This is a genomic window from Enterovibrio litoreus (assembly GCF_045679545.1).
In the GTDB taxonomy this organism is placed as follows: Bacteria; Pseudomonadota; Gammaproteobacteria; order Enterobacterales; family Vibrionaceae; genus Enterovibrio.
On sequence record NZ_CP166194.1, the window covers coordinates 2,536,746 to 2,594,416 of the forward strand.

Consider the following 57,671-nt stretch of genomic DNA (forward strand, 5'->3'; position numbering starts at 1 on the left):
CCCGTAGACAAGCAATCAATCCAAGCGACTGAATATGTAAAGTCATTATATTTTTCGAAAAGAGCTAGCGCCTCTCCGAGATTCGCTGCTTTGACTATCTTCTGATCTATATACGAGCTTTCTATTCTACGCAGAATAATAGTGGCTTCAATTATCACACCAGTGAGGCCCATGCCCCCACAAGTGGCTTTAAATAATTGGGTATTGACTTCCGGTGAGCAGATGATGAGTTCACCGTTCATAAGTACAGTTAACGACTTTACATAGTCACAGAAACTGCCCTCTTTGTGATGGTTTTTACCATGGACGTCACTTGCAATGGCGCCACCGACAGTAACGTACTTCGTCCCTGGCGTTACATAGGGAAACCAACCTAAAGGCACAAACACTTGAAGAATATCATCTATGCTTACGCCTGATTCACACCTCAGTACACCTGTACTAGAATCAAAATTTATGAATCTCGACAGCCTTTTGGTTTGTATTACTGATTTAGATAGTGAGCTATCACCGTAGCTACGACCAAGCCCTCGAGCAATCCCAATAGGATTTGAATCCAGTAACGTATGTTTCTCTATGTTGTAAATAGTAGAATCTATGACTGGGTATCGTCCCCAGCCAGTCAAATTGGTCATGATTACCCTACAAAGTGTATCAAATAATATATGAGGTCACTGATATCCATCAATATAACAATGCTTAAGAGGTCAGCAACACACCCTCATAGCCACAAAAATCGGAGTCTTAGAGATTCTAAAATTCTTAAATAATTAAGCAAGTAGGTTGATCAAAAACTCTAATGGAGGTAGCTTTTTTAGGGATAGACCATATCATGGTGATTTCTGTAAATTCTGACTACAATCCCCCATTTAGTTTTGAGTGACTGCAATATGCTCGATTTAGCGAATAAATTCCAAGGGTAGCAATCAAATACAAGAATGGCAAAAATGGAACTTGATAACGAACTTGAACCTCTAGAAATACATGCATAATTGCGAGCCCCACTAATGGGATTGTGGCATATAGGACAAATTTAGAATGGCGGTATCTAATTAGACTACCAACACAAAACAATACCATGATAAACATGAAGGAGTTGAGTATCGAAACTATAAATTTATCTAGATAGAGTGCTTCTACATATTTGAATCTAGGAGAGCGACTGATTGGCCATCTGAGCATTTGTTTCTGATTACCCCAGAGCGATTTTATCTTATCTGTTAATGCAAACTCGGCGAATGATATCGGATCATCCAATATTCTTTCGAGCGCGATGGTTCTTGCATTAATGGATGCTTGTTCATGAGAAACTTTGTTGTCACCTATAAAGCCTGCATAGTGAAGATCTTTTTGACTGTAGCCTCCAGACGTCTCCCGATTGGTACCAACCATTAAGTTATAACTGCCATACTTAGAAGGACTGTAAGCGGTTAATGAACCGGTGAAGTCCTACTCGATGCCACTGAGTTCAACATTCCACGGCATCAGATCCGTCATATCATCGGCAAGCGAACGCGTCGGCAACGCTGTAAACAGATGCCGGAAGTAATAATACGGATTGATGTCATTGGCTCGACACGTCATCACCAGACTGTACAGATTGGCACTGGCTTTCGCTCCACCGACTGAGGTTGAGAACATCCAGTTTTTTCGGCCTGTCGTGAACGGCCGGATATCCCGCTCCGTCACATTATTGTCAATGCTGATGTGGCCATCATCAAGGAAGGTCAGCAGCTTGGGCCACTGATTTTGGGCGTAGATTATCGCTTTACCCAATGCACCTTTGGGTAACACATGCTGACTATCTAGCCACGCTTTAAAATCATTCAGAATGGGCAGACTTTCTTGCACTCTAAGCTGTTGGCGGGCTTCAGCAGACAGTCCTTTCGCTCGCTTTTCAATACCGTAAAGTTTGCCGATGAAGGTCAGGGCTTTCTCCGGTTTCCCTGCTTTCGTTGACGGTGACGCTTTTTGCGCGTCGGTAAATTTACGGCGGACATGCGCCATGCAGGCGGCTTGTGTCACGTCTTTCAGTGTGTCGTAAGCACTATAACCATCTGATAGCAGATAGCCGGTGTAATCACCGAGGAACTCACGCACACAGGCGCCCGCTCGACTGGGTTGATACGCGTAAATAACCACGGGGTGTTCCGTGTACTCGCCACTGCGATAAACCCACATATAGGATTTGGATTGCGCTTGTCTGTCTTCTTCTCTCAGCACTTGCACCGTGGTTTCATCCGCGCAGATGAGTGATTCTTGTAAGAGCTGCGCTTTCATCGTGTCGATGATGACCTGCACTTTACTGCCAAGCTGCACACACCAGTTGGCCAAGGTGGCGCGGCTGATATCGATGCCGGAGCGGTTGAGGATATCAACCTGACGGTAAAGCGGCAGTGCATCCACATATTTGGCGGTGACCACGGCAGCGAAGGCCTCCGCACTGCCGAGGCTTTTGGGGATCATGCTCGCTGGCTTCGGTGCGGTGATGACCTTGCTGGTCTCTGCCGTCTGCTCGCACTGACGGCAGGCATATTTGGTGCGCTCATGGCGGATCACACTGACTCGCTGTGGCAGGATTTTCAGCGTTTCACTGACTTCTTTGCCGCATTCATGCAAGGGCGCATCACAACAGTCGCAATATGGGGCATTGAGGGTGTGGCTTTGCACCTCACGTTCAAGGTCGGCGGGCAACGGTTTACGACCCGTTTTACCGCGCTCTACCGCTGACTTGGGTAATGTATGTTGCTGCTCGGCTTCGTTAAACGTCCCTTTGGCGACTTTTTCGCTTTGGGCAGCAAAGCGTTTGGATTTACTGAGATTGAGTTGCTCAACCAGTAATTGCACTTGGGTTTTCAGGGCAGCGACTTCCTCCTCTTTGGCCTGCAACAAGGCATCTTTGGCAAGAAGCATGGCTTTAAGTTTTTCAATATCATCGGGAAAGTCGGTCATTGGGCATCATTTTACAGCACTGAATGATGCCCAGTGTGACGTCTAAAACGGATCGTTCAAGCGCAATATGACGATCAGTATCAAGCGTCACACTTCTAGTCCACTAAGGGGGCGATGGGCTTTGTTGTTCTCCAGTGATAACCCAGATAGCAGCCAATAAAGCTGGGGCTTGCTGATGGTAATAACGCCGAGAGGATTGGGATGTGGCCACTTGAAGGTCCCTTTTTCCAATCGGCGATAGTAAAGCCAAAAGCCATTGGTATCCCAAAAGAGGATTTTGAGTTTATCTCGTCCCCGATTACAGAAGATAAACCAGGCTTCGCTGAACGGGTCCATTTCAAGCTGCTCGGCGACAATCAGCGACAGGCCATCGATAGACTTTCGCATGTCGGTGACACCGGAGACCAGAAAGACCTTGCCAGAGGGGGTCATTGCAAGGCATCCACCCAGTGTTTGATCTGAGCGGCACTCAGTGTTGTTGGTAACTCAGCGCGAATACCATTGGCAAAGGTAATGATCACCGACTCAGCTTGCGTATCTTCATGTTCATTGAAAATGATAGGCTGAAGTGTCTGCGTCGCGTCAGGAGAACGCAATCGCTTAGACCAATAGTAGAAGGTTTGATAACTGATGCCGCTGTCTGCACAGAATTGCTTGATGGATAGCGGGCTCTGTTTTTGTTGCTCAACAACTGCTGCCCAATGGGCGCGTTTTTGCTCTTGGTTCATGGTGCCTCCGATGAAAAAGGCACTATGTCAAAGCACGTGTATTATTGGTATGTGGGGTTTATTAACCGCTTACGAAGGACTCAAAGAGAAAACCCCATCTATTTTTTTTCCAATGACACCATGCATTAGTACGATAACTACAAATGGTATAATAGCGTAGATAAAAGCCTTACTTGGTCTTTTCACTAACGCAGCAAGTGATATCAAAAAAGCCACAAAATATATGAAACCGTTAGTTCTAGTTAAATATACAAAAGCCATTAATATTGAAACTACAATCAAAAGTAGCGTGTTCTGAGATATCGAATACCTAGCAATTAAGTAAAAAGAAAATGAAGAAAGCAGGATGAATACTGACTCAGTACTAATCAAAGAGGAATATACTATTGTAATAGGAGAAAAGAGGAAAATGTACAGAAATAGCAAACTTCAATCTCTACCGAAGTCAAACTTCAAAAGCCCACTGTAAATTGATACGGCACTGGCAACCCAAGCAAAACCCGCAGCAATGTATGTAGTTTCAAGAGAATTGGAGAATTGTAAAAAGAGAGAGTAGTAAAGTATTGTGATTGGACTTTTAGAGTTTGCAGTAAGGATACTAATATCATTTGTCTGAGCAAACTGCGAGGCATCATTGTAAAACTTTAAAAATCTGATGACGGAGTGGTTTGAAAAATAGCCGCGTACAACATATATAGCAAAAATGCCGAGAGTGCTATTTTCAGATAACAAAAACCGTGTTTTACCGACCGATTATAACAGACCAGCAACAGGATAACGTACAATACACCGAGAATGAAACTGTCATTACCTGATGATATTATGACATTTATAAAATATAACGTAGCTAGAGTAAATGAAAGGCGTAAAAACACTGAGTATAGATAGTCACTAGTTCTATAAGACAAAATCATTTCACTTATTTATTTAACTTTGTTAACAATGAGACCACTGGCCAAGTCAATCGAACCAAAAACACTTAAATTCTAATTTCCCTAACTGTAGCAAAACGTACTATAAGAGAAAAAATGACAAATATAAACCACTACAATATGGCTTATCATCTTACTATACTACGCTGGTTTTGGTTATATAATACTATGATTACAGTAACCTGATATTTAGATTAGGACAGTAAGATAATAAACAAACAAGATACTCTTAAGTAAGAATATAGAAAATAGTAAGTGAAATCTAATCAACTAAGTGCTCTAAAGCTCTGCTGGCTATCTTCTCTACCGAGAACTCGCGCTCAAGCAATATTGCGCCATTCTTTCCATATTTCGATCTTTGGCAATCCGATTCTAAAAAAAAACGCGCATTTTCAAACAATTGCTCGTCATCTCCATTAATCGAAATAAGACCAGCACAATTATCATTGACCAGTTCAAGCAAATCATTGCCTGGGTTGACACTACCCAAAATCGGCATTGATTGCACCATGTACCCCAATAGTTTACCTGGGAAATTGTGGGCGGTATGATTATACGCTAATGAAAACAAACCCACGTCAGCTTCTGACATTATATTTCGGAATTCGACTTGGTTTACTGATGGCAGGTATGTGAAATTATCTAATTGCCATTGGTTCGCTAGACTCTGGATTAAATCAACTTCATCCCCTTGACCAATGAATAGAAAATGTGCTTTTTCATATTTTTTCATGGACTTAACTAATCGCAACAGGTTTTCCATATCCTGTGCTCTACCAATGTTTCCGCCATAAAAAAATATCACTTTGTTATCTAAACCTAGCTTTTTTCTCAGGCTCACATAACCATCAGAGATTGTATGAGGTGTCAATGCCGCCCAGTTTCTTAATATACATGTTGAGTATCGCTCATTGGTCAAAGTATCAAACAAACTTTTGTTGTTAGCAGACATCAATCCTATAGAGTCTGCTTGGGAATAAGAATACTCTTCAAAGTACCGAAAGTATCGCTCGATCAGGGAGCCTTTTTTAATCATCCCCGCATCAACAACCCATTGAGGAAACAAGTCCCTCAACACCAAGAATGCTTTACAATTGCAGCGACTTTTTATTCTCGATACCAAACCACCAAAAAAAATGGACGGCGAGTAGTAAATTACACCATCAAATGTCTGGCTGCACACTCTTGGTGAAATCGCGCGCCAAGCTCTAAGTGAGAGTACAGATTCATTTAGTGCGCGCCTAACCTTATTAACATCTTTAATCGCTCCACTCGAAAATGACCAAACTGTAACGCCATCGAGTTCTGAAACGATCAGCGCCTTTTTTTGGGATTCCAATGGAGTAATAACGGTAACTTCTATACCTTGGGAAACGTAATAGCACGCCAGATCATGAAACATTTTTGCTCCGACTCGCGTGCTATGGGGTAAATAATCATCTATAACGAGAGCAAGACGCATTAGAATTTCTTCCAAACCACGCGATTAACATAGTCGGTATAACTCAATATAATTCTTAACACTTTATCTGACACATTTGGGGCCGTATAGTCTTTAACTTTGTTTATCAATCGGTTTTCACCACGAGCCTGAACTGCAATAATATCTAAAGCTTGAAGTATACGTTGATTATCCATGCCAGTGAACATAACCACTCCCTCCTCAAAACCTTCAGGTCGTTCTTGTGCTTCACGAATATTAATTGCAGGGAAGTTTATTATTGAAGACTCTTCTGTAATAGTTCCGCTATCACTCAGTACAGCTTTTGCCTGTTTTTGCAAACATACATAGTCAGTAAACCCTAAGGGTTTCAATAGCTTGACTCTATCATCAAACACTAAGTCTAGAGAGTCAATTTTCTTACGGGTTCTTGGGTGTGTTGAAACAATAACTGGCATGTTATATTTGATTGCTATCGAGTTCAATGCATCAACAAATGCCTCAATGTTTTTTACTGAGTCAACATTTTCCTCCCTATGGACGCTGACCAAAAAGAAGTTTTCCGGCACCAAGTTTAATTTATCCAAAACCGATGAATTATCAATCTTATCACTATAGAAAGCTAAAACTTCGTCCATAGGGCTCCCTGTTTTGACAATTAAATCAGGGGAGAGGCCTTCACGTAACAGATATTCCCTAGCTATATCGCTGTAAGGCATATTTACATCTGATATATGATCGACAATTTTTCGATTAATTTCTTCAGGAACACGTAAGTCGAAGCATCTATTACCAGCTTCCATGTGGAAAATTGGAATTTTCCTTCGTTTTGCTGAAATAGCGGATAGAGCGCTATTCGTATCTCCCAGAATCAATACGGCATCGGGTTTGACTTCAGCAAGTAAGCTATCAGACTTGCTTATAACTTGGGCCATAGTATCTGCAGCACTAACGCCTGCACATTCTAAGAAATAATCGGGGCTACGAATACCCAAATCATCAAAAAATATTTGATTCAGTTCATAGTCATAGTTTTGTCCTGTATGAACTAACAAATGATCACAAAATTCGTCTAATTTGGCTATCGTACGTGACAAGCGTATAATTTCAGGTCTAGTACCTACAATAGTCATAATTCTTAGTTTTTTCATGAAATATATCTCTTTCTATAATCAATATTCATATAGTCAATTAATTCAGGCCAACTGGCAGGCGTAAAACCAACTTTACTTCGGAAATTATCAGAGTTTAATGAACGATCAATGGTGACTTCTTTGGATTCTACTATAGTTGTTGATTTATTATAGGCTGCTGAAATCAAAGACAAAAGTGTATACTTATCGATTGGTTCAACTGATAAGTTATAAACACCTCGTAAACTTGAGTTTGTTATAACCTTTTCTAATAGCACCTTTGCTACATAACACGTTGGCAACCCAGAGAAAATCGCTTGTGAATAGCCTTTCACTTGTCCACTTTGACTCAGAAACCAATCAACTAGGCTAACTGACGAATCCAATTCGTGACCGATAATTGAAGTACGCAATGTTATATGGTTTCCATAATCAACCTCGCCTAAATACTTTGACTTTCCGTACAAATCCCTAGCTGTTGGCAAGTCACTTTCTTTATAGTGGCCTTTAGCACCATCAAAGATGCAATCTGTCGAAAAATGAATAAGTCTTGCTTTATACTTATCACATAGTTCTGCCAGTATGTGGGGGAGAAGACTATTAATCTTTATTGATGCTATATGTTGCTTCGATATATCTTGCTGCTTGATGATACCTACACAATTTATTACCACGTCGGGATTAGAAATATTAAATGCGTCTTCTAAGCTTGACACATTTTCTACGTCAACACCTTCGATAAGCCTATTTCTCAAACCATAAAAATACTTTTCTTTCCCAGATACGGATCTAACTGTACCAAAAACAGTAAGAGTGTTGTGTTCGCTAAGGTTAGAAAAAAGGCTATAACCTAACATACCTGTGGCGCCAATGACTAAAACTCGCACGCTCAGAAACCCTCAGGTGATATAACATCACCCGCTTCAATTGATCTAATGAAATCTAGCTTACGCAAGAGTTGTTTCATTCCAGACTTATCAAGTCGCTTAGTATTATCAGAATTATAATCTACAACCGATGATAGATCTCTCTCGCCTTCTTCAAAATATTTCGCATAGTTTAAATCACGATTATCGGACGGAATCCGATAATAATCACCCTGATCATGGGCTACAAACATTTCTTCTCTACTACACAGAGCTTCATATAGCTTTTCACCATGTCTAGTACCAATAATATTCACCTGATGGCTTGGTCTGCCACATATTTCCAAAATAGACTGTACAAGTACATCGATTGTTGCAGCTGGTGCTTTCTGTACGAAAATATCGCCATTTACTCCATTAATAAACGCATGTAATACTAAGTCAACAGCATCATCTAACGTCATCATAAATCGGGTCATATTTGGGTCGGTGACGGTTATAGGGGCATCGTTGAAAACTTGATTAACAAACAATGGAATAACAGATCCTCTCGAAGCCATCACGTTGCCATACCTAGTACAGCAAACAGTTGTATCTGTTCCACTTAGACTTCTGCTCTTTGCAACGATAACCTTTTCCATCATAGCTTTTGAAATACCCATAGCGTTTATTGGGTACACTGCCTTATCAGTACTCAGGCAAACCACTTTCTTCACTCCAAAGTTGACTGCAGCTTCCAGTACGTTCTCGGTTCCTAGTACATTTGTCTTCACCGCTTCTAAGGGATAAAATTCGCACGACGGAACCTGCTTAAGTGCAGCGGCATGATATACATAGTCAACACCGCGCATTGCATTGGCAACACTTTGATAGTCCCTTACATCACCGATATAGAACTTAAGCTTACTCGATGCAAATTTCTTACGCATATCATCCTGTTTTTTCTCGTCTCTTGAAAATACTCTAATCTCGCCAATATCCGAGTCAAGAAACCTATTCAAAACCGCATTACCAAATGAACCTGTTCCGCCGGTAATTAAAAGTACTTTATTTTTAAACATGAATTTCTCACTAAAGAATTTATGATCTTTTTCCACATAAGAAAGATATTGTCGACTTTGTCGTTGACAGCCAGTCAAAATCCAGAGCTCTTTCATATGCAAGCGTAGAATAGCGCCTGAGGTTATCTTCTGTCTCCAATAATTTCACTGCTTTTTTCAGTGACCCTGAAGTATAAGGGTTAAAATAGACTACTGATTCTTGGCCAAATTCTGGCATTGGCATTATGTCGGAGCATATGACGGCTTTCCCAGACGCCAATTTCTCAAGAAGTATGTTTGGGCAGCACTCGCAAGAAGAACCAAAAATCAACGCTCTTGAATTTTGATACAATGCAGGAAGCTCTTCATAGTTTCTAGGTCCATAAAACCTAACTTTATCCGAGCCACTACTTTCGATCAGTTTAACTACATCATCACCATACTGATTATACTTTGGCCCCACTAAAACTAGTGGGTAATCGAATTCTTTATCGATTATTTCCAACCAAGCAGAAATAATTTCTTTCTGTGCTTTATATACATCTAGAATCGACACATACAAGTAGTAACTGCCCGGCTTTCCAGGTAAATTAGAAGCGGTGTTAGCTTTTTCTAAGAAACTTGGAGATAATCCATGATAAATCACCTCCGATTTATCAATAATTCCATTGTCAAATTTAGAAACCAACTCCCTAGAGTGATGAGATATAAATATCACACCATCTGACATCCTATATGAAATCAAATAGACATACTTTAGTATCCATAGCTTGAATCGACTATAAGACAACAACGGAAATCTTCTTCTCTCTCTCTCGTCAAATGGCAGCATATTTCTCAAAGCGGTGTATGCTTTGCAACCCTTAGGCATAAGGGAGATCATCACTCCTCCAGGAGCATAATACGAGTCAGAGCCTAATTTTTTGAGAAGAAAAGGTAAGTAGAAAAACTCCCACAAAACACGAAAAACAATATTTCTTGATGGGAATATAGGTTTGATTACTTTTACTTTATTTCCTTGGCAATCGGAAAAATCTGAAAAATTTGACTGATGAGAAATAAGTAGAATATTTATGTCGTCGTCCAAGTTGTCGATGTGCTGAAGCAAGTTCTTGATATACGTTTTCCCACCGCCTCTTAAAGCGCTAAGTGCGTTAATAACTATATTCATTATCTACAAGGACCTCATCTAAGGCTTTCAACCACGTATTCTCCCAACTAAAGTTTCTATTGGCCGTGTTACTTGCATTGAAGGATATTCTTTCGATCTCGCTTTCATTCTCAACTAGATACTGAATTTTATCGGCTAGATCCTTTTCGCATTTTGCTGAAAATAGAATGCCATTTTCAAGATCAGTAATTATCTCTCGATTGCACTCATGATTTGGCACTATGGTCGCTGTCCCTGCGGCCATGTACTCGAGTACTTTTATTGGCGCGATAATATCAGTGGAACCAGGAAGAACGGAAATATCAATTTTGGCCAAGAATGAAGCAACTTCTTGTGGAAGAATGGGGTCAACAAACTCCAGAAAATCTTTTGGAATACCTAATTTTTCACTGATCTCTTTGCAATGCTGTCGCTCTTTACCATCACCTACCATGTAGATAACAAGTTTGTTTTCAAAGCCTTTATCTAAAAGCAGCTTTGCTGCATACACCAAACGTTCCGCATCATGATAAAAAGCGTAACTACCTAAATAGGCCAGTTTAATCTTGCCGTCATTCTGCGATTCCGGACTGGTTTCATATTCTGGAGTAGTTAAAGAAAATTCTTCATAGTTGACGGCGTTATACGCGACAATAATCTTAGATTCCTCATATCCAATAGCAACAAGCGCTTTCTTAATAACTAGCGATTCTACAACTATAGATGTAGCCCATTTACATTTAAGATGTTCCACATATAATGCCAATGGTTTAAAGAGAGAAATGTTATAGTCAACTAAATGATCTTTCCATTCGAGCACATAAGGTACATCATGATCTCGTGCAAGCAAAAAACCCGCAAAATGAAACCTGGATGAACGTTCCCAAACGAGGGAAATATTATCACCATTATGCTTTTTTCTAAGATATATATAACTCTTTATACAGTGTATAAAGTCCTTAACCTCAGATACCGTATGAACAAGAGGAGATAAAAAAAAGTTCTTTCTATAGCTTTGTTTATGCGTTCCCACATTGCCATAGCTTTGTGGTTGTGCCCCTTTAATCAATTGCCCGCCGAAAAAAGCCGAAACACTGTATTTATTTCCCCAACACTTAATTATTTCAGAAATCTTCCTGCCTGGCTTTGATGGAAAGGCGCTTCTTGGGCTAATGATGTATACTACTTTTTTATATTCCATAGTCTTTTTAATCTAACTATTGAGTTTTCTAAATTGAAGTCACTATTCTTCACAGCTTCTAAAGCATCACTTTTAGAGACCGCAGCGCTTCTCGATATAGTTTCCAATCGACTTGCCCACTCACTAGCATGGGCCCGCAACGACATTCTTGTAACAAGCTCCTCCACTACCGTTGCTTCGACGGGGAGAACGTCAGAGCATATTACTGGTAATCCTGATGCCTGTGCTTCAACGACGGCTAGACCCAACCCCTCAGAGTGTGATGGAAATAAAAACACGTCAAATATTTCCTTCATGATTTCTGGAACATTTCCTACTTGTCCCAAAAATATAAAGTTTTTGTCAATGCCAAGATCAACAACGCTTTGCTTTATTTTTGCCGACAACTCTCCACTTCCAACCAATACAAATTTTGTCTCTGGCAGGCTACTGAGCAGATATTGAGAAATTTCAACGATAAATATCTGATTTTTTTGGTAATCAAATCTTCCAACATGACCGACTACCAACATACCTTCAGCAATGCCTAAGTTTTTGCGAATTACAGAAGAATCTTCAGTTGGAATAAATCTATCCAATTGAATTGAGAGCGGAATTACCTGATATTCACTGTCACCAAATAGGGAAAAACCAGCAGCCTTGGACACCGCCAGTAACTCGCTAGAAAGAACTATTGAGAGATATCTTTGTATCTTTAAATATATTTTACTAAATAGGCTAGAACAGGAAATCTTAGTACCAAAGTCATTGTGGCTATGAAGTAAACGAGATTTACTCCCATTGATATATGCAGCTAGTAGCGCGGAGGTGGCATTTTCAATATTGTGACAGTGTACACTAGAATACATATTTCTATCCAAAAGCGTTTTCACAACCCTGAATGTTTTGTCCGGCCTTCTAAGACTTCCCCCATAATAAATATCCCCGCCAAGTACACGAATTTCTTCGTCGTAGAATCCTGGCTTATTCGAGTTCACAACAAAATCAAACAATATATTCTCTGCTCTAAGCATACGAAATATATTCATCAACCATGTCTCGATACCGCCAGCGTTCATAGCATACACTATATGAAGAACTCTTGTGGTCATAGACAAGTTTCCTCAATCAGCTTTAGCAACCTACTCTCGTACAATTCAATATTGTGCTCTCGTTGAATATACTTTGATGCTGCCTTGCCATACTTTTCCAATCGAGCATTGTCTTGAAGCATTTGAATAATAGCAGTCCCTAGTTGCTCAGTATTCCTAGGTTCGACTAACAACCCAAACTCTTCATCTTTTAGCCATTCAGGGATGCCGCCAACTTTAGTAGCAACAACTGGCACTCCGCAGGCTAGTGATTCTGGTCCCACCATTCCAAACTGCTCATTCCATACTGACGGAACAATGGTCAAATCCACTGATTGATACAGTTCAACGATCTGTTCTTTTTGAACGTATCCAAGAAAGATGACCGAGTCTTCAAGGCCTGTTTCTATAGCCATGTTTCGATATTTTTCGGCTTGCGGACCGCTACCAGCAACCAACAATTTCACGTGAGGTATGACTTTTAATACGTCCTTCATACAATCGATTAAATAGTCTAGGCCTTTTACTTCATGCATCGAACCAATAAATAGCAGCTTGTTACCTTCAAATAGTCTTTTATTGTTAATTGAAGTAAATTGCTCTCTTAAACCAAGAGGTATTCGTATTGTATTGGTAAAGCCAAATCGATGGGAAATTTTCTCTATGTATTCGGATGGACAGTGAAAAACTGTAACTTTAGACAAAAGCTTTGGATACTTAGAGAATAAGTTGCTCACTAATGGATACTGCCATGAGGGAATGCATTTTTTCGTTACACATTTTAATCCACAGCCCAACTCACATTGTTCTGACGTTCCTCTTATATTCCCCCATGATGTTGGGCAATAGAAGTTGGGGCCATGAAGTGTTTGAATTACCGGGATATCTGCAGGAATTGCCTCGAATACTGCAATAGGACATTTTGATATTAGGTGATTATGTATAATATGCGGTTCAATCTCTGTGATCACTCGGCTTATTTTTTTAGCAAGACCACTATTGGTAAAGAACTTGTTTCTCTTACCAACAAGCTTGTTTGATATTCCACAGTCTACAATATACTGATTATCGTTTATCAGAGCGTCATTATCGCCAAAAGAGAGCGTGTAAACTTCATACCCACGTTTTTCAAGAAACTGATACTCCATCGAAAACAAGGGAGCTCCATTTTCTTTGTCGTGAAAATTATCGTCGATTAATAGTATTCTTTTTTTTGACATATTAACTAGATTCCACTCTTTTAATCAGTGTGTTTTTCCGTAACTGCATTTCCAATACTACCAACAACACCCAGAAAATTTTAAATGATAGTAGTGGTGAAATAAACGACGCTGAAAACAAATATAGGGGCATATATCCATATTTCCGTATATTTTCTTTCTTCAGGCATAAAAAGGAAATATACGACAAAAGTAAAATCCAAATAATATAGCCAATAAACCCACCTGAGAAGATCATTTCAGCAAACAACGAATGAGCATTATTTACTATTTTAAAGCTTGGGTCGCCAAACTGCTCAATACCAAACCCGACATTGCCAAACCCAACGCCGAACGGGTAGTGAAATATTGAAGATACAGAAGCAAATATATAGCTAAGTCGCTCGCCCGCTGAATATTCCACTCCACCTGACGAAATAATAGCCATCAACTCAGCAATTGAGGTTATACCAAACCTCTTCAGCATTAGACTTAAAAAATAGTAACAAACCACCAGTCCAAAAACTGTCGATGCACTTACTATGATAATTTTTTTAAGTAAATTGTTTTTTCTAAAGTAGTTTCTTGTAAATAGGACAACGAGCATCACATGAGACATGCCAATTAACATGAATATCATGTTTTGCCTGCTACCTGACATCACAAGGAACGTTGTGCATGACATGAATATCACTAATGAAAGTAGTACCTTATTTTTTTCGATAATATTTATTAAACTAACCATAAAACCAAGAAATACGGCCATACCTTGTATATTCGGGTTTAAATACTCGGTTGTTATTCTTCCCTGCCAGGTTGTATCAAATCCACCCATCAAAAACAGTACCGGCAAAATAGCCACATTCAAAAGAACAAGGTCTTCAAAAGTCAAAACTTTATCGATCTTGTTGGTTGCTAGCAGTAGCAATGCTATGAGGACTAGAGTCCAATATTTACCGTTGACGGAAATACTCTCAAAACCAAAAATGTAGAATTGGGAAAAAAAGGCAATTGCGGCTACTGTAGAGAATGAAACAGCAACAAAACTGAATGGTTCTTCCCTTTTTATAAATAATGATGTCAGTATAAACAATAAAATAAGTACATTATTTACCATATATGCTTTGGGATATGTCGAAAGGATCCCAGTAATAAGGATCAAAGAAAATATATATTGATAAATTTGTCTCTTTCTAGCGTCCATTTTCCGAGACTGTCCCCACATACAATTCATCTAGTTTTTCTGATATTTTTTCTATCGAGTAGTTATCTTCCACAAAGTTGGATATGCTTCTTCTCTCAACCTTCCCTTTTTGTTCAAACACTTCAACTAATCCAGCGTATATTGCATCATCCGAGTTTGCGTTAACCAATGTAGACATGCCAGCTGGCAATAATGTCTCTGGCCCGCCGCACTTTGTAGACAACACATATATCCCGCATGACATTGCTTCTAACATCGATACATTCGCTGTTTCACTTCGGCTCGAAACCACATATAGATCAGCATCATGATAAATTTCGGCCATGCTATGTTGGTTTAATCTTCCTTCAACCGTAACACGATCACGAATATATGGGTTATCAAAGAAACTCTTGACGAGAATCCCTTCTTTATCAAAATTTCCTATTATTTTCAGGCTCCATTTGTGCTCTGTGTCCTCAAATTTTTGTAGCGCCGAAAGCAACAAATCGGTGCCTTTAACCGTACTATTAGTTGCAACTGTAACTATTTTAAGAATACCCGAATTTTGTCCAGTTTCTTCCTTGTATCGAAATATTTTTGTATCAATAGGATTTTCAAGAACAATAAAGTTAGGTGTATTTCTAACCTTAGTTTTTTTGACTCTGTTTAGAAATCCAGCGCTAACAGCAGTAAATGTGTGGATTTCCTTCATCATTTCATTAATAAACCTACGAGTGCGCCAGAAAAATCTCATGTCGCTTTCGAAACCAGAGTAGTGCTCGCTTACAATAACTGGGATGTTATCTATCTTACCTATTTTAGCTGCACTATAACCAGCAGGTAGACTTACATGAGCATGAATAACATCCGGAATACCATTTTTCCTGCTCAACATCTTGTAGATGCCTGATAGTTTCTCAGTATACGTTCTTGCCAACTTTGCATATGAAATGCAATTTCTTTTTTGGTCAGATTTACTTACATAAACAGTAGAGTGATAATGGTCGTGATCGATCATCTCTAGATCGATCACATCATCGTGGTTATTTACAACTTCTAGGTGAAGTACCGTAATGTCGTTTTTTGTTATTCTCGCGGCTTGAATATGTGGCAATATCCATTTGCAATAATTTGGAGTTGTACTAGTAGGATGCCAGCATAGTACCAATAGAACCTTTAGCGGGGCCTCATTCATCGTCCTCTACTCCTTAAGACATTGAACATGTTTTGGTATTCTTTTTTAAGGGGAGATAAAAGAAACACAAATGGAATATACAGCAACAAACCCAACATGCTTACGACAATCAATTTATACAACGGGAATTCAATGGTAACGCTGTTGTATACAAGATAGAAACACGCTCCTATTAGAATGCTATTCATAATTGGCAGAATCAATTCCTTTAGAAGCGCTGTTAAGGACAATTCGGTACCATAAAATGCGTAATGGAATAGCGGTAATACTAGTATCCACATACTGATTGCATAATACTTTGCAACGCCTATTGCTCCCTCATCCAAGCCTAGTACGATGAATAATCCCATGACTGAAGTGCCAATAAATCCCCAATACATCATCCGTTTCACTCTTCCAAGTGATACATATACCCATCCAACCGTACTTGCAATTGGCTGCCAAAATGCTGCAAACGCAAGAACTTTAAATATGCCAGCTGCTTCTGACCATCTCTCTCCTAACAAAAACACTACGATTTCATACGACAAAATACTCATCACAATTATGAGTGGCATAGATACAAAAGCTATGACTCTGACCATAGCGAAGTAGTATCTCGAATACTCAACTGGGTTATCCTGAAGCCGACTTAAAGTTGGTACTGCTACTCCTGAAAAAGGTGCCGTTATTTGCCCAATTGGGAGCAATAATAATGAATATGCACGTGAATATAGACCGACAGGTGACGCACCCCACTTCCAGCCAATTAAAATCGTATCCAAATTTCTGGCAAAAAAGTTAACAAATGAATATATTGTCATATACCCGCCGAATACAAGCATCTGTTTAATATGAGATATTTTTAGATATAAACTGGGAACCCAACGGGTGAAAAAGAAAACAAGTATCAAACTCATCGCTGCTTGCGAAATTTGTAAAGCTATCAGAGACCAGTAGCCATAGCCTAAAGTAGCAAGTATAATTGCTGTTCCTACGCCAAATATTGTTGACGAAATCTCTGTCAACGCTAGTTGTTTATACATCATTCGTCGACGTAATAATGCTTGATGTTGGACTGTTGCCCCACCAATAAATAGCCCAAATGAAAGTGCCAACGTAATATTCTTTAGTTCTTGTTGATTATAGAAATCTGCAACATATCCAGATAGCAACATTGTTAACAACATTGCGATAAAACCGAAGATAACATTAATCCAAAATAGCGAACTAACTTGCTCATGTGTTATCACTTTGCTTTGAACTGTTGCTTGTGACAGGCCTAAATCTTTAAACATAACAATAAAAGTGGCAACAACAGTTACCATTGCCACAAGGCCAAAATCTTGTGGTGTTAATAGTCTTGCTAATACAACATTTGAGACAATCTGTGTGGTTAGTTTTATCAGTTGGGCTATCATAGTGATAGCCCCACCTTTAATAGTTTTCTGTTTCAGATTCTCGCTTAAATCTTCAGTTTCGAACAATCTACTTCTCATCACGCAACCCTTACGTGCGTGACTTAACATTATTGATATACCATCTAACTGTTTCTTGTATACCTATTTCAATTTTGTACTTTGGTTCATACCCTAACATGTCGGCTGCTTTTGCTATCGATGCCTGTGAATGTCGAACATCCCCCGCTCGAAATTCACTATACAAAACCTCACTTTCTGTATCTATGCCATTGGCGACTAATTCATTCCCAATCAGCTTGACTAATTCATTTAATGTAGTTCTATCGCCTAGAGCAATATTATAGATATTATCTTTGTGACTTTCTGACGCTGTAGCTGACAGTAAATTTGCTTGAATAACATTTTCAATGTAACAGAAGTCCCTGCTTGTCTCGCCATCGCCATTAATTACCAAATCACTATTGTCTAGCATCAGCGATATCCATTTGGGAATGACTGCGGCATAAGCACCATTTGGTGCCTGTCGGCGACCAAATACATTGAAGTATCTTAAACCTATACTCTTGAAACCGTAAGTTTTCGCAAACACTTCTGCATAGAGCTCATTTACATATTTAGTCACTGCATATGGAGAAAGAGGCTTGCCAATATTCTGCTCAACTTTCGGTAATGCAGGATGATCTCCATATGTTGAACTGCTTGCTGCATATGTAAAGCTTCTTACGTCATTGTCTTTAGACGCCGTTAATATGTTGAGAAAACCTGTTATGTTCGCTGAGTTAGTCATAACCGGATCAGCAATAGAACGAGGTACCGATCCCAATGCTGCTTGATGCAAGACATAATCGACTTTCGCTGTAACTTTTTTGCACGTATCAAACTCACATATGTCACCTTCATTAAAGTCAAATCGCTTCCACTGCTCTTTTGTAACAAGCGCTTCGACCTGATGTAGATTTTCCTTCTTACCCGTTGAAAAATTATCTAGCCCTACAACTGTTTGGTTAAGCTTCAACAAAGCTTCTAGAAGGTTAGAGCCAATGAATCCGGCAACTCCTGTAATCAGCCAAATCTTCGGGTTTGTTTGAAGTTCCTTTTTTACCTTTTCATATTTAGACATGTATCCTCCAATAAAGTCACTCTTAACCAACTGTCAAAGTCTAATGTCTACTTCATTTTTATTTAGTAGGTATTTAAGATCATAGATAACATGAGATTTTTTGCATAGTGAGCGGATCATATCGATCCCCATTTCCCTAAATTCATCATGAGCAACAGTTATAATTACTGCGTCATAACTTTCAGGCTTTGGTTCATCGCACAATGAAAGACCATACTCTTTGTATGCTTCATTTTTTGCGCACCAAGGGTCATAAACATCAATATTGATGTTATACTCCTCGAGTTCTCTAATAACATCTATCACCTTTGTGTTTCTTAAATCAGGACAGTTTTCCTTAAATGTCAAACCCATAATTAGCACATTACTGTTTTCAACTTGAATTTTCTTCTTTATCATTTTTTTTACAAGCTGCGAGACAGTATACGCACCCATTCCATCATTAATTTTTCTACCCGCGAGTATCATATCGGGATGATAACCAACGCTCTGTGCCTTGTGTGTTAGATAATACGGATCTACACCAATACAATGTCCACCAACTAGACCAGGGCGAAATGGCAAAAAGTTCCATTTAGTACCGGCAGCTTCAAGAACTTCCAAAGTGTCAATATCTAGCCTATTAAAGATTATTGAGAGTTCATTTATTAGAGCTATGTTCACATCTCGTTGTGTGTTCTCAATAATTTTTGCTGCTTCTGCGACTTTTATACTTGAAGCTTTGTGTGTACCAGCTTCTATTATCATTCTATAGAGCTCGTCAACGAAACATGCTACTTCGGGTGTTGAACCACTTGTTACCTTTAGTATATTTGTTACCCTATGAAGCTTATCCCCAGGGTTTATTCTCTCAGGCGAATATCCTGCGAAAAAGTCTATGTTATATTTGAGTCCAGATATCTGCTCTAGAACCGGTATGCATACTTCTTCTGTCGCACCAGGATATACTGTCGATTCATAGATCACAATATCACCTGATTTTAGGATCTTACCAATGGAGTTTGACGCTTTTATCAGAGGAGTAAGATCAGGTTGTTTATGCTCGTCTATAGGCGTTGGCACCGTGACGATATATACAGAACATTCTTTCAATAGATCCAAGTTATCTGTAAAAAATAGACTATTTACCGATGCTAACTCCTCGGAACTACATTCCAAAGTTCGGTCGACTCCTTTTGATAACTCCTCTATACGCGTCTTATCTATATCATAGCCCAATGTCTGTACATGCTTTCCAAATTCAACAGCCAAAGGAAGTCCAACATAACCCATACCAATTATGCCGAGTGTGACATTGTCCATATTCATTTCCATACACCTTTAGTATCAATAATGTACTTGCTATTATTCTTTGTTAATTTGAAATCTCTATGGTCTACTAATAATATATGTATATCGGCAATTTCTTTTGCTTTCTCAAAAGGAACAAGCGTAAGTTCACTACCATCTTTCATCGATTTAACGTTTGGCTCCACAGCATAAACAGTACCTGAATGCATCGATGCAATGGAATTTGCAATATAAAGAGCAGGGCTTTCCCTCAAATCATCAATATCGGGTTTGAATGCTAATCCGTAGCATGCAATTTTTACATCACTGGCAGTTTTGTGTGTGTTTTCTTGCAAATAATCAGACAGCATTATTTTAGTTTTATTGATTACCCACTCAGGTTTATTTTCGTTTACCTTCCTAGCCGTATGTATAATTTTGGCTTCTTCTGGAGTTTTTGAAACTATAAACCATGGGTCAACCGCTATGCAGTGTCCGCCAACACCAGGTCCAGGTTGGAGAATGTTAACTCGTGGGTGGCGATTTGCTAGTGTAATAAGTTCCCATACATTTATGTCCAATTTATCACAGATTAGTGACAATTCATTGGCAAAAGCAATTTGCACATCGCGGCTACTATTTTCTGTTAATTTTGCCATTTCGGCAGTTCGGGCGTTTGTAACTACACACTCTCCTTGCACAAATGTTTTATAGAGCTCAATCGATCTTTCTGAACATTTCTGCGTTAATCCACCGATGACCCTATCATTTTCTACAAGCTCTCTTACTACGTGCCCCGGAAGTACACGTTCAGGACAATGAGCAACATTTATATCAGCATTCTCTCCACTATCATGTGGAAACGACAAATCTGGCCTACCTTTTGCCAGCCATTCCGCCATTTTTTCAGTCGTCCCGACAGGTGAGGTTGATTCGAGAATTATGAGATTTCCTTTTCTTAAAACCGGAGCGATAGCCTGACATGCTGATTCTATGTAGGAAAGATCTGGCTGAGGAACCTCATTTTTGTTGCACGATAGAAAAGGAGTTGGAACAGCTATAAGAAAGGCATCTGCCTTTTCTGGGACACTAACAGCTTTAAGATAGCCTTCTTTTACCGCTGCATGCACGATCATATCTAACTCAGGTTCGACGATATGAATTTTCCCTTGATTTATCGTCTTGACAGCATGTTCATTTATATCTACCCCAATTACCTTCTTTTTCCTTGATGCAAACATTGCAGCTGTTGGCAAGCCAATATATCCTAGGCCGATAACCGAAATCGTTTCAAAAGACATAAAATCTCTCTATATATTTAATTTTCTAATCAAGTATGCAGCTGAAGCTAGTTATGCACCTACAGGTAACTACTAGCTTTGATTGAAATTCTATTTTCTAATCAATTCTTCGCTAGTGATTCGATGATTCTTTGACAAGCAAGGCCATCACCGTAAGGATTATGGGCAAAGCTCATTTTTTTGTATTCTTCTTCATTTGTCAAAAGTTCATTTATACTTGATACAATATTTTCAATATCAGTACCTACCAACTTGACTGTTCCTGCATCTATCGCTTCTGGCCTTTCTGTAGTATCTCGCATCACCAACACTGGTTTCCCAAGTGATGGAGCTTCTTCTTGAATACCACCAGAGTCAGTTAGTATGATTTTTGACTTGGTCATTAAGTAGATAAAAGGAAGATATTCTTGAGGTTCAATCAACTTTATGTTTTCAATCCCTTGAAGTATGCGGGTGACTGGTTCTCTTACATTAGGATTTAAATGTAGTGGATATATAATTTGAACGTTCTTATTTTTTTTCGCTATTATAGAAAGTGCAGTACAGATCCTTTCAAAGCCAACCCCGAAATTTTCTCTTCGATGACCAGTAACTAAGATTATATCTTTTTCTTCATCGACATACGAGAATGAAGCTTTCAATTTATTCAGTATTTGGTTTTCATTCTTTATTTTGTCTTTCACCCACAGGAGAGCATCGATTACCGTATTACCAGTAACGTAGATATACTCTTCGTTGAAGTTCTCCTGAATCAAATTCTGTTTTGATACTTCTGTTGGTGCGAAGTGATATTTGGTTAGTGCTCCGGTTAGCTTTCGATTGCCTTCCTCTGGCCAAGGTGAGTAAATATTCCCAGTCCTAAGGCCTGCTTCAACATGTCCGATTTCTATTTTTTGATAATATGCTGCTAAGCTTGCTGCGAAAGTTGTTGCCGTATCACCATGAACCAAAACTATATCGGGTTTAAATTCCTCTAGTACAGGCTTTAATTCTAATAAAATTCGGGATGTTATATCGTTCAATGTTTGACCGACACTCATCAGTTTCAAATCATAGTCGGGTACTATATCGAAAAGATCAAGTACCTGGTCTAGCATTTCACGATGCTGACCTGTAACGCAACATTTGGCATCAAATCTACAGTCTTTTGATAGCATACTTACCAGAGGTGCCATTTTAATAGCCTCTGGTCTTGTGCCAAATATCGTCAGTATTCTTTTCTTTGTCATAGAATAACCTAATCTTTTTAATTGACCTTTTATACAAGTTGATTTTCGCTCTTCAAAAACCAACTCGTGAATATCTCGTCTATTTAATTACATAGGAGAAAGAATTGAGATTATTTTTCATTAATCTATAACGAATTTGTTTTTCTATATTTTCTCATGCAACTTCTTACAAGAACAATAACTAAACCAATCGAGAAACCCAGTAATATACTCAGGCCTACTATAAACATTCTCTTGGGTTTATGACTTGATATAGGTACATCAGCCTTTTCTATATATGCAAAGCTTGAAAAGAATAAATCTTTAGGATATTGACGTTCAAACACCTCTAACTTGGTAGTAAGCTCACTGATGTATGAGTCTACGATAGTTAAATCTTTCATAGATTTAAGAACCTTTACTTTCGCTCTTAATGCATCTGCACCCAAATCGATCCTGATTATTTCCCAACTATTCAGGTTTTCAACAGGCCTAAGAATTTTTGCCTCATCAGTAATCATCAGTGCTAGTTCAGCGTTAGCAATCTCTATTTCTAGTTTTTGAGCCGCAATAGCCTCCCTTTCCTCTAACTTTTTCAATAGCTCTATTTGCCTTATCTTCAGGCCAGACTCTAAATCAATCCTTAGGTTTTGGTTCACTTTTTTGTTAGTGAAATTTATATATTCATTAAGTATTTCTAAACTACTCTCATCACTATTGCTTTCTGTACTAAGAACAATGAAATAGGCGCTTTTTTTATTTGCGCTAATGCGTCCAAGCCATTCCTGCAAAAAAACTCGATATTTTTTTCCATCAGTTTTTGAAACACCAGCTAATTCGAGTATTCGAGAGAATGCCTTGCTTTCTTCGAAAAACTCGCGCTTATTATCATTTGCATTAAAAGTAGTTAAGTAACGTTCTAATAATTTGTCTTGAGATGTTAAACTCTCAAGTTCGGCATCAAACACTGAGTGATATTGGCTGACACCTTGAGTAAGTTTTGCCATATCGCTTACAGTCGGTGCAGTTATCGTTGCTCTTGATACCCACCACTGTTGAGCAGTTGTTACATATAGTAGTGCAGCGAGCCCAAACAGTAAGATGGTAGTAACAATCGTTATCTTCCCTTGCCAAATAGCCTCTATGAAATCTCTTAGGTCAATTTCTTCTTTCTGCGGATTTAAATTTGTTTTGTCTTGCGTTGGCGTGGTCACTCCGTGTCCTCTCCTTGCTTGTTAACATCTAAGTAACATTATCACGCTACCGCCCTTAGGTGTCGTCCCTAAAGCACGCGTTAGTCATTGATTTTATTGATATATATTGGAGCTATTTTCTTCTCAACACACTGTTTTCAGTAGAGACTTCCACCTGTCGATTAATCAGATTGATCAACAAAATAGATCTCATCTCCCCATCGGCTTCTTTGTAAATAGCATCAGACCCTTCAAATTGGCCATCCAACACTTCGACTTCATCACCTGGCTTCAGGATGTCATTGAGTTGAGCTCGTTGCTCATCTGAGTCCTCATGAGCCATTAATGTCTTGATAAGGTCAAAAGGCACAGTAACAGGTGTTGCTCCCTGTCTAACAAAGTCAACAACTCCGCGCGTTGAACGCACGGTCGTGAATGCGATGAGCTCAGGGTCAAAGGTGGCGAACACGTAGTTTGGAAAGAGAGGTTCTAACTGAGGACTTCGCTTGCCGCGGCGAATTTTTTCAACCGTCACTTGTGGGTAGTAGCAGTCGACGCCTTGTCGTTTGAGGTGCTGCTCTGCGCGTTGTTGCTCGCTGCGTTTACAATAGAGCAGATACCATGAATTCATTTAATTTCTCGTCGATGTCCTAGCTAGCCAATTTTGCGTCATCTCTGCGACGCAACTCAAGAGTATATTAGGCTGGTCACCTCGCAGCAAGCGTTGCACGGGCGTCTGCTCAATTTGTCTGCACTAGTTCATAGTTTGGCTTGCTGTATGTCGCGTTTTTCAGAAAAGCAAAAGGCCGCTTTGAAAAAAACGGCCTTTAATTGGAGGGTTTTGAGTGGATTGATGTCAGAACACTAGGCACTCAAACGCTGTATATCCAAACTGAAGCTGGTTAGGCCAACTTCACTTAGTGAAACGCGCACATTTCCGCTTGCTAGATCTATGGTTTGGAACCGCTCGGTCGCAGCGTCTACACCTAATAAGTGGTCGTTTTTGACGATAATGGCGTTTCCGGAACCATCAACCACGGCGTTGAGTCCAGCTGACAACACACTAAGTTCGTTATCGGCGGCATTAAGTATTCCAAACATGGCTCTGATGGGGCTGGCGTAGGTGGATTTTTTAATGGCATGTTCTATTTGATGAACAAGATGCACAAAGCCACGTTCGTCTGCGTCTTGAGAACGCAGGTATTCGTTGAAAAACGCACGAATCATCAGCGTGGTCGCGGTGCCGTTTTTTCCTGCTGAGCCGCTATCCACCATGTAGAAAGCCATTTGGCCATCCATCATCCAGGTATAATCAAGCACTACTGGGCTGGAGTCTGCTGATTGCAGGGAATGGTATGAGAGTCTCCAATCACCTTGACGTGAGTCTTGATCCGGCATGAGCCCCATCAGCAAGTCTCTTGCATTGCCAGGGTTATCGAGTAAATCATCGAGATGCCACTTCAATTCCTCGGTTAATGGCTGGTCGCCACCACCTTGTGCAAGCTTAAACCACTGCTGACTAAAATCGGTATCACTCGATGCACCGCCGTCTGCATCTTCTAAAACAGAAATGATGGCAGACTTGACCACCATGATGTCGTCAATGGGTTTAATCAAAAAGTCTTTGACACCAAATCGCAATGCTTGCGCGACATCCGACATTCCGCCAGTACCTGAGATGACAATCACTGGGAGCATAGGATATTCCAAGCTCACCTCTTCGACGAACTCTAACCCAGTCATCACCGGCATAGACAAATCACTAAGAAGCAGATCAGGAATGCCTTCTCTTAGCGCTTTTAACCCATCAAGACCATTCTCAGCCTCTCGGACAATGCATCCTTCTTTGCGTAGAAATCCGCCGATGATCCGACTAAATACCGGATCATCTTCTACAATCAGAACCTCTTTACCTTTTAACACTGCTCTGTTCTCCTGATTGAGTGCTGATTTACGTTTGAGGAACGTCGCTTCATTCCTTTTAGGATAGTTTGAAATCCGCTACGACGTTGCAACATCCATGTAATTCTTCGTATCAACACACATAACCTGATGTATCCAGAAAAGAAAAAAATCGCCCAACTGGTTAGCTATTCGATCAACATTACGCGATCTAGAAGCTTGCTTATTGATATGAGACAACGAAAACTTGGGCTTGTTAATTTCAAATAGCTAACTCAATGTCTTTTTATTGAAGACAATCGCATTATCGTGAATACACATGAAACTTGATGATCTTAATCTCTTTCGTCTTATTGTCGAAAACGGCAGCTATACGCTGGCGTCAAAAAAAACAGGTATCCCTGTCGCCACTCTGACTCGCCGTATACAAGCGCTTGAGGAAGACATAAAGATCAAGCTTCTTCATCGCGACGCGAGAAAGCTATCTTTAACGGAAGCTGGTCAAAGCTTCTTTGATAAGTGCTCACCGCTACTTGAACAATTAATGGAGGCGACAGAGAGCCTCTCCGAATGCTGCAAAGGCGAGTCAGGAACACTCAAAATCAGTGCGCCGTCCAATATAGCGATGAAACTGCTGCAACCCATGTTTAGTGCATTCTTGACTAAATATCCTGATATCAAACTCGACCTTGAGTTATCGAATGATTCAAGCACACAGCAAGCTGACGATCGTCATGCTTTCATTCGTATTGGCCCCCAGCGTGATTCTTCGCTGATTGCACGAAAGCTGCACACGGTAAAAGACATTCTCGTTGCTAGCCCCCAATACATCGAACATCATTCTCCGTTAAGTGACGCAGCGGATCTTACTAAGCATCATTTGTTAAAAGGCTGGCCACTTATGCGTTGGCGATTGGCGAATTCTCAAGGTCAGCACCTCTGTATTGCGCAGCAAGGGCGCTTTGAAGCATCCGAACTTCGTTTGGTGCGCGCGGCAGCCAAAGACGGATTAGGTATCGCTTTGATCCCCGATGTATTGGTACAAAAAGACATGGAATCCAAGGAACTGGTTCAAGTGCTTCCTGAGTGGACAACAAGTCCGCGCGATATCTATCTGATGTACCATGGCAAAACAAACTTGCCTGCCAAGCTTCGGGTATTTATAGATTTCGCATCTGACTACTTTCACTAAATCAACACCCAAACGTGACCTGGTTCACTGAATGTCCCAAAAGCAATAAGTGCTTAAAAAATCACCACACTTTTAGTGCTGAAAACTTGCTAACCCGCTCTGTGACCACTAAATGTTATAGAGATGTAAACCATAAAGCAGCGATATCTGTCTCTGCACAAACGTTACGTTAACTGTGGTTTCTGCAAGAATGGTTTCTGCAAACGGAAGGAGCGATTATGATTTTGGGACACTTGCTAGGTCTGTATACCCATCCCAAAGAGGAATGGCAAAATATTGATGATCGCCACGAAGGCGCATCAAGCAGTCTCGGTCACGCTGCGATCATGGCGCTGATACCCCCCATTTGCGCCTATTACTCAAGCGCTCACATTGGTTGGAGTATTGGTGTCGGTGAGCCGATTTTTCTAACCGAGCAAAGCGCGCTGATTATTGCGGGAGCAATGTATTTTGCGCTGATCACCGGCGTCATGGCGCTTGCTTATCTGACTCTTTGGATGAGTCGTACGTTTGGTTCAAATCCTACTTACACACAAGCGCTTGAGCTTGCTGCCTACACGGCCACACCTGTGTTTATGGTTGGGTTAGCTGCCCTCTATCCTGTGGTGTGGTTTGTCATGCTGGTTGGGTTAGCAGGTATCGCCTATTCGGTATACCTTCTGTATACAGGTGTGCCGATCATCATGCACATACCGGAAGAGCGTGGATTTATCTATGCCAGTTCTGTTGTCACGTGTGGGCTGGTTCTGCTTGTCGCGATTTTGGCAAGTACAGTGATCATGTGGAATGTGGGCTTTGGCCCAATGTTTATGCATTAACAAGCTCAAGCTAGCCGACCCGCTAGCCATGATTTTTTAACTGTATTCTCAGAGTCAAAAAAAGCGCAGTCACTTTACAGTGGCCGCGCTTTTCTTTTATGCCTTGAATAGCTTTTGCTCTACTCAGCTACTCAGCTACTCAGCTATATTGCCAACAAATAAAACAACTAACTCTCGTTATAAATCTCTAGGTTAGCGAGCTCTTGCTGTTGCTCTCGAAGTTCTTTGGTTTCATCGTTTCGCAAGCTATCAATGTACTCAAGATAATCTTGGTTGATGTCTTGTGTAATGTAATGGCCACTAAAGACTGAACTTTCAAATTGCTTAACGTCAGGGTTACCTTCACGTACCGCATCTTCTAAATCAGTGAGATCTTGGAAAATCAAACCGTCGGCACCAATGATGCTGCCAATTTCATCCACTTCTCGACCATGTGCAATCAATTCGTTCGCGCTTGGCATATCAATGCCATATACGTTAGGGAAACGAATTTCTGGCGCTGCAGACGCCATATAGACGCGTTTAGCACCTGCTTCGCGTGCCATTTCAATGATCTGCTCTGAGGTTGTGCCTCGAACAATAGAGTCATCGACCAGCAGGACAGACTTGTCTTTAAATTCAGAGCGAATTGCGTTGAGCTTACGGCGAACAGATTTACGACGTTGTAGCTGACCGGGCATAATAAATGTGCGCCCAACGTAGCGGTTTTTCACAAACCCTTGGCGGTACGGTTTATTGAGCTCTTGAGCAATTTCCAGCGCGATGTCGCAAGATGTTTCAGGAATAGGAATGACCACATCAATATCTAGGTCGTCCCATTCGCGACGAATTTTCGCACCGAGTTTCTTGCCCATATTGATACGTGCAGCATAAACCGAAATCTTATCAATGAAGGAATCAGGGCGAGCAAAATAAACAAACTCAAAAATACACGGTGACAGTGACGGGGTATCTGAACACTGACGTGTATACAACTGCCCATCAAACGTAATGTAAATCGCTTCACCAGGCGCAACATCACGCACGAAATCAAAACCGACTGCATCAAGGGCAACCGACTCAGACGCGACCATGTATTCTTCACGATTGTTCACGGTTCGTTTGCCCAAACACAAGGGGCGAATGCCATGTGGGTCACGAAAAGCGATAAGGCCATGACCGATGATCATTGCCACCACAGCGTAAGCTCCACGAATTTGCTGATGCACTTTGCGCACAGCTTTAAACACATCTTCCTCACTCAGAGGAAAAGCGGTGGCTTCATCGATTTGGTGGGCAAGGACATTCAGCAGAACTTCAGAATCAGACGTGGTATTGAGGTGGCGACGGTCTTGAGCGAAAAGCGACTCGCGGAGTTCATTCGCATTAGTCAGGTTTCCATTGTGCGCGAGAGTAATGCCGTAAGGTGAGTTAACATAAAACGGCTGTGCCTCGGACACACTAGAACTGCCTGCGGTTGGATAGCGCGCATGCCCTATGCCAACCGTTCCCTGCAAGCGTTGCATATGCTTGAGTTGGAATACATCTTTTACCAAACCGTTCGCTTTTCTTAAGCGAAACCGGTTGTTGTCAATAGTTACAATGCCGGCGGCATCCTGACCACGGTGCTGAAGTACTGTCAACGCATCGTAAATTGACTGATTAACCGGGGTTTCACCCACGATTCCAACAATCCCACACATGTATGCTGTTCCTTGTAACGCAAGAGTAAGCCCAGGGAACTGTTTTACGTTTTCCTGCCTTTATCTGCTAAAAGCAGGCTGACGCTAGATCACCTTGGGCAAAAAGCTGGAGCTCTGCTCCAAATACGAGAAAAACCATTCAATCACTACCCCAAATTTAGGGATCAATTGTGATTGTTTCCACTCGTTGGCGCTGGAAAAACTAGTGAACGCATCAAGGAAGAACAGTAACGCTGCGACAATGAGCACGCCGCGGATACCACCAAAAACCACCCCTAACACTCTATCCGTTCCAGAAAGTCCTGTTTTTTGAACTAATTGCCCGATGACATAGTTCACCACAGCACCAACAATTAATGTTGCAATAAACAGCGCGGCAATCGCTGCGCCATTTCGAATCATTTCGTCATGGATGTTTGTGAAGTAAGCGGCCAATTGCGGGTAAAAGTTACTCGCGACAAAGAAGGCTCCAAACCAAATTACCAGCGATAGCGCTTCTTTCACAAATCCACGGACCAAGCTAATCAGTGCTGAAAAGCTGATCACTCCAATAATGATGTAATCTATCCAATTCATCTTTTAATCATCTGAGCGATTCGCGCGCATTTTAACAGAAAAAATGACGACGCAAACGTTTTCTTATGGGTTGAGTGGGTTAAATCTAAGCAGTTGACCTTTCAATCCGGTCAAAGACTCTAAATCTGCTGTCATTGCCGCCAATTTGTCCTTAGACACATCGGGGCCAATTTCAACACGTGCCAACTCGCCTTCTTTCACATCACGAGGCATCAACTGTGCGGGGTAACCTTTGCTGCGCAAGGTGGTCACCAAGTTTTTCGCGTTGTCGATGTTACGAAACGTCCCTAATCGAATAATCCACGCGGAATCTTCGTAGCCCACTTTGGGGTCCGCATTATCACTCGTGACAGGCATACGCCCCTCAGCGGTGACATCATCTCCAATTCGATGGTCAGCATCCCCATCATCAACAGAGCCTCCAATCGTGACGGAAACGGGTTCGTCTTGAGGAAGAAACGTATCCACGTCTTCAGGTGCTTCGATAGGCGTTTGAAGTAGCGTTTCATCAACGTCTTCACGCAATGGAATAGCTTGATAGCTTTCCTGGTAGTGCGCTTTCTCGCCGTCAAACACATCGGGCAGAAAGATCACCCCCAGCGAAACCAAAATGAGCGTACCGACTAAGCGATTCTGGAACTGAGTTGCCACAATTACTCCGTTTGAGCGAGATAATCGGCAATTTCGCCGACCGTGTGGAAAGAACCAAAGACGATCAAGGTATCATCCTGCCATTTCAACGCGGCGTGCGCGGCGTTAAATGCGGCGGTAGGCGAATCATAACCGTCGATATTGTCTGGTAGATAACGTGCAAGCTGTGTCCAAGCTGCCGCTCGAGGGCCTGTCAGCGAGGCGGGATACCACACATCAACCACTGGCTTCATGGCTTCCAGCGTTGCGGCGATGTCTTTGTCATGCAACATAGCAACCACCGCATGTATCTTCGCTCCTGACTCTTGCTTGAGCGATGCGAGCTGGCCTGCAAGGTAAGTCGCCGAATGGGGGTTATGCGCCACATCAAGCAATACCAACGGTGACTCAGACACTTTTTGCATGCGACCGGCGAGTGTTACAGTGCTTAAACCGTCAACAATTTGTTCATCTGTGACATCAAGCTCTGACAATCCCAAGGCCATGAGCGCCGTCGCCGCATTTGGCAAAGGAAGATTCGGAACAGGCAAATCGCGCAAATCAAACGCACCGCACTGCCAGTGCCAAACATCACCGTGTTGTTGGTAGTTGAACTGGTAACCAACCTGATGAAGTTCAGCGCCAATGTCGTCTGCATGTGCTGCCACACTGGCTGGTGGTTCTGGCTGACCACAAACCGCAGGTTTGCCTGAGCGAAAAATACCGGCTTTTTCAAAACCAATGACTTCAATGTCATCACCCAGCCAATCAACATGATCGATAGCAAGGCTGGTTATCACAGAAACATCATGGTCAACAATGTTGGTCGCATCTAACCGACCACCAAGGCCGACCTCGATGATTGCCACGTCAATCTGGTTATCAATGAACAGCCAAAGCGCTGCCAGCGTGCCAAATTCGAACAGGCTTAAGCTGGTATCACCACGAAGCGATTCAACCGCTGCAAAGGCTTCTGAATGACGTTCGTCATCCAACTCTTGACCGTTGATACGCACGCGTTCGTTGTAGCGAATAAGGTGTGGTGAGCTATATACCCCAGTCTTATAACCGGCTTTTTGCAAAATAGCTTCAATGATGGCGCAGGTCGAACCTTTACCGTTCGTACCGGCAACGGTAATGACTTTTGGAGCAGGCTTAGTCAGCTTGCCCTTTTGACCGACAAGCGCGACGCGATCCAATCCCAAATCGATGGCACTGGTGTGGAGTGATTCTAAGTAGCGCAACCACTCAGACAATGGCGCAGTGGCGCCGGGAGAAATATGTTCTGACATCAGTATTCTATTCGAGCTTTTAATAGCTCAATCATATCAGCTAAAAGACAAAGAGCGCCATAAGGCGCTCTTTCGATGTTCATTTGTGGGACGTTTATTCTTTATCGTCCAATGGCTCAGCTTCAATAACCTCACCTTCAAGTGGCTGCTGATCAACAGACACGACCAATGGCGATTCATGGTTGGTCATTTTCGCTAACAAGCCACCAATGCGCTGACGCATTTCGCGGCGATCAACAATCATATCAATCGCACCGTGCTCCAACAGGAACTCACTACGTTGGAAACCTTCAGGAAGCTTCTCACGTACGGTCTGTTCAATCACGCGTTGACCCGCAAAGCCGATCAGTGCTTTTGGCTCACCGATGTTAATGTCGCCAAGCATCGCGAAGCTGGCTGTTACGCCACCGAATGTTGGGTCGGTTAATACCGAAATAAACGGCAAGCCTTTGCCAGATAAACGCTCAAGCGCTGCACTGGTTTTCGCCATTTGCATCAATGAGGTCAATGCTTCTTGCATACGCGCACCGCCACTGGCAGAGAAGCATACAAAACCGCATTTGTCTTCAATCGCTTGCTCTACCGCGCGAACAAATCGCGCGCCAACGACTGCGCCCATCGACCCACCCATGAAGGCAAACTCAAAGGATGCAACGACAACAGGCATGCCAAGAAGCTCACCTTTCATCACAACCAAAGCGTCTTTCTCACCACTGGCTTTCTGCGCAGCTGAAAGACGATCTTTGTATTTTTTTGAGTCACGGAACTTGAGCAGATCTTTTGGCTCTAGCTCAGCACCCAGTTCAGTGCCTTTTCCTTCATCCAAGAAGGTTTCTAGGCGCTTACGCGCCGTCATTCGCATGTGATGGTCACACTTAGGACACACATGCAGGTTACGCTCAAGCTCAGCGTGATAAAGCACCTGCTCACAGGCGCCACACTTGGTCCATACGCCTTCTGGAATGGAGACTTTACGTGAAGAACCGATATTGCTTTTTGTCAGTATTTTTTCAAGCCAGCTCATGAACGACCTTTTCTAATGGAGCACCTGTCATTCGACCTTCTGCTGCTCGTTATAAATGAACAGTCTCTGTTTGGCGAAGACAAGTGGCCTGGGTATTTACAAATTCAACAAGGAATTAAAACACAACTTGTTAAGACTTTGGACAAAAAACTGGTACTACCTATTTTTTGCCTAGCCTTTAGCACACCTGTCTGCAAAACGACTGCACGTTCAAACCACAGAATGTCTACTTATCCTTGCAGTTCTAATTTCTATCACTGAGTATCTGGCAAAAACAGCGGACCTACTGGTGATGCAGGTAATGCAAACCTTGCTGGGTACTCTACGTCAACCAGGTACAAGCCGTGCGCTTTTGCCGTCGCGGCGGCCAAGTTGCGATCTTTCACGCCAAGGAGCCATTGAATCCACTCGGGCGCTTTCTCTTTGCGCCCGACCTCAATCAAACTACCTGCAATATTTCGCACCATGTGATGGACAAATGCGTTTGCTTTGATGTCTATGATCACGAAACGACCTTGGCGGGTCACATTTAAATGATGAATATTGCGCCAAGGGGTTTTTGACTGGCAATGAACAGCGCGAAAAGACGTAAAGTCATTTTCGCCTAATAGATACTGCCCAGCTTGATGCATTAGCGTTTCGTCTAGCTCATCATGACAGTGTGTCACGCCATGACGAAGAATACCTGGACGCAGCGCATTGTTATAAATGATATAGCGATAGCGACGCGCTGTGGCTGAGAAACGAGCGTGAAACTCATCCGGGACTTCTTTAGCCCAACGCACAGCGATAGCATCGGGAAGATGGGTATTAACGCCCATGGTCCACGCACGAAGCGGCCTGGTAACGTCTACCTCAAAATGAACCACCTGGCCCGTTCCATGTACGCCAGCATCAGTACGACCCGCGCATTGCACGTCAATCGGTTGGTTGGCGATTTTCGACAGGGCTTTTTCAAGGTGTTCCTGCACACTGGGTACTTCGCGCTGTCTCTGCCAGCCGAAATACTGTGCACCATCATATTCAACACCCAGGGCAATTTTCATTCTTTTGTCTCTGTCTTAGCGGTTCATTATTTTGTGAAGCTGCGCAGTATACCAATCGGATTAAGTCAGCGGTCATAAATTTGTGCAGGAATAATCGTCAAGTGTGAGGATAAAAAAACGGCGGGGTTTCCCCTGCCGTTGATTCACCTAAACGAGATGGGCGAGATGACACGCCGCTTAGTGAAGCTTCTCAATCATCATTCTGGCTTCTTCTTTGAGGTTTGAATCATCACCTTGCATCACTTGCTCAAGCAACTGAATCGCACCATCTACATCATTCATTTCTAAATAGGCCTTAGCCAAGTCCATGTTAGTTGCCGCTTCACCGCTGCTATCCACATCGACAGCTTGAATGTCATTGAGCACATCAGGGAAATCTTCCAGACCAACATTCAAATCCATTTTGACCGAATCTGGATCTTCTTGTGGCAAGCCATCATCTTTCATGAGCTCATCAATACTGATAAATCCATCATCTGACGACGTCGCTTCAACAAGCTCACTCTCAGCCTCTTCAAGCAAGCCTTCTAGGTCTGCATCCAAGTCCATGGATTTGATGTCATCGCCAAGAATTTCCGGCTGCTGGGACCAATCTTCGCTTTCCAGTTCAGGTTCTGGTGTTTGCTCTGCATCCCAAATGCCGCTTTCGTCTTCTGGGATATCTTGCTCGTCAGAAGCATCTAGCGTTTCATGGACATCAAACTCGTCATCACCTTCCAGTGCATTCTCAAGGTCTGAGGCTTCACGCGCACTCATCGCCTCATGGGTGTCGGGTGTTTCGGTCTCAAAGTCACCAAGCGCCATAGGCTCGTCGTCTAGGGGCTCTGAAAGCAGCGCTTCCATGTTGAGCCCAGCGACTTGGTGCTCATCATCGTCCAGTTCGGCAATTTCATTCAGTTCAGCGGCACGATACGATGCCTGCGAAACAGGCGCAGAAGGCTGCGAGAACTGGCTGCGATCACTTTCAGGCACCGCCTCATCAAGTTCGCGTTGCTCATCAAGCGCCGCGCCGAGTGCATCATCTTCATCAAATTCACCCAAATCGTCCAAGCTAATCGGATCAACAGGTGGGAATGCGAGGGTGTTGTTTTCGGTCGCGGTAAACGATGACTCTGGTTCATCAGCAAGCGATGGCGCTTCCTCTTGTGTTTCTTGACGCTCAGTTGCAGATTCAGTGTCTGAGTCTAATTTTGCGTCGACATCATTTTCAACATCAGTGTCTTCAACATCAGTGTCTTCAACATCAAGCGCAGCAATATCTTCTTTATTCAACGCGTCGCTTGGTGCTGAATGCGCTACATCGAAATCGACGGCTGCATCTTCTTCAGTATATTCAGGCAGATTGTCAAGATCGAATGATGCTTCTTCAAGGTCAGCCTCTACTGGCTCATCAGATTCAGCTTCATCAAAGTCACTATCTGCAAGCGCGGCTTCTTCGTCATATTCTGGTAAGGATGAAAGATCGAGAGGCGCGGCATCTGCGGTGACTGTTTCATCACCCTCTGAGGCTTCAAGATCTTCGGTTTCCAGCTCTTCGGCTTCGACGTCGGCAGATTCTGTCTCTTCGGAAGCGCTCTCCGAAGACGCTTGCTCAAATGGCTCTATCGCTGCCAGCGCATCATCGAGATCCGCTTCATCGTTGGCTGTTGCAACGTCCTCTGCTGGCTCGCTAAATTCGGTTTCAAGTTCCGTGCTTTCAGACTCTGGTGCCTCAGCGGCAGGAGTATCATCAACAAGCGCAGCCATGTCATCGTCATCTGACGACGCATCAGCGCCCTCTTCCTGTTCTTCACCTAAAAGGCTATCTAACAGATCAATGTCTTCTTGTGATGCTTCTGGTATTTCACGCTCTTCGCCGTCTAGCGGATCTGACTCACTGTTTGTTGATGCGACTTCTTCTTGCTCATGCGCTTGTTCCTGCGCGAACTCAGGCTCATCGTCTTGTTCCAGTAAATCATCAAGCAGATCGAGGTCTGATTCAGACGCAGGGGGCTCAAGGTTGAGTTCATCAGAGGCTTCTGCCACCAATTCTTCAAGTTCAGTGATGTCACTATCAGCCTCTGCGTGTTCAATGTCTTGTGATTGCTCTGGTTCTGGTTCTGGTTCTGGCTCTAACGCTTTTTCCAACTCAGCATCAGTGGCAGCGGGTTCTTCTGGCTTATCGAGGTCAAACTCGCCGTCATCAATCGAGATGAGATCGTCACCAAGAAGATCTTCGTCCTCTAGATCATCCTCACCGAGCAGCACACTGTCGTTTTCGAGCTCATCGTTTTCGAGCTCATCGTCTTCACTCACAAGCTCGTCGAGTAATACGTCTGTGCCGGCGAGATCAAGATCTTCCGCATCACTGCCGTCGCCGATTAATTCAGACAACATATCGTCATCATCAATGGCTTCATCGAGCAATGCGCTCTCGTCTAACGGATCAATGTCGTCATCACCGACAAGCTCATCCAGCAACGCATCGCTGTCAGAAATGTCATCCTCATCATCTGACATAGGATCAAGTGACAATGCATCCGTGTCGTCGCCCTCTTGTGACGTTAACGGGTTGCCATCTTCATCCAGTAATTCGTCATCTAGAAGTTCATCAAGAAGGGCATCGGTATTGTCGAGCTGTAAATCGGTTTCGTCGGCTTCTTCTAAAGAAGAATCGCTAATTAGATCGATATCATCGTCTAAGAACTCGTCGAGCAATGCTGTGCTGTCTTCGCTGAGTTCGCTATCTAGATCAGCGCTTTGTGGCTCTTCGCTTTCATCAAAGGCGGATGCCGTTGCTGTTTCATTAAGAATGTCGTCCAGATCGTCGTCAGACAGGTCGATATCTTGCGATAAGTCCAATTCTGGCTCGTCATCAAGCACTTTATCAAACAGCGCTTCGTTAGTGGTTTCGTCGTCCAGATCATTGAGCGCGTCATCAAGAACATCGGTCTCGGATTCAGGTGAAAGCTCTTCAGACAAAACATCGACCGTTTCTGACTCTGAAGTTTCTGGTTCATCCGTCGTTTGTGTCGCGTTCAGCAAGGCATCAATGTCATCAACATCACTGTCACTGCCTTCGCTGAGTGATTGCTCCCACATGGCTGCCAGCGCTTCATCAGGGCTCAGCTCTGTCTCTTCAGGTTGGGACGCCATTTCATCAAGGGCGCGTTCCATGTCCTCAAGACCAATCGCGCCTTCTGTACTTGCTGCAACGCCTAAATCAGTGCCTGTTTGGAAGTCGTCATCCAACATGGAATCCAAATCAGCATCCAATGATGAACTCAGATCCGTTTCACCACCAAAGTCAGTGTCATTATCAATATCTAACCCTGACTCCGAAGGCTCATCAGACAGCTCCAAGGTGTCAGACAAATTAATGTCATCCAGCTCTGAATCAAAGATGCCATCATCGCCAAATAGATCATCGGCGTCAGTATCGTCTGTCACTTCTAGCTCGTCATCTTCCAGCACAAGCTCGTCGTCGTCCTCGACATCCGGCACCATGATGACGTTCATATCCGGATCAGCGCCGTCTAGTCCTTCCGGCTCAGGAACGTCATCATCGTCTTTGCGTCGACGCATGATGATAAAGGCAGCAGCGCCAATCACCAGAAGTGCTGGAATAATGGCGACCGTTGCCAACATGAGCGGGCTAGCCATCAGTGATTCCATGAAAGAAGGCTCTTTCATTTCCATTTGAGCTTGACGCATACGCTGCGCTTCCAAGAAAGATTTAATCTCCTCGGTAAGTTCTTCGTCGGCACTCATCTGATCTTTCAGTGCAACCAACTCGTTTTGCACTTCAGCAAGACGAATTTTCAGGATGTGATTGCTTTCAACCAGTTTGCCCATTTGCAGATCAGACTGGTTGATTTGGTTTTGTACCGCGCCCATATCTGGCTTAGGCGGTGTCGTATCACTACCCGCGGCTTCTTTGGCTTTCATCTCTGCCTCAGGCAATGATTCAGACTGCGCCATCTCTGCGTCGGCTGGCATCATTTCTGCGGCAGGTTTTGGTGCTTTTTCCTCGGAAGCAACTGGTTTTTGGGCTGGTCTTGGTGTGGCCACTGGCGCCGAGACTTGCTGGCTTAATGGCTGACGACTCACGCCGCGTTGAGCATCTTTGCGCGCTTGATCAATTTGCAGACGCTGGGCGACATCGTCCGTGCTCTCGCGACGGATCTCGGTCAGTGTCGGCATCATTAGCGTACTGCCGGGCACTAAACCGTGAATATTTTGGTCTTCAAATGCGTTGGGGTTTAAACGGAAAATCGCGCCTAAGGTTTGATAGACAGTGACGGCATTGTTCGGCTGATAGCGGGTTGCGATAGACCAAAGGGTATCGTTGTCTCGCGTAGGGCCAACAGATTGACGGCGATTGACTGTCGAGGGCGCTTGCGTCGTTTGGGATAAAGGCGTGACGGCACTCGGTGGCGGCGACTCTTCAACAGGGCCAAGAATTCGAATGGCTGAATGCACAGAAAAGGTCGCAGCGAGGCTCAACACCAATGTTGAGGCTGCAAGAATTTTGCCGAGTCGACGGCTAGCGATTGGTGAAGAAAGCGTTCGCTTCATGGCGTTATAAAAATCTGCGTCGGACACTGCCCGCATTCCCCTATGGCAGAATAATAGGCTTATTCCAAAACACTGCAAATATCGAACCAGCCTTGCGGGGGAAACGTATCACAGCATCACTGCTCATGAGAAATCAGCCCTGCGATATGGCAGTATCCGCGCAAAGTAAATCATGATTTTTGCGTCGCAATGTATGGTTAAGTTCTTACTGTGGTTGGGATTAGGTTATTTCCCTAACTATATCGGAAGCTTGAGTGAAAACTGTAGTGTGAGAAGATAAAACTGTGTTTTGTGATCAAACAACCGGCACGAGATCACTCGATACCGGTTGTTTTAGGCGATTAAAGGTAATCGCGCACAAGGACTTCGGCGATTTGAACCGAGTTAGTTGCCGCCCCTTTGCGGACATTATCTGCCACAATCCACATGTTTAAACCATTGGGATGGCTGATGTCGTTGCGAATGCGACCGACCATAACGTGGTCTTGACCCGTGCCTTCTTTCACTTGCGTTGGGTACTCTTCACCCATATAGACTTCCACGCCTTCCGCACGTGACAGTAAATCCATGGCTTCGGTTGCGTCAATAGGTTGACGGCATTCGATATGCACGGCTTCAGCATGACCATAGAAAACAGGCACTCGCACGCAGGTTGGGTTCACGGCAACCGTGTCATCACCCAATATCTTCTGCGTTTCCCACACCATTTTCATTTCTTCTTTGGTGTAGCCGTTGTCCATGAACTCGTCGATATGCGGTATACAGTTAAATGCGATCTGCTTTTTGTACAAGCTAGGCTCTGCATCTTGGCTGTTCAGTAGTTTTACAGTTTGACCAGCCAGTTCATCAACGCCTTTTTTGCCTGAGCCAGACACTGACTGATAGGTTGCCACGTTGATGCGCTCAATACCTGCTGCATCATAAATTGGCTTCAGTGCCACCAGCATTTGAATGGTCGAGCAATTTGGGTTGGCAATGATGTTGCGGTTACGGAAATCCGCAATCGCTTCTGGGTTTACTTCTGGCACGACCAATGGAACATCATGCTCGTAACGGAAACGTGAGGTGTTGTCGATAACCACCACACCTTCATCAGCGGCAATCGGCGCCCAACGGTCTGACAATTCTGCGCCAGCCGAAAACAGTGCTAACTGCACCTGACTCCAATCGAAGTCTTCGACGTTTTTCACCAGAATGCTTTTGCCATTGAAACGAATGGTTTCACCGGCACTGCGCTCACTTGCCAGCAAGTAAAGATTGCGCACAGGGAATTTACGCTCTTCCAATACCTCGATAATGGTGCGGCCAACAGCGCCCGTTGCACCTAATACAGCGATATCAAAAGCCACATCGAATTCTTGTGTCATGTTTATTCCTCTACGGTAAAACCTAATTTAGCGAGCGACTCTAACCCAAACTCGGCCTTGCCCGCTACTGTAATCGCACTGTACTCACGTCTGTCCCAGTAATTCTTGCGTAAGCGGTCAAAGCTTATGCGCTGCTGAGCAACATCGGCCATTTCTCGGCGGAACTCAGCATCGTCTCGGCGAATGTCATAAACCAGCTGACAGAGCGCCATAAGATCTGCGTTGTTCCAAGGCTGGCTTAATTCAACACGCGGGATCGGTGCCATAGGTAACAGTGAACTCGCCGCTACGTGCTCTTCGCTATTTCCGAGAAAATCACAGTAGGCGTTGTAAATCATGGTGGTGCCACGGGCTTTGCCTTCTAGGCCATATCCTGCGATATGAGGCGTGGCAAAAGCCAATAGCGGCAGTAGTTCTAGATCCACTTCCGGTTCGAATTCAAATACATCCAACACGGCTGTTAGTTTTTCTGCTTGCAATGCGGCTTTGAGCGCATCATTGTCCACAACCGGTCCACGAGCGGCATTGATCAAAATACTGTTTGGCTTCAACGCAGCCAGTTCTTTTTTCCCAATCAAATGATGTGTTGGGTATTTGCCTGCCCGTGTGATCGGTGTGTGCGTCGTGATCACATCGCACTCTGCAAGTAGGGTTGGTAGCGAATGAAACGCGCGCTCATCACCTTCAGCTTCTTTTATAGGATCACAAAGCAAATGTTCAATATTCAGTGCGCTGAGACATTTGGAAAGATAGCTCCCAACTTGCCCAGCCCCAATGATGCCAACTTTACGATCAGTGAGCGTAAAGCCTTGCTGCTGACTCAGTACCAAAAGCGCACTGATGACATATTCTGCCACCCCCACCTTGTTGCAACCCGGTGCGGCAGTGAAATGAATACCTCGCGAAGCCAGCAATTCTGCATCGACGTGGTCAGTCCCGGCGGTTGCCGTTCCCACAAACTTAAGGCGATTAGCTTTCGCTAATAATTCTTCATCCACTTTGGTCACGGAGCGGATCATCAAGGCATCCACATCAACCAAGTCGTCTGCCGTCAGTGTACGACCCGCTTTGGCTGTCACCGTTCCCAGTTTACTGAATAGTGCCGCGGCATACGGCATATTTTCATCAATCAGGATATTCACGCAATGCTCTCTTCAATCAAACTCACTGACGCTATTGTGACGCTTTTCCTTGCGACTTAAAACGAAAAAACCCGACCAATGGCCGGGTAAAATCCAGGATCTGAAAGATAGAGACCGGCTCTCAACGGTCAATACCTGCGTCTGTTGTAGGCATGATGCCAACTTCCCGGAAAATCTTAAACAACAAGCCAGTGACAGGCTTGTCGCAACGAGAGACAGCGTTTTCGCTTATCCTTCGTATTTTTTAATCACCAGTGTGGCGTTAGTACCGCCAAAACCGAAGCTATTCGACATCACAGTTGTCAGCGTTTGCTCGCGCATTTCAGTCACGATATCAAGGCCTTCAGCAGCAGGGTCAAGGTTGTCGATATTAATGCTCGGAGCAACAAAGTTATTTTCCAACATCAGTGTTGAATAAATCGCTTCGTGAACACCTGCAGCGCCCAATGCGTGACCTGTCATCGCTTTGGTAGCAGAAATAGCTGGGCTGTTGTGGCCAAACACTTCCTGAATCGCGCCTAACTCTTTCACATCACCCACTGGCGTTGAAGTGCCGTGCGTGTTGATGTAGTCAATGCTGTCCACATCTTGCATCGCCATCTTCATACAACGGATAGCGCCTTCACCCGAAGGGGCAACCATGTCGTAGCCATCAGACGTTGCGCCATAGCCGACGATTTCACCGTAGATTTTCGCACCACGCGCAAGCGCATGCTCAAGCTCTTCGATCACCATCATGCCGCCGCCACCAGAAATAACGAAACCGTCGCGGTCTGCATCATAGGTGCGTGACGCTTTTGAAGGGTCATCATTGTATTTGGTCGACAACGCGCCCATGGCGTCAAACATCATGGTCAATGACCAATCGAGTTCTTCACCGCCACCTGCAAATACCACGTCCTGTTTACCCAATTGGATAAGCTCTACCGCGTGGCCGATACAGTGTGCAGAAGTCGCACAGGCTGAACTCATGGTGTAGTTCACACCACGGATTTTAAATGGCGTTGCCAAGCACGCTGAAACGGTAGACGACATGGTACGAGGCACCATGTAAGGTCCAACACGTTTTACCCCTTTCTCGCGCAACGTGTCTGTCGCCAGCACTTGGTTAATAGAAGACGCACCACCAGAACCAGCAACCAGACCGGTACGGTCATTAGAGACCATATCTTCAGTCAGACCTGAATCTTCAATGGCTTGTTCCATTGACAGATAAGCGAAGCCTGCGGCATCGCCCATAAAACGAAATTTCTTACGATCAATATGCTCTGCGGGAATGAGCTTTAAATCGCCCCAAACATTACTGCGTAGTTTCATGTCCGCGAACTGCTGGGAAAAACTGATCCCTGATTTACCCGTCTTCAAAGACTCCAGCACTTCTTTTACGTTGTTACCGATGCTGGAAACAATTCCCATACCTGTAATTACGGCTCGTTTCATCTTTTGTTCCTACAATTCGAGTTCGCACCGATGATAGCGTTTTTGCTCATCTAAAGTGGTCAGCTTTCCTAGAGTACGCGTGTAAGCTGAAAATCTTTTCCATACTCGCACACACGCCCCTGAGTTTCTGTAATTTCCGCGGAATTGACGATAGAATCCGCGATCTGAGTGCAAATACACTGTTAATTAAGGCAAGGCTTGTGACCCAACCCCGTATCGAACATGCCCAAATCCACTGGAATGATGCTGGAACACCGGTATCTGATAATTTCGACGATGTGTACTTTTCTAACGCCAATGGCTTGGAAGAAACGCGCTATGTGTTCCTACATCAAAATCATCTTCCGGCACGCTGGCAACAATTCGAGCGAGACCGCTTTGTTATCGCAGAGACTGGCTTTGGAACTGGCCTAAACTTTCTCGCCACGTGGCAATGGTTTGATGCGTTTTGTGCAGACAACCCGCAAGCCAAAACGCAACAGCTGCATTTTATCAGTTTTGAGAAGTTTCCCGTTACACAAATCGATCTTGAAAAAGCCCATGCGTCTTGGCCTGAGCTGGCCGACTACGCAAAAGCACTGCGTCAGCACTACCCCGCTGCCGTGTCTGGCTGCCATCGTCTTATCCTTGCTGATGGACGGGTGACGTTGGATTTGTGGTTTGGTGACATTAAAGATTGCATGCCTCAAGTGTGGACATCGGATGATGGCATTGTGGATTGCTGGTTCCTTGATGGTTTTGCGCCTAGCAAAAACCCCGAGATGTGGAGCCAATCTTTGTTCGATGGCATGGCACGTCTCGCACGAGAACACTGCACCGTCGCGACGTTTACCGCTGCTGGTTTTGTCCGCCGTGGTTTAATCGATGCGGGTTTTGACATGAAAAAAACCCAAGGCTTTGGCACGAAGCGTGACATGATTGTCGGCACCATCAATCAACGTAACCAGCCTCGACAACAAGCGCCTTGGTACAAGCGCTGTCCTCCTGACCTCGCCGACAATATTGCGATTGTGGGCGGCGGTGTCGCCAGTGCCACATTGGCGCTGTCTTTGGTTCGCCGAGGCAAAGCTGTGACGCTTTATTGCGAGCATGACAAGCCAGGGCTTGGCGCATCGGGCAATCGTCAGGGCGCGGTGTATCCGCTACTCAACGGCAGTGGTGACGTACTTTCTCGCTTCTTTGCGCCCGCGTTTTTGTTCTCACGTCAGTTTGTTGAGCAAGCAGCTGAAACCATTAACTTTGATCATGACTGGTGCGGCGTAACACAATTAGGCTGGGATGAGAAAAGTGCGGATAAACTAGAAAAACTACTCAAAGGTGGCTATCCAGAGGCATTGGTTCATGCTGTCACTGCCGAACAAGCGGCAACCATGACCGACATCGACACCGTGCATGGTGGCATCAGTTACCCCCTTGGTGGCTGGTTGTGCCCCCAACAACTCACACAAGGCTTGCTCGCTAAAGCAGAGGCGACTGGTTTATTGACTTGTCATTTCAATGCCAAGGTGACAAAGCTAGATATCAGCGATAACGAGTGGCAGCTTCATACCGACGACAACACGTTTGCTCACGATGCCGTCGTGATTGCAAATGGTCACGAGTTCACACAGTTTGAACAAGCTGCCGCGATCCCAGCTTATTCAGTGCGTGGGCAAGTGAGTCATATCAACACCACAACTGAGCTGAAAAAGCTCAAAACTGTGCTTTGTTATGATGGTTATCTGACGCCGGTGAACCCAAAAAATGACACCCATTGTATTGGAGCAAGCTATAGCCGTAATGACAGTTCGTTAGCATTTCGCATGGCGGATCAAGTCGATAACAAACAACGTTTAGTTAACTGTATTCCTGCGCAATGGCCGAATGCTATCAATGTTGACCACGGTGCTGGGCGTGTTGGTGTGCGCTGTGCCAGCCGAGATCATCTGCCGTTTGTTGGTGATGTCTGTGATTACAGCAAACTGGTTGATAGCTACAGCGGCCTGCGTGACACGAAAGACACTGCACAGGATGTGCCGGTTTACCCAAACCTTTACAGCCTACTTGGGCTTGGCTCTCGCGGATTAACCTCAGCACCATTGCTAGGTGAGTTGTTGGCTTCGCAACTGTGTGGCGATCCTTTGCCTTTGCCCGTTGACGTGCTTAATGCATTGCATCCGGGGCGCATGTGGGTCAGAAAGTTACTGAAAGGCAAAGCACTGTGATGTTAGGCGGTTAAACGTGAGTATTCTGAGCTGATAGATTCCGAGTATAAAGAAGGCGCTTCATTGAGCGCCTTCTTTGTATTTATTGATGTTGATGTCTATTGCAACGGCTTTCAGCCCGCTTTCGCTTGCAAAGAGGCCCACAAATTCGCCACCAGCACTTGATCCGCAGGGCTTAGCTCGTTGGCATTGTTTTTCAAGCTACCATCCACACAGACCTTTAGCGCTTCAATATCATCAACCCCATCTTGCTCGCAATCAGCGGCAGCCAATGAGATGTGGCCACGCAAATACCCACTTGCAAACAATTCGTCATCTGACGCGGTCTCTACCATGGCGTCTATCAAATCAAGGATCTGTTCTTCGTAGTCTTGGATCATAATCTCTCTCATACCAAACGCATTCGGGATGGTTATCAATAGGTAAAGTCTGCGGCCGTCAACGTGGGACGATGATAAAACGCACGGAGGGCATCTGAATAGGTTTTTGCGCGCGCTGGCATACCTTCATCGAGATAAATCAGCACTTGCTCACGCACTTTGGCCGTAAAGCCCGCGCGATCAGACTCGACGCCACTCAAATTGTCACAGCTCACTTGAAAGCGAAAACCACAGCTCGCAGAAAGAATCCACTCTACCGCTTGTGGCTTTATTTCCACTTTCTCAAATTCCGCCTGCGTTTTTTCATCGCGTCCATCTGGGTGATACCAGTAGCCATAATCTTCCAGCAATCGACGTTCAGGACCGGCAATACACCAGTGCGCAACTTCATGCATCGCAGATGCAAAAAAGCCACGAGCAAAGATAATTCGATGCTTCGTGTGAGTTTCATCGGCTGGGAAATAAATAGGTTCGTCACCACCGAGTAATAACTCAGTGTTAAAAGATTCAATAAATGTCTGATTGAATACAGAAATAAGGTCGTTGTAATCGTGATGCATGCGTTATTTGTAAATGTCTGGTTACAGCCAAAATCAGTCAGGCGGCATTTTACCTAGCACATGCCCTATTGTCGCCGTGATAATTGCCCATTTTGCCGATTTTATCCGCGATAAGCATGAAATTGATTCATGTGTGACTTCGCCTATTTTCATTGGCTTGTGATTGCCATCACATTTAGAATCGCTACCTCCTTCTCTCATGAAATGCAACCGACTGAATAATAATGTTGTTGTCTACTTTGTACATTATTGGCATTACTGCCGAAGCCATGACAGGCGCACTCGCGGCAGGTCGAAGAAATATGGATTGGTTTGGCGTCATGCTGGTGGCCAGTTGCACCGCGATTGGCGGTGGTACAGTTCGAGACATCTTGCTCGGGCACTACCCCTTAGGCTGGGTCGCGAATCCGCACTATCTGGTGATCGTGTGTGTTGCGGGCATTGTCACCACTTGGATGGCCTCTTGGGTTGCACGCAATCATAAGCTGTTTGTTTGGCTCGATTCTCTTGGCCTTATTGCCTTTAGTATTATCGGTTGCCGCGTCGCGATAGACATGGGATTACCGCCCCTCATCACCGTCGTGTCTGCGGTGGTCACGGGCATATTTGGTGGTTTACTACGTGATTTGCTTTGTCGTCGCCAGCCCATGGTGTTACACAAAGAGCTTTATGCGTCGATCGCCTTTTTCTCGGGTTGGATGTATTGGGGGCTGTTCACCTATGGCGAGCACTTAGGTATCAACGAAAACTACGCGATACTCTCTACGCTGATTGTGGGCTTCGCCTTTCGCATCTGCGCCGTGACATTTGGCTGGCGTTTGCCTGTGTTTAGCTTTGCTGAAGAAGAGCAAAACGCCCTAGGAAAAGAAGGACCTAGGCTCTAAGTCCTAAGTCCTAAGTCCTAAGTCCTAAGTCCTAAGTCCTAAGACATAGACATAGACATAGGCACAGATACAGACAAATAGAAGGGCTGACAGTTTTGAACTGTCAGCCCTTTTCTCTTGTCTTGGCTTTTGCTGTGTCTAGGACCTTCTTTTCCTAGGCCCTAGCATCTTTCACTTAAATCTTCGGCGTCGTGGTGGTGACACCCGCATTCTGCGCACGGTGACGCAGCAGGTGATCCATCAGCACAATAGCCACCATGGCTTCGGCGATGGGTACTGCGCGAATACCGACACAAGGATCATGACGACCGCGTGTGACCACATCCACGGTTTCGCCGTCGACGTTAATGGTTTCTCCCGGCACGGTAATGCTGGATGTTGGTTTCAGCGCCAAGTGTGCAACGATATCTTGCCCTGACGAAATCCCACCAAGAATGCCGCCGGCATGATTGGTTTTAAAACCAGTTGGCGTTAATTCATCGCGGTGTTGGCTACCGCGCTGATTCACCACATCAAAACCGTCGCCGATTTCAACGCCTTTCACCGCATTGATGCCCATCAGTGCAAACGCGATATCCGCATCCAAACGGTCAAACACAGGCTCACCCAGACCGACAGGGACATTGTTTGCCACCACGGTCAATTTGGCACCGATTGAATCACCGTCTTTTTTCAATTGGCGGATCAATTCATCCAAAGCGTCAAGTTTGGTTTCATCTGGGCAGAAAAAGGGGTTTTGCTCAACCTGATCCCAATCAACCTTGTCGATGGTCACATCACCCATTTCAGACAGGTAGCAACGCACTTCAATGCCATATTCCTGTTTGAGGAGTTTCTTAGCAATTGCACCTGCTGCAACACGCATGGCGGTTTCACGCGCAGACGAACGACCGCCGCCACGATAATCGCGAATGCCATATTTCTGGTGATACGTGTAATCGGCATGACCAGGGCGAAAACGGTCTGATATCTTGGAATAATCTTGTGAACGTTGATCTGTGTTCTCAATCAACAAGCCAATAGACGTGCCCGTTGTTTTGCCTTCAAACACCCCAGATAAGAATTTCACCTCATCTGCTTCACGACGCTGCGTGGTGTATTTCGACGTACCCGGACGACGACGGTCCAGATCAATCTGTAAATCCGCTTCTGAAATTTCGAGTCCCGGCGGGCAACCATCAACGATACACCCTAATGCCAATCCATGACTTTCACCAAAGGTGGTGACGCGAAACACCTGACCAATAGAATTGCCTGCCATTACTTCCTCTGTCTTTTAACTGGCTGCCTTTATTAAGGCATAACTGCATGCTTGTTAATGAAACATAACCGCGCACGAGAAGCAAAAGCTTTTTGCCTGCAAAACAGGCAACCCTCTGTAGAACGGGGCTCATTTCAACAAACACGACAAAATGTAGGATGTGAAAACAAAAAAAGGCTGAAACAGATGTTTTCAGCCTTTTTAATAGCGAATTAACCGCAGTTCACGCGATTAAGCTTTATAGATGGTGGTTAGTCTTTGTAGATAGAGAACTCGTCTGCCACGCTGACCAGATCTTGATAGGTCATCATGAATACACCATGGCCACCATTTTCGAACTCAAGCCACGTCAGCGGAAGCGCTGGGTATTGCTCTTCCACATGCACCATGGAGTTACCCACCTCACAGATCAAAACCCCCTGCTCGGTCAGATAATTGGGCGCATTGGCGATAATACGGCGCATCAGTTTCAAGCCATCAGATCCTGCAGCCAAGCCCAGTTCAGGCTCGTGACGGAATTCATCTGGCAGGCTGTTCATGTCTTCTTCATCCACATACGGTGGGTTAGAAACAATCAGGTCGTATTTGTCTTTTGGTAAATCACGGAACAAATCCGAGCGGATTGGGAACACTTGTTGCTCCATGCCATGATCTTGCACGTTCATCTCAGCCACGGCGAGCGCATCGGTAGAAATATCCACCAAATCCACTTCTGCGTCTGGGAAAGCGTATGCACACGCAATACCAATACACCCACTACCGGTACACAAATCCATGATGCGAGTCGGTTCAACAGACAACATTGGGCTGAAACGGTTTTGGATTAGCTCACCAATCGGCGAACGTGGTACCAGTACACGTTCATCAACAAAGAATTCCAAACCACAGAAGTAGGCTTTGTTGGTCAAGTAAGACACTGGCGTACGATCGTTGATACGGCGAATGACGCGCTCAACAATACGATGGCGCTCACTGGTCGTCAGGCGGGAGTGACGAGTATCTGCAGGCACATCAAGTGGCAGATACAGCGTTGGCAACACCAATTGCACCGCTTCATCCCATGCGTTATCCGTTCCGTGACCGTAAAACAAACCTGCTGCATTAAAGCGGCTTACCGTCCAACGTAGCATGTCCTGCAGCGTACGCAACTCGTTGACAACTTCATCAACAATAATTTTATCCAAAATGGCCTCCACTAGCCTGATTCACCCCAACGCACCGCGTTCATCGCTATTGATTTAGACAATTACAAATCCGACAGCGAGACATTGCTTCTATTTTGGGTACAATGCGCCTATCGGTATTTGGAATTGACTTATGAGTAAGAAAACCCCGATCTCAGACGATGACTTTTCATTGTTCCGCGATGCGGTGAAAGGCGTTAAAAAACTGCAGCAGGATACCATAAACCCGCCAAGACGCCAGACAGTGGAACAATCGAGAAAGAAGTTCTCTGACTCGACAGCACGCGATCACACCTTTTATTTTTCAGACGAGTTTGAACCCTTGCTGAAAGAAGATGGCCCAACGCAATATGCACGCACGGGTGTGTCTAAGTATGAAGTGAAGCGTTTACGACGTGGCGTTTACGTGCCCGACATGTTTCTTGACCTTCATGGCATGACCCAACTTGAAGCGAAGCGTGAAATGGGCGCACTGATCGCGGAGTGCATCAAAGAAGGGATTAGCTGTGCCTGCGTCATGCATGGCATTGGAAAGCACATATTAAAGCAGAAAACCCCATTGTGGCTGGCGCAGCACCCTGATGTACTGGCATTTCATCAAGCACCGCTTGAGTTTGGTGGCGCAGGGGCGCTATTGGTGCTTATCGAGATCCCTGAAAGATAACCTCAAGTAGCCTCCATAAAGTGAATACTGCTTCATGCGCACCAATAGACAGCCACAAAACAGCCAATAAAAAAACGCCCAGTTGGGCGTTTTTTCGTTGTTGACCATTCAAACAAGCAAAGCTATGCGCTAGACACGTAAGGTTGGCGTAAAGCAGTTCACGCTATGCATAACCCATCAACTGGGAAGGGCTTTTCAACCACATAACGACGCTTTTCTCGCTCGCTGGGTCAAACTCGATGCAAGAAATTGACGATGTTGGAAACATTGGCGCATGACTGTCTTCGTCGAACTCAGCAGTGAGATACCCCACCAGCGGCAAGTGTGAGACCAGCAAAATGCTCAAGGGATTATCAACGCTCACCAAGGCACGTAGATACGATGCCACATGCTCGCTGTCACCATAAGGCGTAATACCATCTTCAATAAGCACTTTTTGCGCCGAAGGTAAAACGGCCTGGCAGGCTTCCCATGTTTGCTGAGCACGCAAATAGGGACTCACCAACACCAAATCCAGCCTCCCTTCGGGTAACTGTTGTTTGAGCCAACGAGCCATTTCTACTGACTGCTGCTCTCCGCGATCGGTCAATGGTCGTTCTTCGTCACTGGCAGCAAACGTCTGCGCCTCACCATGGCGCATAATATAAATTCGCATATCACTACTGTTAATTTCTTAGATTCCTGATAATGCTACCAGCCAATTGATCTTTCTGGAACGATAAAGCGCACAGATGTTTGCCTCAATTTGCTTAGGTGGTCATAATTAAGACCTTGCCTCAACCAGTGAAGGTGCTTTGTGCAAATCAGTCCTAACGATCACCGCGGCTATCGTCAGATTACACTCGACAACGGGTTACGTGTTTTATTGATCGAAGACGCACAAGCGCCACGAAGCGCCGCAGCACTCACTGTCAATGTTGGCCACTTTTGTGACCCTGCTGATCGTGAAGGATTGGCGCATTTTCTCGAGCACATGCTATTTCTGGGGACTGAACGATACCCCAAAGTTGGCGAATTTCAGTCTTTCACCAGCCGTCATGGTGGTAGCAACAACGCATGGACGGGCACTGAGAACACGACATACTTCTTTGATATTCAACACGATTACTTTGAAGAAGCGCTAGACCGTTTCGGGCAGTTTTTCTCAGCACCTCTGTTTAATGCGGACGCAGTAGACAAAGAGCGCAACGCGGTTGATTCAGAATACCGCCTAAAAATTCAAGATGATGTTCGCCGTATCTATCAGGTACAAAAAGAAACGATCAACCCTGCGCATCCCTTTTCAAAGTTTTCAGTTGGCAGCGCCGAAACATTGGCAGATCACGAAGGAAGCTCAATTCGAGATGAACTGATCGACTTTTATCGCAACCACTACAGCGCCAATCTCATGGCCGCTTCCATTACAGGACCCTTTACTCTCGATTCCCTAGAAGAGCTGGCCGAAGAAACCTTTGAACTGATCCCCAATCACAATCTGCCGCTGTTCATTCCCGATGTGCCTTTTGTCGACGCCCCTCAGCGACAACAGTTTATTCGCATAGAGCCGTTGAAAGACGTCCGCAAACTCACGTTGGCTTTTTCAATGCCCGCCACCGATGAACACTATCGCATCAAACCGTTGTCCTATATTGCTAGCCTGCTTGGTTACGAAGGCACGGGCAGTGTGATGTCATTACTAAAGCACAAAGGTTATATCAATAACCTCTCAGCGGGTGGCGGCATTAGCGGCTCCAACTTTCGGGAATTTACCGTCAGTGTCAGTCTGACCGAGGTGGGTCTTGGGTATATCAACGACATTGTGACATACCTTTTTCAGGCGATTCACCTCATTCGGGAGCAAGGTCTGAATGAATGGCGCTACAAAGAAAAACGTGCCGTACAAGAAAAAGCCTTTCGTTACCAAGAGCCTTCTCGCCCCATTGATACCGTGAGTCATATGGTGCTTAACATTCAGCACTATGACGCAGAAGACGTGCTTTATGGCGATTACATCATGGCGAAGTACGACGAAGACTTGATCCGCCAAATGCTGAGCTACCTGACACCTGAACACCTTCGCCTGACCTTAATCGCCAAAGGTGGTCAATATGATAAGCAAGCAAAATGGTACGACACGCCCTATAGCGTAACGCCGTTTACTGATGCCCAGCGCACGCAATGGCAGGTTACAGAGATCTCGCCAGAACTCGCGTTGCCAGAACCCAATCCATTCATCAGTTATGAACTGGACCCAGCGCAACTGGCATCACCAAACACCACGCTGCCAGAGAAAATCCAAGAGTTACCAGGATTTTGCCTTTGGCATTTGCAAGACACCGATTTTCGCGTGCCTAAAGGCGTTGTGTATGTCGCTATCGATAGCCCTTATGCTGTGAAATCGGTTGAGAACATCGTTAAAACCCGCGTCAGTGTCGAAATGCTGCTCGAGGCGATCAACGAAGCGGCTTACCCCGCCGAGGTCGCTGGCTTAAGTTATAACCTCTACGCTCACCAAGGCGGCGTGACATTAAAACTCAGTGGGTTCAACGAAAAGCTGCCGATCTTGCTTGATTTGGTCTTGGATAAATTTGCCAATCGTGACTTTAAGCCTGAGCGTTTTCAGGTCATAAAAACGCAGCTGTTAAGAAGCTGGAAGAACGCCACTCAGAACAAACCGATCAGCCGATTGTATAACGCCATGACAGGCATATTGCAGCCAAACAATCCACCGTATGAAACACTTATCGAGGCGTTGGAACCGTTAGAGGTCTCTGCCCTGCCCGATTTTGTACATCGGGTGATGTCTGAGTTGCACGTTGAGATGTTCGTTTACGGCAACTGGCAGAAACATCAGACACTCGCACTAGCGGAATCAGTCAAAAATGCACTGCGCGTTCATAATCAACGTTATCAGGAATCAATCCGCCCTCTCGTCATGCTCAAAGGGGTAGGAAGCGCTTCATATCATTTAGATTGCGGCAACCAAGATTCAGCGGTACTGGTTTACTACCAAAGCCATGGTACGACGGCGCAAGATGTGGCGCTGTTCACCTTTGCTCAGCATTTGATGTCTGCAACATTTTTCAACGAACTGCGCACCAAGCAGCAGCTAGGTTACATGGTTGGCTCAGGCAATATGCCACTCAATCGCCATCCGGGTTTGATTTTCTATGTCCAATCGCCGCAAGCAGGCCCAACTAAACTGATAGAAGCGATTGATGACTTCTTGAATGCTTTCTTCTTGGTACTGCTTGAGCTTAGCGAAGCACAATGGCAAGCCAGTAAAGAAGGTTTGATTGCACAAATTGATGAGCCTGATGCGAATCTGCGCGCACGCGGTCAGCGACTTTGGGTGAGTATTGGCAACAAAGATGAAAAATTTGAACAGCGCAAGAAGGTCGCCGAAGCGATTGAAAATATGGCACGTGCGGACATGGTGAAGTTTGTCGTCGAGCAGCTCAAACCTCGCACTGCCGACAGACTAATCATGCACAGTTGTGGCGGAGCGCATCCCGACCAGTGCATTCCCAAAGAGACAAATAAAATTGAATCCATTGCGGAATTTCGACGCAATCGGTTAGAAAAAGATTAAAAAAAATCCCCGACTTAGAGGTCGGGGATTTTTTTACGTATTGATTTGAGCGTTGATTACTCGAAGAATCGTTCCCCTTCGGCAGCCATGGCCTTGAGCATGTCACATGGCGCGAATCGCTCGCCATATTTCGCTTCATGCTGTTCAAGCATCTCAACAAGGCGCTTGATACCAATATGATCCATGTAACGGAACGGGCCGCCGAGGAATGGCGGGAAGCCAATGCCGAACACAGCACCAATATCGCCATCACGCGCCGATTTCACCACACCTTCATCCAAACAACGAGCGGCTTCATTTAGCATCATCAGTACGCAACGCATCGCCAGTTCATGACCTGATAACTGGCTTTTAAGTTGCACGCCCAGTAATCCGTAAACACGTTTATCGACTTCTTTCTTCTTACCGTTGTAGACGAAGAAGCCTTTGCCCGTTTTGCGTCCTTTGCGGCCATCGCTAAGCATGACATCGAACACGTCTGGGGCACGGAAGCGCTCGCCAAGTTCCTTGAGCAAAATTGGGCTTATCTTCGCGCCAATGTCGATGCCCACTTCATCCAGTAAGGTGACTGGACCAACAGGGAAACCAAAATCCAACAAGGCGTTGTCGATATGCTCAACAGACTCGCCTGCCAGCAAGGTCATGGCCGCTTCATTCATGTACGGTGCCAAGATGCGGTTCACATAGAAACCGGCTTTGTCCGCGACCACAATCGGGGTCTTGCCTTGCTTTTTCGCTAGCTTAACCACGGTCGCCACGGCTTTCTCAGACGTTCCAGCGTGAGGGATCACTTCCACCAACGGCATTTTGTCGACGGGGCTAAAGTAATGTAGGCCGACAACATTTTCAGGGCGTTTTGCCTTTGCCGCGATTTGGTGAATTGGCAGCGAAGAGGTATTGGTTGCGAATAGCGTATTTTCGCTCAGCGCGTCTTCCACTTCCGCAATCATCTTGTGTTTCAAGTCAAGATCTTCAAACACCGCTTCAATCACCACGTTACAGCGACTCATGCCGCTGTAATCGGTCGAGCCACTGATCCTTGCCATTTGTGACTGCAATTCAGCCTTAGAAATAATGCGGCGTTTGCGCTTTTTATCTAACAGCTTGTAGCTGTAGTTCATGGCATTGAGCAAACCATCGTTACTAACATCTTTGATGCGAACAGGAAGGTTTGCTTTGGTCGCTGACACATTCGCAATACCCGCTCCCATCAATCCGCCACCCAGCACAGCCACACCCGTGACCGTATCTGGTTCAGCATCTGCGCCTGTTTCCTTTTTCATTGCGGTCGTCGCAAAGAAAATGCTGCGAAGTGATGCAGACTCATTGGTCATCACCAGTTCGCCAAAGCGTTTCGCTTCGAGCGCTAACCCTTTCTCAACACCTTTGTCCAAGCCATGCTTGATCACTTCAAGAATGGCTTCGGTAGCGGGATAATTACCTCGGGTTTTTGCGCGGGTTTTCTTAGCCGCTTGATCAAACACCACCGAGCGCCCCAACGCATTGCCGCCCATGGCCCAGCTTTGCCAGCTATTCTGGCGTTTAGGCTTGCCTTTCAGCGCCAACTCTTCGGCAACGCGAAGCAACACTGAATGGGGAACAACATCATCGACAACACCCATTTTCTTGGCTTTTTTGGCACGCAGTTGCTTACCAGTCAAGATCATGTCCAGTGCACCTGCAACGCCAATCAAGCGAGGCAGACGTTGTGTACCGCCCGAACCTGGCAGCAAACCGAGCTGAACCTCAGGCAAGCCAACACGCGTTTTATCGTCGTCAGTGGCAACACGGCTGTGACATGCCAGTGCCAATTCCAAGCCACCACCCAAACATGGGCCATGAATCGCAGCGACAACATGAAACGGCAGTTTCTCGATACGAGAAAACAGCTTCTGCCCTTGCTCTGCAATGGCTTGTGCGTCTTCTGCTGTTTCACAGGCATCCAACATGCGAACGTCTGCACCAGCCACAAAGTTATCCGGTTTAGCGGAATACAGTACCAAGCCTTTGATGTCAGTTTTGCTTTCAAGCTCGCTCAAGATACCGCTAATTTCATCAACAAAGGTCGCTTGAAGTGTGTTCATGCTTTCGCCAGGCACATCAATGCTCAGCCATGCAATGCCATCATCTCCGTGACGCAGCGAAAAGGCATTTGGGGTCATTGGTTCGCTCATTATTCAGCCTCCAGAATCATCGCAGCGCCTAAGCCACCCGCAGCACATGCGGTATTCAATGCCAAACCACCACCGCGACGACGTAGTTCGTTCAATGTTTGAGTGATCATGCGTGCGCCTGTTGCAGCAAACGGGTGACCATAAGCCAATGATCCACCTAGCACGTTGAATTTATCCATATCGATTTCACCGATCGCTTGGCTGCGACCTAGTTGTTGCTGTGCAAATGTCTTTGAGCCAAACATCTTCACGTTCGACAACGCTTGCGCGGCGAATGCTTCATGCATATCGATCAAGGTGAGATCCGCAAGGGTGATACCCGCTCTATCTAGCGCAATTGGCGTGGCATAGGACGGGCCCATCAGCATGTCGTGCTCAACTTGAATAGCGGCAAACGCATAAGAGCGGATATAACCCAGCGGCACCAAACCCAGCTCTTTAGCTCGGCCTTCACGCATTAACATCACGGCAGCTGCACCATCGGTCAGAGGCGTACTGTTGGCCGCCGTCACTGAACCATGTTTGCGGTCAAATGCTGGACGCAATTTTGCATAACTTTCCACGCTAGAGTCTTCGCGGATGTTGTTATCTTTATCAATCCACGCGCGATAAGGTTCGGGGAAGGCGGTCATCACTTCATCACGCACCAGCCCATCAGCCCACGCTTTTGCAGCAAGAGAATGAGAACGGTGCGCTAATGCATCCTGATCAGCACGGCTAATTTGATGGCTCTTGGCCATTTGCTCTGCTGTCTGGCCCATACTCAAGCCCGTTGAATATTCGGCAACAGCAGGGGGAACAGGTGCGAGGTCTTTCAAAGAAAGCTTGCTCAATAAACTCATGCGCTTGCTGAGCGTTTTGGCTTTGCTCAAAGCAAGTAATGTCGCCGCGAGTTTCTTTGACACGCCAATAGGAAGCACTGACGAGGAGTCCGCACCACCTGCGATACCAATATCAATGGTTCCCGACATAATGCTTTCTGTCACGTTAACAACAGACTGAAAGCTAGTGGCACACGCCCGGCTGACGCTGTAGGCATCAGTATGAATATTCATGCCTGTACCAAGCACGATCTCACGTGCAATGTTTGGCGCTTCTGGCATTTGCACCACCTGGCCAAACACAAGCTGATCAATCAGCTTAGGGTCAATCGCGGTACGATTTAGCATTTCGCTAACAACCATTTTGCCAAGATCGACAGCGGGCACATCAGCATATGCGGTAGATTGTCTTGCAAACGGGGTACGTAAGCCCGCTACAACTGCGATACGTTCTCCCTGACGGGTGGTCAGGTTTTGGGGAGAGTTCATTGCCGCTCCTTGCTAGCTTTTAGAGGTCAGACCAGAAAGAGTGTAACCAATTTGTTATCAGATTAAAACGGGCGTTTAATTGAATCAGCGTGTCAAATATAGACAGGGACGACAAATTTGCGAGAAAAGTAAGGCTCGAGCACCTAAATCCGTTGTGGTTGCGCTTGTTGCACCCGTCTTTGGGCCATAGTGGGATGCGGCAGAAAACAGGCTGAAACAAAACATCGCTGAAATTTGAGCAAAAAAAACCACACCAAATAGGTGTGGCAACGTATATATGTGGAAAGCAAATCACGTATGAAAATCAATTAACATAAAGCCAATTGCAAATCAGGTCGAAGACCTGAGGAGAAAGTAAAGTCAGCCTTCAAAAAAGGAAGTTTGTCATCTTGCTCAACTCAGTCACACACTGCCAAGGCCCGGTAAACCAACGAAACCTAAAGTGCGCTCCCAGATGACAGTGACCACTATACCGATTGAAGTCCGTGTCTTTTTGAAGCAGATCAATTTTGTGCTCGATTCTTCATCACTTAGACTGATACGCTACTATTTTCCAGAATCTTAAGTCACACATAAGAAACTAAAGCCATAATTGTATTATCAACACCCTTGATTCATTAACAAGATATTGAAGATGCTTCGTTTTTAGTCTGGGGATACTGTGCATTCACCAAGGTAGTATGGCGTACATATGGACACGTTACGAAAATGTTAAGTAACGGTAATGCTAAGACTTTTAGGAAAAGCGCGGATGAGTTTGAAAATATTTGGAAATAAATCGTCAACTGCCAAGGTCTCTTCTGATATGGAAAAACAAAGAAGATATGAAGCGCTCGTGAGAGCTTGGCATCGAGATCTTTTTCGCTATGCTTATTGGTTGACCAAAGACCAACATGTCGCAGAAGATCTTGTACAGGAGACCTGTCTTCGTGCTTGGCGCTCGCTCGATAGCCTTCAAGATGATAATGCAGCGAAAGCATGGCTGATCACCATACTACGCCGAGAAAACGCCCGTCGGTTTGAGCGTAAACAGCTTGAACTGGTGGATATTGATGACCATCAGGTGGCAGACAATACGCAACCTAGTGAAGAAGCCTCGGTAGAGCAGCAATGGCTTCACAAACAGATAATGCGTTTGTCACCGGAATATCGCGAACCGCTTGTTTTGCAAGTCATGGCTGGATTCAGTGGTGATGAAATCGCTGAAATCATGGATCTCAACAAGAA

Annotated in this window: 46 protein-coding genes (2 of these 46 cut by a window edge); 7 read left to right on the forward strand and 39 right to left on the reverse strand. The window is 44.6% G+C overall.

Features of this window, described 5'->3' with window-relative positions; all coding sequences use genetic code 11:
• The 22 genes from AB8599_RS11145 to AB8599_RS11250 form a co-directional block, all read right to left on the reverse strand.
• A protein-coding gene (locus AB8599_RS11145; RefSeq protein WP_407330987.1) for an FAD-binding protein crosses the window boundary here: on the reverse strand, nt 1–635 show its 5' portion. Its footprint begins 652 nt before the window's first position; the window shows 635 of its 1,287 coding nt (coding positions 1–635); it begins with the start codon at nt 633–635; its stop codon lies off the left edge, out of view.
• 814 nt (nt 636–1,449) lie between these two features.
• Nucleotides 1,450–2,952 (reverse strand): IS66 family transposase, encoded by a 1,503-nt coding sequence (tnpC, locus tag AB8599_RS11150; RefSeq protein WP_407330988.1) that lies wholly within the window; start codon nt 2,950–2,952, stop codon nt 1,450–1,452.
• Nucleotides 2,953–3,039: 87 nt separating this feature from the next.
• A complete protein-coding gene (gene tnpB / locus AB8599_RS11155) occupies nt 3,040–3,384 on the reverse strand; it encodes an IS66 family insertion sequence element accessory protein TnpB (RefSeq protein WP_407330989.1) in 345 nt (114 codons plus the stop codon).
• Nucleotides 3,381–3,680 (reverse strand): IS66 family insertion sequence element accessory protein TnpA, encoded by a 300-nt coding sequence (gene tnpA, locus AB8599_RS11160; RefSeq protein ID WP_407330990.1) that lies wholly within the window; start codon nt 3,678–3,680, stop codon nt 3,381–3,383. Before tnpA ends, tnpB begins: the two co-directional genes overlap by 4 nt.
• Before the next feature lie 1,194 nt (nt 3,681–4,874).
• Complete coding sequence (locus tag AB8599_RS11165) at nt 4,875–6,074, reverse strand: glycosyltransferase family 4 protein (RefSeq protein ID WP_407330991.1); 1,200 nt, start codon at nt 6,072–6,074, stop codon at nt 4,875–4,877.
• On the reverse strand, nt 6,074–7,204 hold the full coding sequence (gene wecB / locus AB8599_RS11170; RefSeq protein ID WP_407330993.1) for a non-hydrolyzing UDP-N-acetylglucosamine 2-epimerase: 1,131 nt from the start codon (nt 7,202–7,204) through the stop codon (nt 6,074–6,076). The genes AB8599_RS11165 and wecB (AB8599_RS11170) overlap by 1 nt, the downstream gene beginning before the upstream one ends.
• On the reverse strand, nt 7,201–8,073 hold the full coding sequence (locus tag AB8599_RS11175; protein ID WP_407330994.1) for a dTDP-4-dehydrorhamnose reductase family protein: 873 nt from the start codon (nt 8,071–8,073) through the stop codon (nt 7,201–7,203). The genes wecB (AB8599_RS11170) and AB8599_RS11175 overlap by 4 nt, the downstream gene beginning before the upstream one ends.
• A gap of 2 nt (nt 8,074–8,075) precedes the next feature.
• Entirely contained in the window at nt 8,076–9,113 is a 1,038-nt protein-coding gene (locus AB8599_RS11180; RefSeq protein WP_407330995.1) for a polysaccharide biosynthesis protein, read from the reverse strand.
• 19 nt (nt 9,114–9,132) lie between these two features.
• On the reverse strand, nt 9,133–10,263 hold the full coding sequence (locus AB8599_RS11185) for a glycosyltransferase family 4 protein (protein WP_407330996.1): 1,131 nt from the start codon (nt 10,261–10,263) through the stop codon (nt 9,133–9,135).
• The gene (locus tag AB8599_RS11190; protein ID WP_407330997.1) at nt 10,247–11,443 is read right to left on the reverse strand and encodes a glycosyltransferase; all 1,197 of its coding nucleotides are present in this window, start codon (nt 11,441–11,443) and stop codon (nt 10,247–10,249) included. Before AB8599_RS11190 ends, AB8599_RS11185 begins: the two co-directional genes overlap by 17 nt.
• Nucleotides 11,425–12,534: a glycosyltransferase gene (locus AB8599_RS11195; protein WP_407330998.1), complete on the reverse strand. Its 1,110-nt coding sequence runs from the start codon at nt 12,532–12,534 to the stop codon at nt 11,425–11,427. Before AB8599_RS11195 ends, AB8599_RS11190 begins: the two co-directional genes overlap by 19 nt.
• Complete coding sequence (locus tag AB8599_RS11200) at nt 12,531–13,733, reverse strand: glycosyltransferase family 4 protein (RefSeq protein ID WP_407330999.1); 1,203 nt, start codon at nt 13,731–13,733, stop codon at nt 12,531–12,533. Before AB8599_RS11200 ends, AB8599_RS11195 begins: the two co-directional genes overlap by 4 nt.
• A 1-nt stretch (nt 13,734) precedes the next feature.
• Nucleotides 13,735–14,916: an O-antigen ligase family protein gene (locus tag AB8599_RS11205; protein ID WP_407331000.1), complete on the reverse strand. Its 1,182-nt coding sequence runs from the start codon at nt 14,914–14,916 to the stop codon at nt 13,735–13,737.
• The gene (locus tag AB8599_RS11210; protein ID WP_407331001.1) at nt 14,906–16,093 is read right to left on the reverse strand and encodes a glycosyltransferase family 4 protein; all 1,188 of its coding nucleotides are present in this window, start codon (nt 16,091–16,093) and stop codon (nt 14,906–14,908) included. Before AB8599_RS11210 ends, AB8599_RS11205 begins: the two co-directional genes overlap by 11 nt.
• Entirely contained in the window at nt 16,090–17,571 is a 1,482-nt protein-coding gene (locus tag AB8599_RS11215; protein WP_407331002.1) for a lipopolysaccharide biosynthesis protein, read from the reverse strand. The genes AB8599_RS11210 and AB8599_RS11215 overlap by 4 nt, the downstream gene beginning before the upstream one ends.
• A 10-nt stretch (nt 17,572–17,581) precedes the next feature.
• The gene (locus AB8599_RS11220) at nt 17,582–18,613 is read right to left on the reverse strand and encodes an NAD-dependent epimerase/dehydratase family protein (RefSeq protein WP_407331003.1); all 1,032 of its coding nucleotides are present in this window, start codon (nt 18,611–18,613) and stop codon (nt 17,582–17,584) included.
• A 33-nt stretch (nt 18,614–18,646) separates the two neighbouring features.
• Entirely contained in the window at nt 18,647–19,927 is a 1,281-nt protein-coding gene (gene tviB, locus AB8599_RS11225; protein WP_407331005.1) for a Vi polysaccharide biosynthesis UDP-N-acetylglucosamine C-6 dehydrogenase TviB, read from the reverse strand.
• Nucleotides 19,918–21,183, reverse strand: a complete 1,266-nt coding sequence (gene wecC / locus AB8599_RS11230; RefSeq protein WP_407331006.1) for a UDP-N-acetyl-D-mannosamine dehydrogenase — start codon at nt 21,181–21,183, stop codon at nt 19,918–19,920. The genes tviB and wecC overlap by 10 nt, the downstream gene beginning before the upstream one ends.
• Nucleotides 21,184–21,284: 101 nt before the next feature.
• On the reverse strand, nt 21,285–22,412 hold the full coding sequence (wecB, locus tag AB8599_RS11235; protein ID WP_407331007.1) for a non-hydrolyzing UDP-N-acetylglucosamine 2-epimerase: 1,128 nt from the start codon (nt 22,410–22,412) through the stop codon (nt 21,285–21,287).
• Nucleotides 22,413–22,537: 125 nt separating this feature from the next.
• On the reverse strand, nt 22,538–23,605 hold the full coding sequence (locus AB8599_RS11240) for a Wzz/FepE/Etk N-terminal domain-containing protein (RefSeq protein WP_407331008.1): 1,068 nt from the start codon (nt 23,603–23,605) through the stop codon (nt 22,538–22,540).
• Nucleotides 23,606–23,717: 112 nt separating this feature from the next.
• On the reverse strand, nt 23,718–24,215 hold the full coding sequence (gene rfaH / locus AB8599_RS11245) for a transcription/translation regulatory transformer protein RfaH (RefSeq protein ID WP_407331009.1): 498 nt from the start codon (nt 24,213–24,215) through the stop codon (nt 23,718–23,720).
• A 233-nt stretch (nt 24,216–24,448) separates the two neighbouring features.
• Complete coding sequence (locus tag AB8599_RS11250) at nt 24,449–25,507, reverse strand: response regulator (RefSeq protein ID WP_407331010.1); 1,059 nt, start codon at nt 25,505–25,507, stop codon at nt 24,449–24,451.
• Nucleotides 25,508–25,805: 298 nt separating this feature from the next.
• On the opposite strand from AB8599_RS11250, the gene AB8599_RS11255 reads away from it, so the two are divergent.
• Together AB8599_RS11255 and AB8599_RS11260 are read left to right on the forward strand one after the other, a co-directional pair.
• The gene (locus AB8599_RS11255) at nt 25,806–26,678 is read left to right on the forward strand and encodes a LysR family transcriptional regulator (RefSeq protein ID WP_407331011.1); all 873 of its coding nucleotides are present in this window, start codon (nt 25,806–25,808) and stop codon (nt 26,676–26,678) included.
• 218 nt (nt 26,679–26,896) lie between these two features.
• Nucleotides 26,897–27,496 (forward strand): Yip1 family protein, encoded by a 600-nt coding sequence (locus tag AB8599_RS11260; RefSeq protein WP_407331012.1) that lies wholly within the window; start codon nt 26,897–26,899, stop codon nt 27,494–27,496.
• A 167-nt stretch (nt 27,497–27,663) separates the two neighbouring features.
• On the opposite strand, the gene purF is transcribed toward AB8599_RS11260, so the two are convergent.
• The 10 genes from purF to fabB form a co-directional block, all read right to left on the reverse strand.
• On the reverse strand, nt 27,664–29,178 hold the full coding sequence (gene purF / locus AB8599_RS11265; protein ID WP_407331013.1) for an amidophosphoribosyltransferase: 1,515 nt from the start codon (nt 29,176–29,178) through the stop codon (nt 27,664–27,666).
• Between the two features lie 84 nt (nt 29,179–29,262).
• Nucleotides 29,263–29,754 (reverse strand): CvpA family protein, encoded by a 492-nt coding sequence (locus AB8599_RS11270; RefSeq protein ID WP_407331014.1) that lies wholly within the window; start codon nt 29,752–29,754, stop codon nt 29,263–29,265.
• Nucleotides 29,755–29,817: 63 nt separating this feature from the next.
• Nucleotides 29,818–30,405: an SPOR domain-containing protein gene (locus tag AB8599_RS11275; protein ID WP_407331015.1), complete on the reverse strand. Its 588-nt coding sequence runs from the start codon at nt 30,403–30,405 to the stop codon at nt 29,818–29,820.
• A gap of 2 nt (nt 30,406–30,407) precedes the next feature.
• On the reverse strand, nt 30,408–31,676 hold the full coding sequence (gene folC / locus AB8599_RS11280; RefSeq protein ID WP_407331016.1) for a bifunctional tetrahydrofolate synthase/dihydrofolate synthase: 1,269 nt from the start codon (nt 31,674–31,676) through the stop codon (nt 30,408–30,410).
• Between the two features lie 94 nt (nt 31,677–31,770).
• Complete coding sequence (gene accD / locus AB8599_RS11285; RefSeq protein WP_407331017.1) at nt 31,771–32,700, reverse strand: acetyl-CoA carboxylase, carboxyltransferase subunit beta; 930 nt, start codon at nt 32,698–32,700, stop codon at nt 31,771–31,773.
• Nucleotides 32,701–32,954: 254 nt separating this feature from the next.
• Entirely contained in the window at nt 32,955–33,746 is a 792-nt protein-coding gene (truA, locus tag AB8599_RS11290) for a tRNA pseudouridine(38-40) synthase TruA (protein WP_407331018.1), read from the reverse strand.
• Between the two features lie 177 nt (nt 33,747–33,923).
• Nucleotides 33,924–38,339, reverse strand: coding sequence for a FimV/HubP family polar landmark protein (locus tag AB8599_RS11295; RefSeq protein ID WP_407331019.1), 4,416 nt, complete (start codon nt 38,337–38,339; stop codon nt 33,924–33,926).
• A gap of 305 nt (nt 38,340–38,644) precedes the next feature.
• On the reverse strand, nt 38,645–39,670 hold the full coding sequence (locus AB8599_RS11300; RefSeq protein WP_407331020.1) for an aspartate-semialdehyde dehydrogenase: 1,026 nt from the start codon (nt 39,668–39,670) through the stop codon (nt 38,645–38,647).
• Between the two features lie 2 nt (nt 39,671–39,672).
• The gene (locus tag AB8599_RS11305; RefSeq protein WP_407331021.1) at nt 39,673–40,812 is read right to left on the reverse strand and encodes a 4-phosphoerythronate dehydrogenase; all 1,140 of its coding nucleotides are present in this window, start codon (nt 40,810–40,812) and stop codon (nt 39,673–39,675) included.
• Between the two features lie 228 nt (nt 40,813–41,040).
• The gene (gene fabB / locus AB8599_RS11310) at nt 41,041–42,252 is read right to left on the reverse strand and encodes a beta-ketoacyl-ACP synthase I (RefSeq protein WP_407331022.1); all 1,212 of its coding nucleotides are present in this window, start codon (nt 42,250–42,252) and stop codon (nt 41,041–41,043) included.
• 200 nt (nt 42,253–42,452) lie between these two features.
• Here fabB and mnmC point away from each other — a divergent pair, with 200 nt between their 5' ends.
• Nucleotides 42,453–44,456, forward strand: coding sequence for a bifunctional tRNA (5-methylaminomethyl-2-thiouridine)(34)-methyltransferase MnmD/FAD-dependent 5-carboxymethylaminomethyl-2-thiouridine(34) oxidoreductase MnmC (gene mnmC, locus AB8599_RS11315; RefSeq protein WP_407331023.1), 2,004 nt, complete (start codon nt 42,453–42,455; stop codon nt 44,454–44,456).
• A gap of 113 nt (nt 44,457–44,569) precedes the next feature.
• Here mnmC and AB8599_RS11320 read toward each other — a convergent pair whose 3' ends face one another.
• Entirely contained in the window at nt 44,570–44,836 is a 267-nt protein-coding gene (locus AB8599_RS11320; protein WP_407331024.1) for a YfcL family protein, read from the reverse strand.
• A 35-nt stretch (nt 44,837–44,871) separates the two neighbouring features.
• Nucleotides 44,872–45,396 (reverse strand): elongation factor P hydroxylase, encoded by a 525-nt coding sequence (locus AB8599_RS11325; protein ID WP_407331025.1) that lies wholly within the window; start codon nt 45,394–45,396, stop codon nt 44,872–44,874.
• Nucleotides 45,397–45,620: 224 nt separating this feature from the next.
• On the opposite strand from AB8599_RS11325, the gene AB8599_RS11330 reads away from it, so the two are divergent.
• Nucleotides 45,621–46,280 (forward strand): trimeric intracellular cation channel family protein, encoded by a 660-nt coding sequence (locus AB8599_RS11330; protein WP_407331026.1) that lies wholly within the window; start codon nt 45,621–45,623, stop codon nt 46,278–46,280.
• 175 nt (nt 46,281–46,455) lie between these two features.
• Here the strand turns inward: AB8599_RS11330 and aroC are convergent, their stop codons facing one another.
• Together aroC and prmB are read right to left on the reverse strand one after the other, a co-directional pair.
• On the reverse strand, nt 46,456–47,541 hold the full coding sequence (gene aroC, locus AB8599_RS11335) for a chorismate synthase (protein WP_407331027.1): 1,086 nt from the start codon (nt 47,539–47,541) through the stop codon (nt 46,456–46,458).
• 251 nt (nt 47,542–47,792) lie between these two features.
• On the reverse strand, nt 47,793–48,725 hold the full coding sequence (gene prmB, locus AB8599_RS11340) for a 50S ribosomal protein L3 N(5)-glutamine methyltransferase (protein ID WP_407331028.1): 933 nt from the start codon (nt 48,723–48,725) through the stop codon (nt 47,793–47,795).
• Nucleotides 48,726–48,858: 133 nt separating this feature from the next.
• Between prmB and smrB the strand changes: the two genes are divergently transcribed.
• Nucleotides 48,859–49,389: an endonuclease SmrB gene (gene smrB, locus AB8599_RS11345; protein WP_407331029.1), complete on the forward strand. Its 531-nt coding sequence runs from the start codon at nt 48,859–48,861 to the stop codon at nt 49,387–49,389.
• 163 nt (nt 49,390–49,552) lie between these two features.
• Here the strand turns inward: smrB and sixA are convergent, their stop codons facing one another.
• Nucleotides 49,553–50,044 (reverse strand): phosphohistidine phosphatase SixA, encoded by a 492-nt coding sequence (gene sixA, locus AB8599_RS11350; RefSeq protein ID WP_407331030.1) that lies wholly within the window; start codon nt 50,042–50,044, stop codon nt 49,553–49,555.
• Nucleotides 50,045–50,185: 141 nt separating this feature from the next.
• On the opposite strand from sixA, the gene AB8599_RS11355 reads away from it, so the two are divergent.
• Nucleotides 50,186–52,960 (forward strand): insulinase family protein, encoded by a 2,775-nt coding sequence (locus tag AB8599_RS11355; protein ID WP_407331031.1) that lies wholly within the window; start codon nt 50,186–50,188, stop codon nt 52,958–52,960.
• A 56-nt stretch (nt 52,961–53,016) separates the two neighbouring features.
• Here AB8599_RS11355 and fadJ read toward each other — a convergent pair whose 3' ends face one another.
• Together fadJ and fadI are read right to left on the reverse strand one after the other, a co-directional pair.
• Nucleotides 53,017–55,134: a fatty acid oxidation complex subunit alpha FadJ gene (gene fadJ / locus AB8599_RS11360; protein ID WP_407331032.1), complete on the reverse strand. Its 2,118-nt coding sequence runs from the start codon at nt 55,132–55,134 to the stop codon at nt 53,017–53,019.
• Nucleotides 55,134–56,444 (reverse strand): acetyl-CoA C-acyltransferase FadI, encoded by a 1,311-nt coding sequence (fadI, locus tag AB8599_RS11365; RefSeq protein ID WP_407331033.1) that lies wholly within the window; start codon nt 56,442–56,444, stop codon nt 55,134–55,136. Before fadI ends, fadJ begins: the two co-directional genes overlap by 1 nt.
• Nucleotides 56,445–57,195: 751 nt before the next feature.
• Here fadI and AB8599_RS11370 point away from each other — a divergent pair.
• A protein-coding gene (locus tag AB8599_RS11370; RefSeq protein ID WP_407331034.1) for a sigma-70 family RNA polymerase sigma factor crosses the window boundary here: on the forward strand, nt 57,196–57,671 show its 5' portion. The gene runs 100 nt beyond the window's last position; only the first 476 of its 576 coding nucleotides appear in the window; the start codon lies at nt 57,196–57,198; the stop codon falls past the right edge of the window.

Excerpts from the sequence above, each read along its gene's own strand:
- AB8599_RS11295 (WP_407331019.1), bottom strand. The coding sequence starts at position 38,339 with ATGCGGGCAGTGTCCGACGCAGATTTTTATAACGCCATGAAGCGAACG.
- accD (WP_407331017.1), bottom strand. The coding sequence starts at position 32,700 with ATGAGCTGGCTTGAAAAAATACTGACAAAAAGCAATATCGGTTCTTCA.
- tnpC (WP_407330988.1), bottom strand. The coding sequence starts at position 2,952 with ATGACCGACTTTCCCGATGATATTGAAAAACTTAAAGCCATGCTTCTT.
- AB8599_RS11270 (WP_407331014.1), bottom strand. The coding sequence starts at position 29,754 with ATGAATTGGATAGATTACATCATTATTGGAGTGATCAGCTTTTCAGCA.
- AB8599_RS11210 (WP_407331001.1), bottom strand. The coding sequence starts at position 16,093 with ATGAATGAGGCCCCGCTAAAGGTTCTATTGGTACTATGCTGGCATCCT.
- aroC (WP_407331027.1), bottom strand. The coding sequence starts at position 47,541 with ATGGCAGGCAATTCTATTGGTCAGGTGTTTCGCGTCACCACCTTTGGT.
- wecC (WP_407331006.1), bottom strand. The coding sequence starts at position 21,183 with ATGTCTTTTGAAACGATTTCGGTTATCGGCCTAGGATATATTGGCTTG.
- tviB (WP_407331005.1), bottom strand. The coding sequence starts at position 19,927 with ATGGAAATGAATATGGACAATGTCACACTCGGCATAATTGGTATGGGT.
- wecB (WP_407331007.1), bottom strand. The coding sequence starts at position 22,412 with ATGACAAAGAAAAGAATACTGACGATATTTGGCACAAGACCAGAGGCT.
- sixA (WP_407331030.1), bottom strand. The coding sequence starts at position 50,044 with ATGCGAATTTATATTATGCGCCATGGTGAGGCGCAGACGTTTGCTGCC.
- tnpA (WP_407330990.1), bottom strand. The coding sequence starts at position 3,680 with ATGAACCAAGAGCAAAAACGCGCCCATTGGGCAGCAGTTGTTGAGCAA.
- AB8599_RS11220 (WP_407331003.1), bottom strand. The coding sequence starts at position 18,613 with ATGTCTAAATATGAAAAGGTAAAAAAGGAACTTCAAACAAACCCGAAG.
- AB8599_RS11185 (WP_407330996.1), bottom strand. The coding sequence starts at position 10,263 with ATGAATATAGTTATTAACGCACTTAGCGCTTTAAGAGGCGGTGGGAAA.
- fadI (WP_407331033.1), bottom strand. The coding sequence starts at position 56,444 with ATGAACTCTCCCCAAAACCTGACCACCCGTCAGGGAGAACGTATCGCA.
- AB8599_RS11255 (WP_407331011.1), top strand. The coding sequence starts at position 25,806 with ATGAAACTTGATGATCTTAATCTCTTTCGTCTTATTGTCGAAAACGGC.
- AB8599_RS11260 (WP_407331012.1), top strand. The coding sequence starts at position 26,897 with ATGATTTTGGGACACTTGCTAGGTCTGTATACCCATCCCAAAGAGGAA.
- AB8599_RS11320 (WP_407331024.1), bottom strand. The coding sequence starts at position 44,836 with ATGATCCAAGACTACGAAGAACAGATCCTTGATTTGATAGACGCCATG.
- wecB (WP_407330993.1), bottom strand. The coding sequence starts at position 7,204 with ATGAAAAAACTAAGAATTATGACTATTGTAGGTACTAGACCTGAAATT.
- AB8599_RS11205 (WP_407331000.1), bottom strand. The coding sequence starts at position 14,916 with ATGGACGCTAGAAAGAGACAAATTTATCAATATATATTTTCTTTGATC.
- rfaH (WP_407331009.1), bottom strand. The coding sequence starts at position 24,215 with ATGAATTCATGGTATCTGCTCTATTGTAAACGCAGCGAGCAACAACGC.
- AB8599_RS11330 (WP_407331026.1), top strand. The coding sequence starts at position 45,621 with ATGTTGTTGTCTACTTTGTACATTATTGGCATTACTGCCGAAGCCATG.
- AB8599_RS11165 (WP_407330991.1), bottom strand. The coding sequence starts at position 6,074 with ATGCGTCTTGCTCTCGTTATAGATGATTATTTACCCCATAGCACGCGA.
- smrB (WP_407331029.1), top strand. The coding sequence starts at position 48,859 with ATGAGTAAGAAAACCCCGATCTCAGACGATGACTTTTCATTGTTCCGC.
- fadJ (WP_407331032.1), bottom strand. The coding sequence starts at position 55,134 with ATGAGCGAACCAATGACCCCAAATGCCTTTTCGCTGCGTCACGGAGAT.
- AB8599_RS11200 (WP_407330999.1), bottom strand. The coding sequence starts at position 13,733 with ATGTCAAAAAAAAGAATACTATTAATCGACGATAATTTTCACGACAAA.
- AB8599_RS11300 (WP_407331020.1), bottom strand. The coding sequence starts at position 39,670 with ATGACACAAGAATTCGATGTGGCTTTTGATATCGCTGTATTAGGTGCA.
- tnpB (WP_407330989.1), bottom strand. The coding sequence starts at position 3,384 with ATGACCCCCTCTGGCAAGGTCTTTCTGGTCTCCGGTGTCACCGACATG.
- AB8599_RS11215 (WP_407331002.1), bottom strand. The coding sequence starts at position 17,571 with ATGAGAAGTAGATTGTTCGAAACTGAAGATTTAAGCGAGAATCTGAAA.
- purF (WP_407331013.1), bottom strand. The coding sequence starts at position 29,178 with ATGTGTGGGATTGTTGGAATCGTGGGTGAAACCCCGGTTAATCAGTCA.
- AB8599_RS11190 (WP_407330997.1), bottom strand. The coding sequence starts at position 11,443 with ATGGAATATAAAAAAGTAGTATACATCATTAGCCCAAGAAGCGCCTTT.
- truA (WP_407331018.1), bottom strand. The coding sequence starts at position 33,746 with ATGAAAATTGCCCTGGGTGTTGAATATGATGGTGCACAGTATTTCGGC.
- AB8599_RS11195 (WP_407330998.1), bottom strand. The coding sequence starts at position 12,534 with ATGACCACAAGAGTTCTTCATATAGTGTATGCTATGAACGCTGGCGGT.
- AB8599_RS11325 (WP_407331025.1), bottom strand. The coding sequence starts at position 45,396 with ATGCATCACGATTACAACGACCTTATTTCTGTATTCAATCAGACATTT.
- folC (WP_407331016.1), bottom strand. The coding sequence starts at position 31,676 with ATGTCAGAACATATTTCTCCCGGCGCCACTGCGCCATTGTCTGAGTGG.
- AB8599_RS11180 (WP_407330995.1), bottom strand. The coding sequence starts at position 9,113 with ATGTTTAAAAATAAAGTACTTTTAATTACCGGCGGAACAGGTTCATTT.
- fabB (WP_407331022.1), bottom strand. The coding sequence starts at position 42,252 with ATGAAACGAGCCGTAATTACAGGTATGGGAATTGTTTCCAGCATCGGT.